The following is a 55,281-nucleotide window of genomic DNA, read 5'->3' as shown; positions in this document are numbered from 1 at the left end:
GGCCAGACGCCGATCGCGCTCCCGCTGATCGATTACCGCCGGCGGATCGAAGATCCGCTGCTGGGCGGCAAGGTCGAACTCATGGCGAACACGCTGTCGCTCTATCGTCCCGATGGTCAGGACACCCAGCGCGCGATCGCGGGTGCCCGGTGGGACTTGCGCCGCATCACCGGCTGGGGCCAGGTCGTGACGATGACGGCGCTGCTGCGGGGCGACGTCTATCATTCGGATGAGAACGGTCTGACGGCAACCGCGGTCTACCGCGGCAATCCCGGCTGGGAAGCGCGTGCCGTCGGACTGGTGGCGGCCGATATCGAGTGGCCCTTGGTCGGACCGCTGTTCGGCGGCACTCAGGTGCTGACACCGCGTGTGCAGGTGGTTCTCAGCCCGTCGATCAAGAACCTGGCGATCCCCAACGAGGATTCGCGGGCGATCGATCTGGAGGATTCCAATCTGTTCGCGCTCAACCGCTTTCCCGGATATGACCGGGTGGAAGACCGGCCGCGGGTGACTTACGGCATCGATTGGCAGCTCACCCGCCCGAACTGGCGCATCGACAGCACCATCGGGCAGTCGGTACGCCTCAACAATCGCGCGACATTGTTACCGAACGGAACCGGTCTGTCGGAACGAGTATCGGATTTTGTGGGCCGAACTGATGTGCGGTACCGGGATTTCGTCAAGCTGACCCACCGCTTCAGGTTGGACAAGGACAGCCTCGCGGTCCGTCGCAACGAGATCGACGCCACGATCGGATCGAGCCGCACGTATGCCGAGATCGGCTATCTGCGGCTCGACCGCGACATCGCGCCGACGATCGAGGATCTGCGCGATCGTGAGGAACTACGGTTCGCCGGGCGGGTCGCCTTTGCGCAGTACTGGTCGGTGTTCGGCGCCGGGGTGTTCAACCTGACGGACCGCGAGGAAGACCCGACCTTCACGTCAGACGGTTTCGATCCCATCCGCACCCGACTTGGCGTCGCGTATCAAGACGATTGCCTGGAGTTCGGCGTGACCTGGCGGCGCGACTATCTTGACCAGGGCGATGCGCGCAAAGGCAATACCTTCCAGCTCTATTTCGCTCTGCGCAACCTTGGCTTCCGCTAGGCCGCGCTAGCCCGTTGGCAGTTCGCCGCAAACGCGCTATCCGCCGCCCGCACTCAGGTTGGGTTAAGCCGTTTCGCGGCACTCGGCTGCTGACTAGAGGGGGCGCGCGATGCACCCTGCCAAAACGGATGAACGCGTGATCCACCAGACGGTATCTCGACTGCTTTGCGGCCTCGCCGCGGTTTCGCTTGTAAGCGCGCCGACTACCGTATCCGCGCAAGAGGCCAACGCGCCGCTTGCCAGCGGAATGGGGCTCGACATCCCGGCCAACGTGCAGATCCTTGGCAAGGGCGATCCCAACGTCCGGCGGCCTACTGCGGTGGTGAACGGACAGATCATCACCGGCACCGACGTCGAGCAGCGGGTCGCATTGCTGGTTGCCGCGTCCAAGGGAGAGATCCCGCCCGAAGAGCTGCAGCGCCTCCGCTCCCAAGTGCTTCGCAACCTGATCGACGAGACGCTCCAGATTCAGGCTGCGAGAGCGCAGGAGATCGAGATCAGCGCGGCTGAAGTCGACCAGGTGTACGCGCGCGTGGCGGCCCAGAACTTTGGGCAAAACGTCGAGGCGATGGATGCCTATCTGGCAAAGATCGGCTCGTCACCCGCTTCGCTCAAGCGTCAGATCCTCGGCGAGTCCGCGTGGCAGCGACTGCTGCGGCGGAACATCGCGCCGTTCGTGAACGTGTCGGCCGAAGAGGTGAACGAGATGCTCACGCGGCTCGAGGCAAGCCGCGGGACCGAAGAGTATCGCCTGGGCGAAATCTGGCTGGCCGCGACGCCGGAGACCCGGGACCAGGTTCTCGCCAATATCGACAAGATCATCGAGCAGCTGAGGCAAGGCGGAAGCTTCCAGGGATACGCACGCCAGTTCTCTGAATCGTCGACTGCCGCAGCCGGCGGTGACCTAGGCTTCGTGCGGCTCGAACGCCTGCCGAGCGAACTGGCGGTTGCTGCGCGCGCCATGCAGCCGGGACAGCTGGTTGGTCCGATTGAGAACTCGGGCGGTTTCTCGATCCTTGCGTTGATCGACAAGAAGGCGATCCTGACGTCCGACGCGCGAGATGCGGTGTTGAGCCTCAAGCAAATCTCGCTCGCGTTCCCCGCCGGCATCACTGAACCAGACGCGCGTGCGCGGCTCGAAAGCTTCAACAAGGCGGTTCAAGCGATGAAGGGCTGCGGCGATGCGGATAGCGGGGCGGCTGCCATCGGCGCTACGGTTACTTCGAATGACGGGATCGTCCTGCGTTCGCTGCCGGAGCAATTGCAGCCTCTTCTCGCGGACCTGCAGATCGGTCAGACGACCCCCCCGTTCGGATCCGCGCAAGATGGCGTCAGCGTATTGATGCTGTGCGGCCGCGATGATCCGCAGGATGCCGGGGCGCCAAGCTTCGAAGACCTGATGGCCCAGCTTGAGGACGATCGCATCAACAAGCGCGCCCAACGTTACTTGCGCGATCTGCGCAACGACGCGGTGATCGAATACAACTGACGCAGCCATCCAAGCCGCTGATCGTCTCGCTCGGCGATCCGGCGGGCGTGGGTCCCGAACTGATCGCGGCGGCGTGGCTCACGCGGGAGCGCAACGCGCTGCCGCCGTTCGCTGTCGTCGGCGGAGCACGCCTGTTGGCAGATGCAGCCAAACTGCGCGGTATGTCGCTATCGATCGAACAGGTTGAAACGCTTGAGGACGCGCGCGAGGTATTTAGTCGCTCGCTTCCGGTGCTGGGCGCTCTCGATGGCCCCTACCGCCCCGGCCATCCGGACGAGGACGGCGCCCGGCTGGCTCTCGCGTCGCTCGAAAAGGCGACCGCACTGGCGGTTGCCAGTGAGGCTGCTGCTCTGGTGACCGGACCGGTGGCCAAAGCGCGGCTCGCCGCCGTTGGATTCGGCTTCCCCGGCCAAACCGAATACGTCGCCCACGCGTGCGGGATCGCCGCTCAGGATGCCGTGATGATGCTTGCGGGACCGCAACTGCGGACGGTCCCACTAACGGTGCACATGGCGCTGGCCGATGTGCCAGGCGCCATTACCGGAGAGCTAATCCAGCGCCGGGCGCGCGTCGCGCATCGTGCACTGCAACAGGATTTCGGCATCGCCGCACCGCGGATCGCGGTGGCGGGGCTCAACCCACATGCGGGCGAGGACGGTCAAATGGGCTCCGAGGAGCAGCAGATTATCGCGCCGGCGATCGCTAGTCTGCGGGCCAGCGGGATCGATGCCACTGGCCCGCACCCCGCGGACGCCCTGTTCGCGCCGCATGCCCGTGGGAACTATGACGTGGCGCTGTGCATGTACCATGACCAGGCACTGATCCCGCTGAAGGCCCTGGATTTCGACGAGGGCGTCAACGTCACCCTCGGCCTGCCCATCATCCGCACCAGTCCGGATCATGGGACCGCCTTCGCTATCGCTGGCACCGGCCGCGCCAGCGCCGGCGCGACTGTCGCCGCGATGCGCATGGCCGCCGGTTGCGCGACCAGACGGGCGCTGCATGGCTGATCTACCTCCGCTCCGCGAAGTCATCGCCCGTCATGGGCTGAGCGCGTCGAAGGCGCTGGGACAGAATTTCCTGTTCGACGAGCAACTGCTCGACCGGATCGCTGCCATTCCGGGTAATCTCAGCGGCAAGGCGGTTCTCGAGATCGGCCCCGGACCGGGCGGGCTGACGCGGTCGCTGCTGCGAGCCGGAGCGCGGGTGACCGCGATCGAGATGGACCCCCGCTGCCTGCCCGCGCTAGCGGAGCTGGAAGCCGCGTATCCCGGGCAGCTCCGCGTTATCGAAGGCGACGCGCTCAAGCTGAATCATGATGGCCTGATGGGCGAACCCTTCGCGGTCGTGGCCAACCTGCCCTACAATGTCGGTACGGCGCTGCTGGTGCGCTGGCTTGGTGGTCAGCAGTGGCCACCGCGGTGGACCAGCTTGACCCTGATGTTCCAGCTCGAAGTCGCGCAACGGATCATCGCTGAGGCTGGCACCGATCCCTATGGCCGCCTAGCCGTTTTCACGCAGTGGCGCTCGTCCGCGAAGCTGGCGATGAAGGTCCATCGGAGTGCGTTTACCCCGCCGCCCAAAGTCACGAGCGCGGTCGTTCATATTGAACCTGCGACAATGCCCGAAGCCGTGCCGGCCCGGCTGCTCGAACGGATAACCGAGGCCGCGTTCGGCCAGCGCCGCAAGATGCTCCGTCAAAGCCTCAAAGGCGTTCCCGGCGCCCTTGATGCTCTCGCGGCGGTCGGGGTCGATCCGCAGCGCCGGGCGGAGACCTTGAGTGTAGCGGAATTCATCGCAATCGCGCGTGCGCTGGCGGCGGGACGCATCGAGCGCTAATAATCGCTGCGTGACTGCCGATCGTCAGCCTTTCGCTTTCCGCCGCCATTCGTGCAGCAATGGTTCGGTATAACCGCTCGGCTGTTCGACTCCCTTGAAGACGAGATCCAGCGCGGCGCGGAAAGCGGAACCGTCCTCATTTTCGGCAAGCGGCACATACGCAGGATCGCCAGCATTCTGCGCGTCCACTTTGGCGGCCATCCGGCGCAGACTGTCCATCACTTGCTCGCGAGTACAAATGCCGTGGAGCAACCAGTTGGCTAGGTGCTGCGAGCTGATGCGCAACGTCGCGCGGTCTTCCATCAAACCCACGTCGTGGACGTCGGGCACTTTCGAGCATCCCACGCCCGCGTCGATCCACCTGACGACATAGCCCAACAGACCTTGCGCGTTGTTGTCGAGCTCTTCCCGTATTTCGTCTTCCGACCAGTTCGTGCCTTGAGCGAGCGGAATCTGCAGTAGTTTGTCGAGACCCGGTGCCTCGCCAAGCTCCTTCTGCCGGGCGAATACGTCGACCTGGTGATAGTGCAGCGCGTGCAACGTAGCGGCCGTTGGCGACGGTACCCATGCGGTGTTGGCGCCTGCGCGAAGGTGGCCGATCTTCTGTTCTACCATGTCGCGCATCATGTCCGGCGCGGCCCACATGCCCTTGCCGATCTGCGCCTTTCCCGACAAGCCATGGCGCAGTCCGATCGCCACATTGCGCGCTTCGTACGCCGCGAGCCACGTGCTGGACTTCATCTCTGCCTTGCGGATCATCGGCCCGGCTTGCATCGAAGTGTGGATCTCGTCCCCGGTCCGGTCGAGGAACCCGGTATTGATGAACACGATACGGTCCTTCACGGCCTGGATGCAGGCGGCGAGATTTGCGCTGGTGCGCCGCTCCTCGTCCATGATCCCGACTTTGACGGTGTGCCTGGGCAGTTGCAGTAAGTCCTCAACGACATCGAACAAGTCATTGGTAAAGCAGCATTCTTCCGGGCCGTGCTGCTTCGGTTTGACAATATAGATGCTGCCGGCCCGGCTGTTGGTCCATTTACCCAGCCCACTGATGTCGTGAGCACCGATCGCGCTGGTGATCACGGCATCCATGATCCCCTCGGGTACCTCGGCTCCGTCGGTGAGGCGGATGGCCGGGTTGGTCATAAGATGGCCGACATTGCGCACGAAAAGCAGACTGCGGCCCGGGAGCACCTGGTCGCCAACGCGCACATCGTCGGCCAGGCGGCGAGTCAGCTGCCGCCCGCCCTTGGCGAAACTTTCCTCCAGATCGCCGCGGATCACGCCCAGCCAGTTGCGATACGCGGCGAGCTTGTCGGCGGCATCCACGGCCGCGACCGAATCCTCCAGGTCGACGATTGCCGTGAGCGCGCTTTCCAGCACGATATCGGCAATGCCTGCCGGGTCGTCGCGGCCCACTTCCCCATCGGGATCGAAGACCACTTCGATGTGCAGCCCGTTGTTGACGAACATCCGGCCCCGCGCGGTCTCTCCCACGTACTGCTGTGGATCCGCCAACGTGATGTCTTCGGGTGAATGGAGACCGCCCCAGCTATTACCTGCGGTCAGCGGCAGCGCCTCGTCGAGAAAGGCGCGCGCCCGCGCGATTACGGCGCTGCCCCGCTGACGGTCGTAGCCTCCCGGGCGTGCCGGAGGCGCCTCCAGCGCGTCGGTGCCATAGAGCGCATCGTACAGGCTGCCCCACCGGGCATTGGCGGCGTTGAGCAGGAAGCGGGCGTTGAGCACCGGCACCACCAACTGCGGACCTGCCATCGTCGCGATTTCCGGATCGACATTTTGCGTGCCGATGACGAATTCGTCAGGCTCCGGAACAAGGTAGCCGATCTGTTCCAGGAAGCGGCAATACCCTTCCGCGTCATGCGGCTGCCCCCGCCGTGTGAGATGCCATTCGTCGATTTGTCGCTGCAACTGCTCCCGCTTGTCGAGCAGGGCGCGATTGCGCGGCACGAACCGGTCGAGCAAGTCGGCAAAACCGGTCCAGAACGTGGATGGCGCGAGGCCGAGCGGACCGAGCACCTCCTCATCGACAAAGCTCGCCAGAGCCGCGTCGATCTGCAATCCGGCCTTGTTCTGGAAGTCGCCCACGTCACCCTCACCTGTCAGAAGGACGCACGCAAGAATCGCGTGCGTGCTATTCGTAATCTGTCGTCCGGGGAGGAAGCGAGCGGCGCCTATGGCCAAGCACGCAGCGCAATGCAACATCGCCCGGGTTGGACGGCAGCGCCGACCTCGCTAGGAGCGGTTGCAGATGAAACAATTGGCCGAACACTTCGCCGGCGCGTTCGATGCGTCAGAGATGCTGACCCAGGCGCGGGCCTGGAGTGCGATCAACACCGGCACCGCTAATCTTGAAGGGCTGGCGCAACAGGCGCTGGTCCTTGCCGATGCCTTCGCGTCGCTGCCCGGAGAGGTCGCCCTGATGGAGCCGGCACCAGTGACGGTAGTCGATGCGGCGGGTAACGAGGTGCAGAAATCGCACGGGCGGCACCTCGTGGCGCGGGTCCGGCCTGACGCGGACCGCCGGGTCCTGCTGACGGGCCACATGGACACCGTGTTTCCCCCGGATCACCCGTTCCAGTACCAGCGAGATATCGATGACGACACCGTGAATGGCCCCGGGCTAGCGGATATGAAAGGCGGCATCGCGGTTATTCTGCATGCGCTGCAAGCATTTGAGCGCACCGACGGCGCGCAGGCGATCGGTTATGACGTCATGATCAATTCGGATGAGGAGACCGGTTCGATGTCCTCGTCCGCACTGATCGCCGAACTCGCACGGGGCAAGCATGCCGCTTTGACGTATGAGCCATCAGCTCTGCCCGACGGCACCCTCGCCTACGATCGAGGCGGGAGCGGGAATTTCAGCATCGTGGTGACCGGCAAATCGGCCCATGCCGGGCGCAACCCGCACGAGGGCCGCAACGCCATTGTCGCGGCGGCCGACCTTGCGGTGCGCTTGAAGGCGCTGGGCCATGGCGAACTGTCGGTTAACCCTGCCCGCATTGAGGGCGGATCGGCGAATAACGTGGTGCCGGATCACGCGGTCCTGCGGTTCAACATCCGGCCCAAGACCACCGAGTCGGCAGAACTTTTTGGTCAGGAACTCAATGTTTTGCTGGATGATGTGAAGACCCGGCACGAGGTGTCTCTGTCGCTCCATGGCGGGATCACCCGCCCACCCAAACCCGTCAGCTCCCAGGCGCACAAGTTATTCAACCTGGTCCGCGAGTGCGGTGCGAAACTGGGGCAACCGATCGGCTGGCAATCATCGGGCGGTGTTTGCGATGGCAACAACATCGCGGCCTGCGGCGTGCCGGTGGTCGATACGATGGGCGTGCGTGGCGGCGCGATCCATTCGCCTGACGAATTCATGATTGTGTCCAGCCTGGCAGAGCGGGCGGCGCTCTCGGCTCTGGTGCTGAGCCGCCTGGCTTCAGGAGACTTGCGTTGACCTTCAGACTGCGCGCGGCGCATCCCGGTGATCTTGAACCGATGTACGAGATGGCCAAGCTGACCGGCGGCGGGTTCACCAATCTGCCGCCCGACCGCAAGGCGCTTTCCGACAAGCTCGAGCGGACCGAGGCGGCGTTCCAGCGCGGCGAAGACACGCTGGCCGACGAACAGTTCGTGCTGGTGCTGGAAGACAGCGACACCGGCGACGTTCGCGGCACGTGCCAGTTGATGACCCAGGTCGGGCAGCGCTGGCCGTTCTATTCCTATCGCCTGAACACGCTGACCCAGCATTCGCAGGAACTGCAGCGCACCGTCCGCGCCGACCTGTTGAGCCTGGTGACCGATCTTGAGGGATCGAGCGAGGTCGGCGGGCTGTTCCTCCATCCCAGCCAGCGTGCGGGAGGGTTCGGCCTGCTGCTCGCCCGCAGCCGGTACCTGTTCATCGCCATGCACCGCGAACGGTTTGCCGATCGCATCCTGGCCGAACTGCGCGGGATCATCGATGAGCGCGGCGGCTCACCTTTTTGGGACGGGGTGGCGGGCCGGTTTTTCGGGATGACGTTCCAGGAAGCGGACTACTTCAACGCCATCAACGGTAACCAGTTCATCGCCGACCTGATGCCCAAGCATCCGGTGTATGTCGCGATGCTTGACGAGGACGCGCGCACAGCGATCGGCGTGCCGCACCCCAGCGGGCGCGCGGCCATGCGGATGCTGGAAGGAGAAGGCTTTCGCGCCGATGGGTATGTCGACATCTTCGACGGCGGCCCCACGATGACCGCCCGCACCAATGATGTTCGATCGGTGCGCGACGCCCGTCCGGGCAAGGTGATCAATGCCAACCTCGATATCGGAGAGCGGGCGATCCTCGCGACCGGCACCCTCGGCACCTTTCGCGCTGCGTTCGGGATGCGCGATCTGCACCCTGACGGGACCATCGAGATCGATCGCCTGTCAGCGGCCTTGCTCGGTGTCGGCGAAGGGGACGAGGTGTGGAGCGTCCTGAGATAGGGCCGAAATCATGCGACTGACCGAGATCAACTTTGACGGGATCGTGGGGCCCAGCCACAACTACGCCGGGCTCAGCCTTGGCAATCTGGCGGCGACGGCGCATTCGGGCGACGTCAGCCACCCCCGCGCCGCGGCGCTGCAGGGGCTCGCCAAGATGCGGCACAACCTTGCGCTGGGACTGGCACAAGGGTTCCTGCTCCCCCTCCCTCGCCCGAACGGCGAATACCTCGCCCGGCTCGGCGCGGAACCCGCTACGGCGCGCGGCCTCACCGCTGCCGCGTGGTCCGCATCCGCGATGTGGACAGCCAATGCTGCGACGGTCAGCCCGGCACCTGACACAGCCGACCAGCGCTGCCACCTGACGCCTGCGAACCTGGTGACCATGCCGCACCGGGCGCAGGAATGGCCGGACACGGCGCGCCAGCTGGCGCTCGCGTTTGCCGATCCGGCCCATTTCATCCTGCACCCACCCATTCCGCCGAGCTTTGGCGATGAGGGCGCCGCCAATCACATGCGCTTGTGCGATGGTCACGCGCAAGCGGGGGTGGAGATCTTCGTCTACGGGCGAGCTGGTGGCCCCTTCCCCGCGCGCCAGCACGAGCAGGCGAGCCGGGCGGTGGCGCGGCTGCATGGCCTGGACCCGCGGCGCACGCTGTTCATCGAGCAGAATCCTGCCGCCATCGCCGCGGGCGCGTTCCACAACGATGTGGTCGCGGTCGCCAATGCACGGGTGCTGTTCACGCACGCCGAAGCGTTTGCCGAACCCGACCGGGCATATCTGGCAATCCGCGAGGCATTTCCCCAACTGGAACTCGTCGAGGTGCCATCGTCCGCCGTTTCGCTCGCGGAAGCGGTGCGGACCTACCTGTTCAACGCTCAACTGGTTACCTTGCCCGACGGCGAGACCGGCCTCATCGTTCCCATGGAATGTATCGAGAGCGCAGCCGTCTCCGCATGGCTTGCGCGAATGACCGACGGGAATGGCCCGATCCGCCGCGTGCTGCCCGTGGACGTGCGCCAGTCGATGGCAAACGGCGGCGGGCCGGCCTGCCTGCGCCTGCGCGTCGTGGCCGATCCCGCCGTTGTCGACCCGCGTTTCCTCTTGAACGAGGCGAAGGCCGCGTTGATCGAAGGCGTAATCGCGCGCACCTGGCCCGAGCAGATCGATCCGGCGGACATCGGCAACGAAACGCTTGCAGCCGACGTCATCGCCGCGCGTTATGCACTGCTGGATGCGCTGGACCTGCACGAACTGGGTTAACGCGCTGGACGAGCGCTTGCGCGCGTTTACATTCTGCAAACCATGACCCTTGCGGGTGCGACCAACCGGCCCGGGCACGGATGGGTTGGTTCCGCATTGTTAGAGTGTGCAAAACGCGATGCTGCAGAAGATCAAACGCCTGTTCGTGATCAAGACTCGGTTTGAGGCTTGTCTGATCATCTACGCTCTCGCTTTGGGCGCGATCGAGCGGGGATCGGCCTACCTGACGCAGTTTCCCGGTTGGGGCGGCAAGATGCTGTTTCTGGCCGCGACCGGGTCGGTGTTCCTCGCCGGCGCGAAGATTTTCGATTGTCTGCGGTTCGAGAAGGAAAAACGCGAGGCTGAGCACTCCGCGACCTGAGCGTGCCTCTGGTCAACATCCTCGTAACCTTCTCACCGAACCAAGCATTAGGAGCGGCCTGCTATCGGCGCGGCTGACTAACCGCAGGATCGCTTCATGTCCGTCTTCTTCGCCGCCGCTCGCTCTGTCGCCGCCTCGCCCGTGGCGCGGGTCCTGGCGCGCCGCGCCGTCCCGTCAGCGGCGAACGATACGCATGACGCTGACGCCGGGCAGCAGGAGGTGTTGCACGCCGCACTGCGCCATTTTGCCGTCCATGGCCTGGGCGCCGCGCAGGTGGCTTACGCTCACGCCGAGCGGGCCCGGCAGATCGGAGACCATCCCGCGGGCGACCGCTGGGCCGCCATCTGCCGCACACTCGACAAGCGGCTCGGCGCCGAACTGGCCAAGCAATATCTCGCGCGGCGTACGTAAGCCCTGCATTAACCACGTGGTGAGAAGTTCCGGCTAACGCATTGCCATGGGGTCGAACGTGGCGGTCGGGTGGATGCGGTTCATCGCACAGTGGTTCGATCGCGGCGATGCGCTCGACGATCAGGTCCGTCGCACGCTGGTCCGCAAACTCTATGCCCAACCGATCACGGCGGCCGTCGGCACCTTAATTGCGGTGATCTCCACCTGCGTCGCCGCTTCGGTCAGCCAGGAAGCGTGGCTCTACATCAGCTGCATGGTCTTGAGCTTCATCGCCATGTCGCGCGTGTGGCTGGTTTTTCGCCTGCCGCCAGACGATCGGGTGAGCACCAGCAAGCTCGAGCACCGCTATGCCATCGGGGCCGTCGCGTACGCCACCGTGCTGGGCAGCTTCACCGGCCTCGCGATCGTTCTGGGCACCGAACCCGGCGTGCAGGCACTGATGCTGGTGAACGCCATCGGTTACAGCGTGGGCGTCTGTGCCCGCAACGCCGGACGACCGGCGATTGCCCTGTCGCAACTGTCGCTCACCGCGCTTCCTCTGGTGCTGGCGGCGCTGTGGGTTGGCACGCTGGCATACCTCGCGATGGCGATCATCGTGCTGCTGCTGGTGGGGACGATGTGGTCAATCGTGCATAACCTGTTCCAGACCTTGCGCAGTGCGATCGGCGCGGCCGAAACCAGTGCCCATCTGGCTGAGCGGATGCAGGTGCTCGCCCGGACCGATGTCGTCACCGGTCTAGCCAACCGCGCCGGCCTCAATCACGCGATGGCCGAACGAATGCCTACGCTGAGTGACGTAGGAGCGCTCGCGTTGTTCTGGCTGGACCTCGATCGCTTCAAGGAAGTCAACGATCTGCTGGGTCACCCGGTGGGCGACCAAGTCCTGAGCGAAGTCGCCAAACGGCTGCGCGAGAGCGCGCCTGCTGGCGCCACAATCGCCCGTTTCGGCGGCGATGAATTCATCGTCATGTGCCCGGTAGACGATCGCCATGCGTGTGAACGTCTGGCCTCGCAGGTGCTGGACAACGTGACCCGCCCGATGCGGATCGACGATGAGCGGCTGGAGGTCCCCTGCTCGATGGGCATCGCGATCCTGCCGGAAGATGCGGTGGACCTCGACAGCCTGATGCAGGCGGCCGACCTCGCGCTGTATCACGCCAAGGTCGGCGGCAAGAACCACAGCCGCTTTTTCGAAAAGTCGATGAGCCGCAACCTGGTGCGCCGGCGGGAGATCGAGGCGGAATTGCGCGCGGCCATCCAGCGGGACGAGCTATCGATCTTCTTCCAGCCGATCATCGACCTTGAAAGCGGCCGCATCCGTACGTTCGAGGCGCTGGTTCGCTGGTTCCATCCGGTAAAGGGTGAATTGAAGCCCGACGAATTCATCCCCGTCGCCGAAGAGACCGGCGTCATCGTCACGCTCGGCAACTGGATCACCGCGCAGGCGGCGCGGGCCGCGGTTCACTGGCCCGAGGACGTCACCGTCGCGGTCAACCTTTCGCCGTTGCAGATCAAGGCGCCTGGCGCGGCACTCGGGATCCTGTCCGCTCTGCGTGAAGCTGGCCTCGACCCGTCACGGCTCGAACTCGAGGTGACCGAACGACTGTTCCTCGACGACGATTTCGCGACGGCCAACTTCATCAACGACCTGTCCGCTGCCGGGGTGCAGTTCGCGCTCGATGACTTCGGGACCGGTTACTCATCGCTCGGCTCGATCAACAAGTTCCCATTCAGCAAGATCAAGATCGATCGCAGCTTCGTCTCCGGACCCAACGTCGGCCGCAAGAGCCAGGCGATCATCCGTGCGGTGGCGGAAATGGGGACGCAGCTTGGCATGGAGATCGTGGCGGAAGGGATCGAGACCGTGGACCAGGTGGGAACCGTCAAGGCGAGCGGATGCACTCTGGGACAAGGTTACTATTTCAGCCGCGCCGTGCCCGATTACCTGGCTGCCATGCTGCTAGCGCAGGAACGCGAAACCGCGGGGCTCCGCGCGACGGGTTGACCCGTTCTTGCAACTGCGAACCACTTGCAAAGATAACTGCTAGTCTGCCTGCCATTGCCGGTTGCATTGGCGACACCCCGCGCCTACGTCCGCCTCGAATTCAGGCGACCCCTGCCCGCGGGACGGGCTTTCGCCTTTGACGGCCGATCCCGCGCGACGGAAGGATTTGTTCCTAGATGGCTCGCAAGAAGATCGCGCTCATCGGCGCCGGGATGATCGGCGGCACTCTCGCTCACCTCGCCGCGAAGAAGGAACTGGGCGACATCGTCCTGTTCGACATCGCTGAGGGTATTCCGCAGGGCAAGGCGCTCGACCTCAGCCAGTGCGGTCCGATCGAGGGCTTCGACGCGAAGATCACCGGCACCAACGACTATGCCGACATCGCCGGGGCCGACGTGATCATCGTGACCGCCGGTGTCGCGCGCAAGCCGGGCATGAGCCGCGACGATCTCCTCGGCATCAACCTCAAGGTGATGAAGGCGGTCGGCGAGGGCATCAAGAACAACGCGCCTGACGCGTTCGTGATCTGCATCACCAACCCGCTCGACGCGATGGTCTGGGCACTGCGCGAGTTTTCCGGCCTGCCGCACAACAAGGTCGTCGGCATGGCCGGCGTGCTCGACAGCGCGCGCTTCGCCACGTTCCTAGCATGGGAATTCGGCGTCTCGGTGCGCGACGTGAACGCGTTTGTGCTGGGCGGCCACGGCGATACCATGGTGCCGGTCACCAGCTACACGACCATCAGCGGCATCCCGGTCGATGACCTTGTCGCGATGGGCAAGTCGTCGAAGGAAAAGCTGGACGAGATCGTCAAGCGCACCCGCGGCGGCGGCGGCGAGATCGTCGCCCTGTTGAAGAGCGGCAGCGCCTATTACGCGCCGGCCACCAGCGGCATCGCAATGGCCGAGGCGTACCTGTACGACCAGAAGCGTATCCTGCCGGTCGCGGCTTATGTCGATGGCAAGTATGACCTCAACGGCCTCTACGTCGGTGTCCCGGCGGTAATCGGCGCCGGCGGGATCGAGGAGATCGTCGAGATCAAGCTGTCGGACGAGGAGAAGAGCAACCTCAAGGTCTCGACTGACGCGGTCGAGGAACTGCTCACTGCCTGCAAGAACCTTGATGGAGACCTCGCATGAGCATTCTGGTCGATCGCAATACGAAGGTCATCACGCAAGGCATGACCGGCGAAACCGGCACCTTCCACACGCAGCAGGCGCTCGATTACGGCACTCAGATGGTCGCCGGCGTCACCCCGGGCAAAGGCGGGACCACGCACATCGGCTTGCCGGTGTACGACACCGTGCTGGAGGCCAAGAAGGCGACCGGCGCGACCGCCAGCTGCATCTACGTGCCGCCGCCGTTTGCCGCGGATTCGATCCTCGAGGCGATCGATGCCGAGGTCGAGCTGATCGTGTGCATCACCGAAGGCATCCCGGTGCTCGACATGGTGCGCGTGAAGCGCGCCCTGACGGGGTCGAAGAGCCGGTTAATCGGGCCGAACTGCCCCGGCGTGCTCACTCCCGGAGAGTGCAAGATCGGCATCATGCCCGGCTCCATCTTCAGCAAGGGTTCGGTCGGAATCGTCAGCCGTTCGGGCACGCTCACCTACGAAGCGGTGCACCAGACCACGCAGGTCGGGCTTGGCCAGACCACTGCGGTGGGCATCGGCGGCGACCCGGTCAACGGCACCAACTTCATCGACGTGCTCGAACTGTTCCTGGCTGACGACGAGACCAAGTCGATCGTTATGATCGGCGAGATCGGTGGCAGCGCCGAGGAAGAAGCCGCCCAGTTCCTGGCCGACGAGGCCAAGCGCGGCCGGCGCAAGCCGGTGGTCGGGTTTATCGCAGGGCGCACCGCGCCTCCGGGCCGCCGCATGGGCCATGCCGGCGCGATCGTTTCGGGCGGCAAAGGCGGCGCGGAAGACAAAATCGCGGCTATGGAAGCCGCCGGTGTGCGCGTTTCGCCCTCTCCGTCCGAACTGGGCACCACCCTCGACGCGCTGTTGAAGGAACTCGCCTGACGGCAGGCTCCACGCGTCTCCTCCCCGGGAGCGGCGGGCCGGCTGGGGCATTACCTTACCGAAGGTAGGCAAACCCGATGGGTAACGAAGCACACGATTTCTCGCCGGCGCCGGACGAGTCCGGGCCGCAGCCCGGCCCGTCGTGGGCCAACGCGCGCTGGCCGTTGGTCGGCGGCGAGAGTGAGGACGAACTCACCCAGGCGCTCGATCCCACGGCGATGACGCTGGCCGTAAAGGCCGCGGCCGCGAAGGCCGGCAAGGTGCTGGACGACCAGGCGGTGGAGCAGGCTGCCGGAGACTCGATCCGCGCGATGCTGCTGGTGCGCACCTACCGGGTTCGCGGGCACCTCGCGGCAGAGCTCGATCCGCTGCACCTCAGCCACCGTGACCTGCCGGCCGATCTCACTCCTGAGTACCACGGGTTCACTGGCGCGGCGCTCGAACGGCCGCTCTACCTCGGCGGCACGCTTGGTCTCGAGTGGACGACCATGTCGGAACTCGTGCGCATCCTGCGCAAGAACTACTGCGGGCATGTCGGCTTCGAGTACATGCACATCGCCGACGTGGAGGAGCGCCGCTTCATCCAGGACCGGATCGAAGGCCCGGACAAGGTCATCACCTTCACCCCGGAAGGCAAGCGCGCGATCCTGTCGGCGGTGATCCGCGGCGAGCAGTACGAGGCGTTCCTCGGCAAGAAATACGTCGGCACCAAGCGCTTTGGCCTCGACGGCGGCGAAAGCATGATCCCCGCGCTGGAAGGCGTGATCAAGTACGGCGGCCAGCAGGGCGTGCGCGAGATCGTCTACGGCATGGCGCATCGCGGGCGGCTGAATGTTCTCGCGAACGTGATGGCCAAGCCATACCGCGTGATCTTTCACGAATTCTCCGGGGGCAGCGCGAACCCGGAGGATGTCGGCGGATCCGGCGACGTGAAGTACCATCTCGGCACCAGCACCGACCGCGAGTTCGACGGGATCAAGGTGCACATGAGCCTGGTCCCCAACCCCAGCCATCTCGAAGCGGTCGATCCGGTCGTGCTTGGCAAGACGCGCGCGCAGCAGGCTGTTCGCGGTGATCTGGAAAAGCACGAGCAGGTCCTGCCGGTGCTGATTCACGGCGATGCGGCGTTTGCCGGCCAAGGCATCGTTTGGGAATGCCTCGGGTTCTCCGGCGTGCGCGGCTACAACATCGGCGGCTGCATCCACTTCGTCATCAACAACCAGATCGGCTTCACCACCAGCCCGCAGTTCGCGCGCTCCTCGCCCTACCCGTCCGACGTCGCGAAGGGCGTCCAGGCGCCGATCCTGCACGTCAACGGTGACGATCCCGAAGCGGTGACCTTTGCATGCAAGCTGGCGATCGAGTTCCGGCAGTGTTTTAAGCGCGACATCGTGATCGACATGTGGTGCTACCGCCGCTTCGGCCACAACGAGGGCGACGAGCCGAGCTTCACCCAGCCGTTGATGTATGCGGCGATCAAGCAGCACCCCAAGGTCAGCACGCTCTATGATGAGCGGTTGCAGCGCGAAGGGGTCACCAAGCCGGGCGATGCCGATGCCATGGCGGCCGAATTCAACGCACACCTCGAAGAGGAATTCGCCGGCGCCGCCGACTATCGCGCCAACGAAGCCGACTGGTTCGGCGGTCGCTGGGCCGGCCTCAGCAAGCCGAGCGATTCCGAAGAAGCGCGCCGAAACGTCGACACTGCGATCCCCAAGAAGCTGTTCGACAGCCTCGGCCGCACACTGACGACGGTCCCCGAAGGGCTGACCATCCACAAGACGCTCGAACGGGTGCTCGAGGCCAAGCGGCAGATGTTCGCCAACGGCGGCGGGTTCGACTGGGCGACGGCGGAAGCGCTCGCGTTCGGCAGCCTGGTGACCGAAGGGCACGGGGTGCGCTTGTCGGGCCAGGATTCAGGGCGCGGCACGTTCAGCCAGCGCCACGCGGTGTGGATCGACCAGAAGGACGAACACAAGTACATCCCGCTGTGCCAACTGCCGCACGGCAAGTTCGAGGTCTATGACAGTCCGCTGTCGGAATATGGCGTGCTCGGCTTCGAATACGGGTTCGCCATGGCCGATCCCAAGAGCCTCGTGCTGTGGGAAGCGCAGTTCGGCGACTTCGCGAACGGCGCGCAGATCATCATCGACCAGTTCATCGCGGCGGGCGAAGCGAAGTGGCTGCGGGCCAACGGCCTCGTCCTGCTGCTGCCGCATGGCTACGAAGGCCAGGGGCCGGAGCATTCCAGCGCCCGGCTGGAACGGTTCCTGCAGCTATGCGCGGACGACAACCTCCAGGTCTGCAACATCACCTCGCCGGCGAATTATTTTCACGTCCTGCGCCGGCAGATGCTGCGCCCGTTCCGCAAGCCGCTGGTGATCATGACGCCTAAGTCGCTGCTGCGTCACCCGATGGCGCGAAGCGGCGCCGACGAGTTCGTCTCGCAAAGCCACTTCAAGCGCATCCTGTCGGACCGGCTGGACATCGCTGATGGCAAGGTCCGGCGCCTGGTGTTGTGCAGCGGCAAGGTGGCTTACGACCTGATGGCACGGCGCGACGAAGCCGGCATTGACGATGTGTCGATCGTGCGGATCGAGCAGTTGTATCCTTTCCCAGGCGAGCCACTGGCGGTGCGCCTGCAGCGCATGACCGGCCTGGAGGAAGTGGTTTGGTGCCAGGAAGAACCGAAGAACAACGGCGCGTGGTTTTTTGTGGAAAGCCAGATCGAAGCGGCCCTGCAACAGGCCGGGCACACCGGCATGCGGCCGCGCTATGCCGGGCGGACGGCGGCGGCCAGCCCCGCCACCGGGTTTGCCAAGCGCCACGAGCGTCAGCAGGCTGCGCTGGTCGCCGACGCGCTGGGCCTGCCCGCTGACGATCCGATCGCACCCAAGACCGCCGCTGGCAAGAAGCTCGCCTGAGGAAAACAGATGTCCCAAGAAGTCAAAGTCCCCACGCTGGGCGAGTCGGTCACCGAAGCGACCATTGGCGAATGGCTCAAGCAGCCGGGCGATCCGGTGAAGGTCGATGAACCGATCGCCAGCCTGGAAACCGACAAGGTCGCCATCGAAGTGCCAAGCCCCGTTGCGGGCGTGATGGGCGCGCACGCCGTCGAAGTGGGCGCGACGGTCGAGGTCGGCGCGGTAATCGCGACGATCGAGGATGACGTCGCCGCGGGCGAAAGCACGCAGGTAAGCGTGCGCGAAGAGCCGCAGCCCGCTGAGCAGGCAGTCAACGCGCCGGCGTCGGTGACCACGCCGGCCACCGCTCCCGTGCAAGCCAAGGCCGCTGATCCCGAAGCCACGCAAACGCTCTCCCCCGCGGTGCGCCGCGCGGTGCTGGAGCACGGCGTTGATCCGACGCAGATCAAGGGCAGCGGCAAGGATGGCCGGCTGACCAAGGAAGACGTGATCGCCGCGGCGAGTTCGAAGAAGCCTGACAGCGCCCCCGCGCCGAGCGCGGCTCCGGCTCCGGCATCGCCGTCGCCCGCATCATCGGGCGACCGCCGCGAAGAACGGGTCAAGATGACCCGCATGCGTCAGACGATCGCCCGGCGGCTCAAGAGCGCGCAGGACACCGCTGCGCTGCTGACGACTTTCAACGATGTCGATATGACTGCGGTCATCGAGGCGCGCGAGAAGTTCAAGGACACCTTCGCCAAGAAGCACGACATCAAGCTGGGCTTCATGTCGTTTTTCGCGAAGGCGGCATGCCTGGCGCTGAAGGACATTCCCAGCGTCAACGCCCAGATCGACGGCGAGGAGATCGTCTACTTCGACTATGTTGACATCTCGGTCGCGGTCAGCGCGCCCAATGGGCTCGTGGTGCCGGTGGTGCGCGATGCCGACAGCAAGTCGTTCGCGCAGATCGAGAAGGACATCGCCGACTTCGGCAAGCGGGCCAAGGACGGCACGCTGACGATGGACGACATGAAGGGCGGCACCTTCACCATATCCAACGGCGGGGTGTTCGGTGGGCTGATGTCCACCCCGATCATCAACCCGCCGCAAAGCGCGGTGCTCGGTCTGCACCGGATCGAAGATCGCCCTGTCGTGCGCGACGGGCAGATTGTGATCCGGCCGATGATGTACATCGCGCTATCCTACGACCACCGTCTGATCGATGGTCGCGAGGCCGTCACGGCGTTGAAGACCATCAAGGAAGCGATCGAAGATCCGATGCGGATGCTGATCGACCTGTGATGAGCAAGCGCCGCGCTCTACCAGTCCGTCTGCTGCTCATCGGTTCGGCCGCGGTTGCACTCGCCGGCTGCGACGCCGCGACCCAGATTGCCGGCGACGCCGTCCAGGGCGAAGCACGCAACATGGTGGCGGCGCAGTGCGAGCAAGTTGCCGGCGGTGCGGGCATCGTGGCCGGACGCATTGCCGAAGTCTGCCAATGCGCAGCCGAGACATTTGTGGCGGACGGCCGTCTGACGCCAGGCGAGATCAACCGCGAACGGATCGAGACGATCGTCAATGATTGCGCCGCGCGCACCCGCCCCCAGGGTGACGCGGCGCTCACGGAGGAAGCCAGTGGCTGACCACACTTACGACTATGATGTCCTCGTCATCGGCGCCGGGCCCGGCGGGTACGTCGCCGCCATTCGAGCAGCCCAGCTTGGCCTGAAGACGGCGTGTGCGGAAAGCCGCGATACGCTCGGCGGGACCTGCCTCAACGTCGGCTGCATCCCGTCGAAGGCGATGCTGCACGCCAGCGAGTATTTCGACGCGGCGAAGAACGGCACCATGGCCAAGCTGGGTATCGTGGTGGAGCCCAAGCTCGACCTTGAGACCATGCATGCGCAGCGGCGCGACGCGGTGAAGCAACTGACCGGCGGCATCGAGTTTCTGTTCAAGAAGAACAAGGTCGACTGGAAAAAGGGCCGGGCCACTTTTGTCGACGCGCATACCGTACAGGTGGGCGAAGAAACCGTCACCGCGAAAGACGTGATCATCGCCACCGGATCGACCGTGACTCCGCTCAAGGGGGTGGAGATTGATAACGACAAGCAGGTCGTGGTTGATAGCACCGGCGCGCTGGAACTGCGCAAGGTGCCCGAGAAGATGGTCGTGATCGGCGGCGGTGTGATCGGGCTGGAGCTCGGATCGGTGTGGCGTCGGCTCGGTTCGGAGGTGATCGTGGTCGAATTCCTCGACCAGCTACTTCCGGGCATGGACATGGACATCCGCAAGGAAGCGGCCAAGATTTTCAAGAAGCAGGGCATGCAACTGATGCTGTCGACCAAGGTCACCGGCCTGTCCGTCGATGGCGATCGTGCCACGCTGACCATGGAACCGGCCGCCGGCGGCGAAACGACCACGCTGGATGCCGACTGCGTGCTGGTTTCCATTGGACGCCGGCCGAGTGTCGATGGACTTGGCCTCGACAAGATCGGGCTGGAACTGAACCAGCGCGGGCAGATCGAAACCGATCACGACTTCCGCACGTCGGTCGACGGAGTGTGGGCGATTGGCGACGTCATCCCCGGGCCGATGCTGGCTCACAAGGCAGAAGACGAAGGCATCGCCTGCGCGGAGAACGTCGCCGGTCAGACCGGCATCGTGAACCACGCGGTCATCCCGGGCGTGGTCTACACCTGGCCAGAGATCGCAGGCGTGGGCCTGACCGAAGAGCAGGCGCGCGAACAGGGTGACGTGAAGATCGGCAAGTTCCCGATGTTGGCCAACAGCCGCGCCAAGACCAATCACGAACCTGATGGCTTCGTCAAAGTCATCGCCGATGCGGCAACGGATCGGGTGCTCGGCATCTGGTGCATCGCCAGCGTCGCCGGCACGATGATTGCCGAAGCGGCCATCGCGATGGAGTTCGGTGCCACCAGCGAGGATATCGCTTACACCTGCCACGCGCACCCCACGCACGCCGAGGCGATCAAGGAAGCGGCCATGGGTGTTCAGGGGAAGCCGATCCATATTTGACGCAGCGGCGTCGCGCGCGCATCCCATACCCTCGAGGGAGAGCGTATGATTCCGAAGCTGACCAGTGAGCCGGGTGCGATCGAGGTCGCGGCCCAAATCCGTTCGGGCGCGCTGTCGCCGCTGGAGGCGGTCGACGCCGCCATTGCCCGCATCGAAGCGCTGGATGGCCCGCTCAACGCCGTGGTCGTACGCGATTTCGACCGGGCGCGACGGGCCGCCAGCGCAATGGACGGCCAGGCTCACGAGGATCGGCCGCTGTTCGGCGTGCCCATGACGGTGAAGGAAAGCTTCGATGTCGCCGGGTTGCCGACCACCTGGGGGCATCTGCAGTTCAAGGATCAGCTCGCGCGCCGCGACGCGCGCGTCGTCACGCTGCTTAAAGACGCCGGCGCGATCATCCTGGGCAAGACCAACGTGCCGCCCGACCTGGCCGATCTGCAAAGCAACAACCCGGTTTACGGGCGCACCAACAACCCGCACGATCACAGCCGGGTTGCCGGAGGATCCTCTGGCGGTTCGGCGGTTGCCGTGGCGACCGGAATGGTGCCGGCCGAATACGGCAGCGACATCGGCAGTTCGATCCGCAATCCCGCTCACTTCAACGGCATCTTCGGACACAAGACCACGTTCGGGCTGGTCAGCCGTCGGGGCCATGGACACCCGGTGGCGGGCGGGCAGGACATGCACGATGGTCCGTTATCGGTCACCGGGCCGCTGGCGCGTTCCGCTGACGACCTGGCGCTGTTGCTGCAATTGACTGCAGAACGTCCCCTGCCACGGCGAGAGAAAGGCTTGCGCGACATGCGCTTCCTGGCGGTGCTCGACCATCCTGCCAGCGAGATCGACGCCTCGGTCCGCGATCCGATCGAAGCCGCGCTGACCGAGGTCGAGCGTGCCGGGGCGCGGATCGACCGGTCGAGCGAGCTGCTGCCCGATCTCGCCGAACAGCACGCCAACTACATGCGCCTGCTCAACGCCGCGATGGCGCGCGGGCAACCCGGGCCGGGCGGCCAGACGATCAGCCTGGCCGATTACTATCTGTTGCTCGATACCCAGGCGCGCAACCAGTATGCATGGGCCGAACTATTCGCGGAATATGACTTCGTGCTCGCCCCGCCCCTGCCCTTCGTCGCTTACTCTCATGACGACACGCCGATCGGCGCACGGCGGATCGCAATCAACGGCAAGGACAGCGCATTTGCCGATGCGCTCGCCTGGGCGGGGCTCGCGACGTTCCCCAACCTCCCCTCGACGGTCGTTCCGGTCGGCGAAAGCGGCGGTCTGCCCTGCGGAATGCAGGTGATGGGCGCCGAATGGAACGATCTGGACTGCATCGAGGCGGCCGGCGCAATCGGCGATCTGCTCGGCGCCTGATGGTGGCATCCCGCTGGATGGCGCGGTTCGCGCGGTGGCACATCTGGCTCGGCTGGCTGATCGCCGTGCCGTTGCTGCTGTGGATGCTGAGCGGGATCGCGATGGTCGCGCGCCCGATCGAGGAGGTGCGCGGCGAGCACTTGCGGATCAAGCTCCCGCCCCAGCCGCTGCCAGGCAATCCACAAGTCGTCGAAATACGCAGCCTCGTTCAGCGAGGGCGACCGGTGACACTGGTCACGCGCGCCGATGGATCACTGCAGCGCTATGCCACCGGCACCGGCGCGCCGCTGAACGTCGACGTTGCCGAAGCGCGCGCGATAGCTGCCAGCGACATCAGGGGAGGCGACCAGGTGGACGCCGTGCGCGCCTTTTCGGCTCGCAACCCCCCGCTCGAGCTTCGCAAGCCCGTCGCGACCTGGCAGGTCTCGCTGGTTGACGGCACTCACGTCTACATCAATCGCGGTAGCGGCGAGATCGAAGCCGTGCGCACGCGGTGGTGGCGGTTCTATGACGTCATGTGGGGATTGCACATCATGGACCTGCAAACGCGTGAGGATGCCCACAACCCGTTCGTGGTCGTATTCGCCCTCATTGCGTTGATCGGAGCACTGCTGGGGACCGTGCTGCTGTTTCGGCGGCGGCGCGCGCGCGTGGGCATATGACCCCGCAGGTCCTGCCGCCGATTCTCGACCTCGCGGGCGTTGCGGTGTTCGCTTTGACCGGCGCGCTCCTGGCGGCACGGCTTCGGCAGACGTTCGTGACCATGGCGTTCTTCGCCCTGGTGACGGGAGTGGGCGGAGGATCGCTGCGCGACATGCTCTTGGGCGCACCCGCGTTCTGGCTTCGCGACCCATGGGTGGCGCCAGTCATCTTCGCCACCGCTCTGATCGCCTGGTTCACACCGCGGCGGTGGTGGGAGGGGGAACTGCTCGAATGGGCGGATGCCGCCGGGCTCGCCGCCTTCTCCGTGCTGGGTGCCGCAAAAGCGCTGGGCTATGGCGTGGCCCCGGTGCCCGCCGCGGTGCTCGGCGTCGTGACCGGGTGCATCGGCGGTGTAGCGCGGGACGTCATCGCGGGGGAACCGTCGATCATCATGCGGCCCGAACTTTACGTCACCGCGGCCGCCCTTGCCGCGGCCGTGACCGTGGTGGGTACGCTTCTTCAAATGCCCGAAGGGATCACCTGGGCCATCGCGTGGACGGCAGGGTTCGCCTTGCGCGGGGCGGCAATCCGCTTTCGTCTCGCTCTCCCCGCGTACCGTGAGCCTTAGCGGTCAGCCCGGGTAGTCGGGCACCTGGCCGGCGTCGTAGCGATCGTCGCTCGCCTCGTTGCCGATTGGACCACCCGGATATTCGGCCACACCGGGATCACCCTGCGCCTGGCGTGCGGCGGCATAGCGCTCGTCATCCCACTGGCCGCCGCCCGCCGCACCATAGCGATCGATGTTGACGCCTTCGATCCGGCCATCGTTTCCGATCGAGCAGTTGAACCGCGCGCCGTCCCGCAGGCGGCCCGATACTTGCCAGCCGGAACCGGTGCGGTTCACGGACTCGACCGCGTCCACCGGACCGCTCCGCTCAACCTCCCGGGCGCACATATCAGCCGCGCGATCGAGCCCGCCACTTTCGCCGTAGCGATAACCGGCGCCGTCCGTGCGATAGTTGGGCGCGCGATCGGGATACGGGTAACGCTGCGGATACCTGTAATCGCTGTTGCGGCTGGACTGGTTTGCCGCACCGGCAATGGCGGCGATCACCCCGATGACCGCGACACCCGCGATCACGTCTCCGGCATCGACCCGGTCGCGGTGCCGCCAGCGCCGGTGTGCTTCGGCGTTGACCGAATTCGCATCGAATCCTCCGCCGTGGACCGCTGCGGAAGACGACGGCTTCGGCAGCGAAGTCGCTCCCACCGGGGCGGCGATCATCGAAACGGATGCAGCCAGCGCCGCAACAGAGGCGGTACGAAAGAACATGATCGCAGATCCTTTGAAGAACATCGCCCCGCTGCACGAACGGTACGGTGGCAAAGCTAGGCGGTCCAGACTTGCGAAAGCCTGAACCGCCCGGTGCGCTCCCAGTGAGCTGGTTGCTTAGTAGCGGTATCCGCCGCGTAGCCCGCTATAGTCGAGATCGACCACCCGACCGTAGCGAACATCGCAGGTGAACCTGCCCTGGTCGTAATTACGGCCCGCATAGCGATAGTTGTAGTCGCGGCCCCAGCCGCCACCGCGCTCGTTCACGACAACCGTCCCGCGCACGCGATAGCCATCGCGCTTACGATCGACGTTGCGGATGTCGGTCACCCGTGCGCCATAGGCGCCGCGCTGCGCGGCATAGACGCACTGCTCGACAGCCTGGCGGGAGTTGCCGGCGTTGTTGTAGCCATAACGATTGTCATAGCGGTCGCCGTAGTAGGGAGCGCCGTACGTACCGTTATAGCCGCGATCGCGGCCGATCGAGCTGGCGACAGCGGCGATGCCGCCGATCACCAGCGCACCGGCGATGATATCGCCCGCGTCGATGCCGTCGTTGTTACGGTCGCGCGCCGCGGCGGGGGTTGCCGACAGAGCCATCGCGCCAGCCGCGACGGTTCCGACGAGGGCTTTTGAAATGGTCTTCATGGCTCACCTCACGTGTTGGCAAAGGACCTTCCTTTCGCCTTGTGAACCTTTTCTAAGCGAGTCGCCGTGAGATGAGCCTGAATTGGCGCGACAGCTTTTGTTCAGCCAACACGTAGCGAATGTGAACCGCGATCAAGTCAGCCGCTCCTTCGCTTGAAGACCAAAAAAAAGCCGGAGGTTTCCCCCCGGCCCCTTTTTCCGAACTGACGACGAGGATCAGGCTGCTTCCAGCTCATCCTCATCCGCATTCTGCACCGGACCCGAATCCTGGCCCTTGGCCGCCACATCACGGTCGACCAGCTCGATCACCGCCATCGGCGCCGCATCGCTGGCGCGCAGACCGGCTTTGATCACGCGGGTGTAGCCGCCATCGCGCCCGGCGTAGCGCTCGGCCAGAACATCGAACAGCTTCTTGAGCTGTACGTCATCACCCAGGCGGCTGATCGCAAGGCGCCGGTTCGACAGACCGCCGCGCTTGGCGAGCGTGATCAGCTTCTCGACGTAAGGACGCAGTTCCTTCGCCTTCGGCGTGGTGGTGAGGATCTGCTCATGCTTGATCAGCGCGGCGGCGAGGTTGCGCAGCAGGGCGGCGCGGTGGCCGCTCTTGCGCTGCAGCTTACGGCCTGAATGTCCGTGACGCATGTACTCTACTCCGTTCGTAGGGGGGCCGGATAGCGGTTTCCATCAAAGTCGAGCCTTGACGGGTTTTCACTGGTACCCCGATGCAGGCCGGAAGAAGGGGTCCGGCCCATGCCCAGTTCGGCTGATCAGCCGAGCAGTTCCTGCTCGAGCTTCTTGGCCATTTCCTCGATGTTTTCCGGCGGCCAGCCAGGGATGTCCATGCCGAGGCGCAGGCCCATCGAGCTCAAGACTTCCTTGATCTCGTTCAGGCTCTTGCGGCCGAAGTTCGGTGTGCGGAGCATCTCGGCCTCGGTCTTCTGGACCAGATCGCCGATGTAGATGATGTTGTCGTTCTTGAGGCAATTGGCCGAACGCACCGACAGCTCCAGCTCGTCGACCTTCTTGAGAAGGTAACGGTTGAGCTGGTTGGCGTCGCTCTCTTCCGGCTGCGCGGCCATGCCGATCATCGGCGAGCTCGCCTGCGGAATGCCGTCCTCGAAGTGGACGAACAGCGCCAGCTGGTCCTGCAGGATGCGCGCGGCATAAGCCACCGCGTCCTCGGGAGTCACGGTGCCGTCGGTCTCGACCGTCAGGCTGAGCTTGTCGAAATCGAGCTCCTGCCCGACGCGGGCGTTCTCGACCTTGTAGCTCACCTGGCGAACAGGCGAATACAGCGAGTCCACCGGGATCAGGCCGATCGGCGCGTCGACCGGGCGGTTCCCAACGGCTGGCACATAGCCCTTACCGGTGTCGGCGGTCAGCTCCATGTTGAGGTTGGCGCCCTCGTCGAGGTGGCAGATGACGAGGTTCTTGTTCATCACCTCAATATCGCCCGATACCGCGATGTCACCCGCGGTCACTTCACCCGGACCGGTAGCGGCGAGCTGGAGCCGCTTGGGCCCCTCGCCTTCCATCTTGAGCGCAATCTGCTTCACATTGAGAACGATGTCGGTCACATCCTCGCGCACGCCGGCGAGGCTGGAGAATTCGTGGAGCACGTTCTCGATCTTGATCGATGTGATCGCCGCGCCCTGAAGGCTCGATAGAAGCACACGGCGCAAGGCATTGCCGAGAGTGAGGCCATAGCCGCGCTCGAGCGGTTCGGCGACGAAGGTCGCGCGGCGGCCCTTGGCAGCGTCCTTCACTTCCAGATTGTTGGGCTTCTTGAGTTCCTGCCAGTTCTTGGTGTTGACGGCCATGGATATCCCCTGGGGTTCAAATGCGTGTGGGACCGGCGCTGCGTGAGCGTCCGATCCCCAGGTCAGCGGCGGGAACTACCCCGCCGCTGGGCAGGTAAGATCAGACGCGGCGGCGCTTCGACGGGCGAACGCCGTTGTGCGGGATCGGCGTCACGTCACGGATCGAGGTGATCGTGAACCCGACCGCCTGCAACGCGCGCAGTGCGCTTTCGCGTCCCGAGCCGGGACCCTTGACCTCGACCTCGAGGGTGCGGACACCGTGCTCGGCAGCTTTCTTGCCGGCATCGTCAGCCGCGACCTGGGCCGCGTAGGGAGTCGACTTACGGCTGCCCTTGAAGCCCATCATGCCGGCCGAAGACCAGCTGATCGCATTGCCTTGTGCGTCGGTGATGGTGATCATCGTGTTGTTGAAGCTGGCGTTCACGTGCGCGACGCCGCTGGTGATGTTCTTGCGCTCCCGCCTGCGGATGCGCTGAGGTTCACGAGCCATGTGGGAATTCCTGTCCTAAATCCAAGAGAGCAGCGGCGGCCACCCCGAACAACGGGGCCGGGCCGCGCGGCTTACTTCTTCTTGCCGGCGATCGGCTTGGCCTTGCCCTTGCGGGTACGGGCGTTGGTGTGAGTGCGCTGACCGCGGACCGGCAGGCCCTTGCGGTGACGCAGACCGCGATAGCTGGCGAGGTCCATCAGACGCTTGATGTTCATCGCCGTCTCGCGGCGCAGGTCACCCTCGACAGCATAATCGGCGTCAATCGTCTCGCGGATCTGCAGCACTTCGGCGTCCGACAGGTCAGACACGCGGCGGCTGTGATCGATGCCAAGCTTGTCGGCGATCTTGACCGCGGTGGTCGGGCCAATCCCGTGGATGTAGGTGAGCGCGATAATCACGCGCTTGTTGGTGGGGAGGTTTACCCCGGCAATACGAGCCACTTTTTTCTCCATGCTCCACAGAGGCTTGACGCGGCGCGCGGCCTCTATCTCATCGCTTCACTCGACCGCATCGGGATTGCCTTACGGCAAAAAGCCCGGATGGCGTGCACTATCGCAATCGCCTGCCGGACTATCCGCTGTTGTCGAATGAGGGGGCCGCTTAGTGCGATTCTGCCGCAGGGTCAATGCCTCACACGCGGTGGGCCGCGGCGATAGCGGCAGGACACGCGCTTTGCATCGCCGGCGCTGTTTTACAACGCCTGTCGGTTGGGTCAAAGCCAGTCCGGCTGCGTGTGGATTTTCATTATCGGCGGGGGAGTTCTCGTACGGCGCCTGGCGACCGAGTTTGTCCGCAAGTCTGTCGAGCTGCTGGCTCATGACCCCGTCAACAGCTTTGGAAATCGTCGCGACGGGATAGCGCAGATGCCCGCCCACCGCGTACTCCCAAACCAGCTTGGTGCCGCCACCATTGGCGGGCTGGAGCGTGATTGACAGGACGCCATCCACCGGCTCGCTCTGCAGCGGACCGAGTGCGCCGCGCATGCGAAGGACCTTCATCGGCTCTGCCATGACCACGGTCATATGCTGGGCGCTTCCTGCGAGGCCGACGTCGGCTGCTCCGTCTTTTTCCGGAATCCGTTCGCAGAAGCAGCCGCCCCCTTGGGGCACGAGCGACAGGTTGGCCGCCGACCCTGACCAGGTGTGCTCATCGTCCCACCATCCTGCGGGATCGGTCAGCGCCAGCCACGCCGCCTTGGGCACGGCCTTCACCGTAACGGTGGCGCGGGTGACGAAATGAGTGGGCGAGGATTCCGCGACTTCGCCATGTGCCGGTGCCCACGGCATGATCAGCACGCTGGCCATTAAGCCCACGCGGAGCGCAATACTGGTCAAGGCCACGATCCCCCTGCCCCGCATTATGCCATGACGATCAGGGAGCGAAAGGGTTATCCTGCGAGGATCGTCTCGATCGCCTGCGTGACCTGGTCGATCTCAGCCATTCCGTTGATCTGGTGAACGATGCCGCGCGCTTCGTAGATCGGCAGGATCGGCGCGGTCTTCGCACGATATTCTGCCATGCGGGTGCGGACGGTCTGTTCGTTGTCGTCTGGCCGGCGCTTGAACTCGGTCGATCCGCAGCGATCGCACACCCCGAGTTGAGCTGGGCGCTTGTAGTCGTCGTTGTAGCCTTCGCCGCAGCTGGCGCAGGTGAAGCGCCCCGTGATCCGCTCGACCAGGGCATCTTCGTTCACATCCAGCTCGATCACGTAATCAAGCTTGCGGCCATGCGCGGCCAGGATTTCATCAAGCGCCTGGGCCTGCGCTTCGGTGCGCGGATAGCCGTCAAAGATAGCGCCGGTGTCCGCGCCCATCGCGGTGAGTTCCGCATCGATAAGGCGGGAAACGATCTCGTCCGAAACGAGTTCGCCACGTTCCATCACCGCCTTGGCTTCCAGGCCCACCGGAGTGCCGGCCTTCACCGCCGCCCGCAGCATGTCGCCGGTGGACAGCTGGCGCATGCCACGGCGTTCGACCAGCCGCTGCGCTTGCGTGCCCTTGCCTGCACCGGGCGGTCCGAGAAGGATGATGTTCACGCGCGTTCCCTATACCCCGATCGGCGCCTTAGCGAAGACGGCCCTTCAATTTCGCCTTCTTGATCAGATCACCGTACTGATGCGCCAGCAGGTGAGACTGGATCTGGCTGATGGTATCCACAGTCACGTTCACGACGATCAGGAGGCTGGTACCGCCCAGGAACAGCGGGATGCCAGTCTGCGCGATCATGTATTCGGGAAGGACGCAGACCAAGGTCAGATACGCCGCACCGATCACCGTGATCCGGGTGAGCACATAATCCAGGTAGTCCTGCGTCCGCTTGCCGGGCCGAATGCCCGGAATGAACCCGCCGTTCTTCTTCAGGTTGTCCGCGGTCTCCTCGGGGTTGAAGACCACCGCGGTGTAGAAGAAACAGAAGAACACGATGCCGATGGCGTAGAGCGCCAGATACAGCGGCTGCCCGTGCTGCAGGTAGAAATTGAGCGTGTTGATCACGCCCCCGGCGGACCCCTCTGGATCGATGGACTGCCCGGCGAACTGCGTGATCGTCAGCGGCAGCAGCAACAGCGAACTGGCGAAAATCGGCGGAATGACGCCCGCCGTGTTGAGCTTGAGCGGCAGGTGGCTGCGGTCGGCCTGCATCATGCCGCGCTGGCTAGCTCGCTTCGGATACTGGATCAGCAGTTGGCGCTGGGCCCGCTCCATGAACGCGATAAAGATGATCAGGCCGACAATCATCGCGATGAACGCAACGATCACGAAAGGGCTGATGGAACCCGAACGGCCGCCCTCGAACATGTTGGCGATGAAGCTCGGGAACTGGGCGACGATACCCGCCATGATGATCAGCGACACGCCGTTGCCGATGCCGCGGCTGGTGATCTGCTCACCCAGCCACAACAGGAACATCGATCCACCCACCAGACTGATTACAGCGGTGATGCGGAAAGTCAGACCCGGGAAGATCACCGCCTGCAGGCCGCTTGAAGCGCCGTACGCTTCAAGGCCCGATGCCAGGAACCAGCCCTGCACCGCGCACAGGAACACCGTGCCGTAACGCGTGTACTGATTGAGCTTCTGCCGGCCGCTTGCGCCTTCCTTCTTCAGCGCCGCAAGTGCGGGGTGGAGCGAGGCTGCCAGCTGGATCACGATCGAGGCCGTGATGTACGGCATGATGCCGAGCGCGATGAGGCTCATGCGCTCGAGGCTGCCGCCCGAAAAAGTGTTGAACAGATCGAGAATACCGCCCTGCGTCTGCGCATAGAGTTGCTCGAGCACCAGCGGGTTGACGCCCGGCAGCGGCACGAAGCTCAGGAAGCGGAATACGATCAAGGCGCCGACCGTGAACCAGATACGGTTCTTGAGCTCGGTAGCCTTGGAGAAATTCGCCAGGCTCAGGGAGCTGGCGATGTTGTCGGCGCGTGATGCCATGGGATTACCCGAAGATCCTCTGAGACGCCGGTCCCTCCCGGCATGGGAGGCTACATAGGAAGCGCAGGGTCCGATGTCGAACCCTGCGCCTCACTTGTTCGCTTACTTGGCTTTGGCAGCCTTGTTGGCCGCTGCGCGAGCAGCCTTCTTTTCGTGCTCGGGCTGACCCTTCTCGATCACCTCGACCGAGCCCCCGGCCTTCTCGACCGCCTCGATCGCGCCCTTGCTGGCACCGGCGACACGGAAGCTGACCTTGGCGGTCAGCTCACCCTTGCCGAGCAGGCGCACGCCGTGCTTGGCGTTCCGGCCAAGACCGGCAGCCTTCAGCGCATCGTGATCGATGGTGCCGCTGGCATCGAGCTTTCCGGCATCGATGAACTTCTGCACCATGCCGAGGTTGACCTCTGCGTGATCCTTGGGGTTCAGCGCGTTGAAACCGCGCTTCGGGATCCGCATGTGAAGTGGCATCTGGCCGCCTTCGAACCCGTTGACGCTAACGCCCGAGCGCGCCTTGGCACCCTTCTGGCCACGGCCGGCGGTCTTGCCCTTGCCCGAACCGATGCCCCGGCCAACCCGCATCTTGCGGTGACGGGCGCCTTCGTTGTCGCGGATTTCGTTCAGTTTCATGTCAATGCACTCGCTTTCGCTTTTGTCGCGCTAGCCGTCTCGTCGCTGACGAGAAGGACGGATGATCAGTCGACGATCTCGACCATGTGGGGCAGCTTGGCAATCGCGCCGCGGACTTCGGCCGAATCTTCGACCTCCACCACGCGGTGCATCTTGCCCAGGCCCAGACCGATCAGGATCTTCTTCTGGCTTTCGGGACGGCGGATCGGGCTGCCGATCTGCTTGAGCTTGATAGTTGCCATTGGCTTACTCCACCATCGCCGCGGCGTCGGCTTCCGCCTCGGCCTCGCTCGCGCCGCCGCGACCCAGCAGGTCGGCGACTTTCTTGCCGCGACGCTGGGCAACCGACTTCGGCGAAGTCTGGTCCTGCAACGCGTCGAACGTGGCGCGGATCATGTTGTAGGGGTTGGAAGTGCCGACCGACTTGGTCACCACGTCGGCCACGCCCAGGCTTTCGAACACGGCGCGCATCGGGCCACCGGCGATGATGCCGGTACCGGCAGGCGCGCTGCGGACGTTGACCTTGCCAGCACCGAAACGGCCCTTGCCGTCGTGATGCAGCGTACGGCCTTCCTTCAGCGGCACGCGGATCATCTTCTTCTTCGCCGAAGCGGTCGCCTTGGTGATGGCTTCCGGCACTTCGCGTGCCTTGCCATGACCGAAGCCAACGCGGCCCGAACCGTCACCCACCACGACCAGCGCGGCGAAACCGAAGCGCTTGCCGCCCTTCACCGTCTTGGAGACGCGATTGATGTGGACCAGCTTCTCGATGATGCCGTCGTCTTCTTCTTCGCGTCCACCACGGCGATCGTCACGACGACCTCCGCGCTGACCGCCACGGCCGCCCGGACCGCCCTGGCCACCGCGGTTGCCGCCACGGTCACCGCCGCCGCGACCGCCGCGCGAACGCGGTTGCTCGTGCGCGCCCTGGTCGGCGCTCTGCGTCGCAGCAGCCTCCGACGGAGTATCGGCGATTGCCGGCTGCTCATTGACGACCGCGTTCTGCGTTTCGGCAGTGCCGGTTGCTTCGTTGTTGTTTTCGTCAGCCATCATCAGAACTCCAGCCCGCCTTCGCGGGCGGCGTCGGCGAGCGCTTTCACGCGGCCATGGAAAAGGAACCCGCCGCGGTCGAACACGACCGTGCTCACGCCGGCATTCTTGGCGGCTTCGGCGATGGTCTTGCCAACCTGCACGGCAGCATCGACGTTCGCGCCGCTGGTCTGAACGCCCAGCGTGCTTGCAGCGGCCAGCGTGCGGCCCTGCTTATCGTCGATGATCTGCGCGTAGATGTGGCGACCGGTGCGGTGGATCGACAGACGCGGCCGATCGCCGGCGCGCGACTTGATCGCGGTACGCACGCGGCGACGGCGGCGTGCGAAGAGGGAAAGCTTGGCCATCTTACTTCTTCTTCCCTTCCTTGCGGAAGATGTACTCGCCCCGATAGGCGATGCCCTTGCCCTTGTAGGGTTCCGGCTTGCGCCAGCGGCGGATTTCCGCGGCAAACTGACCGACAGCCTGCTTATCGATGCCCGATACCTCGACCGTGGTCTGGTCCGGCGTCTTCACCTCGAGACCTTCCGGCACATCGAGATCGACATCGTGGCTGTAGCCGAGCTGCAGCTTGAGCTTCTTGCCCTGCGCTGCGGCGCGATAACCCACGCCCTTGATGTCGAGCGTCTTCGTGAAGCCGTTCGACACGCCTTCGACCAAGTTCGACACCAGTGTGCGCTGCATGCCCCAGAAGGCACGCGCCGCCTTGGTGTCGTTCGCCGGCTTGACCGAAATCGCACCGTCTTCGACCTGGTAGTCGATCAGATCGGACATACCCATCGACAGGGTCCCCTTAGGACCCTTCACCGACAGCGTGCCCTCATTGATGTCGGCAGTGACCCCGCTGGGGATCGCTACCGGCTTCTTACCGATGCGGCTCATCAGAATACCTCCGCCAGCACTTCGCCGCCGACGTTCTGCGTGCGTGCTTCGGCATCCGAGAGCACGCCGCGCGGCGTCGAGACGATGGTGATGCCAAGGCCGTTGCGGATCGTCGGCAGTTCCTTGGAACCGGAATAGACGCGGCGGCCGGGCTTGGAGACGCGAGCCACGTGCTTGATCGCGGGCTCGCCTTCAAAATACTTCAGTTCGATCCGCAGCGCGGGGTGCGCGCCCGACGCGTCTTCGCTGAAGCCACGGATGTAGCCTTCGCGCCGAAGCACCTCGAGAACGTTCGCACGCAGTTTGCTGGCAGGTGTCAGGACTGAGTCCTTCTTCGCCTGCTGGCCGTTGCGGATGCGGGTGAGCATGTCACCCAGGGGATCGGTCATAGCCATCTTCTAGATCCTCACCAGCTCGACTTGGTCAGGCCTGGGATCAGGCCCTTGTTGCCGAGGTCGCGCAGTTCGATGCGGTTGAGGCCGAACTTGCGATAGACGCCGCGAGGACGCCCGGTCGTGGAACAACGGTTGCGCACCCGGGTGGGGTTTGCGTTGCGCGGGATTTCCGCCAGCTTCAGGCGAGCCATCAGGCGCTCGCCGTCGTCGAGCGACTGGTCGTCGGCAATCGCCTTCAGCCGCGCGTACTTGCCGGCATACTTCTTCACGAGCTTCTTGCGCCGCTCGTTCTTGTTGATGGAACTCAGTTTCGCCATGGACTTAAGCTCTCTTCCTTAGATCAGGGTCACGCGGCAGCCTGCTGCTCTTCAGCAGCGGCTTCTTCGCGCGGGAACGGGAAACCGAACAGGCGCAGCAACTCGCGCGCCTCGTCATCGGTCTTCGCCGTGGTGGTGACGATGATATCCATGCCCCGGACCTTCTCGATACGGTCGTACGAGATTTCCGGGAAGATGATCTGCTCTTTCAAGCCCATCGCATAGTTGCCGCGCCCGTCGAAGCTCTTCGGGTTCAGCCCGCGAAAGTCGCGGATGCGCGGCATTGCCACGGTAACGAGGCGATCGAGGAATTCGTACATCCGCTCACGGCGAAGAGTGACCTTCGCCCCGATGGGCATGCCCTCGCGCAGCTTGAACTGCGCAATCGACTTCTTGGCCTTGGTGATGACCGGCTTCTGGCCGGCGATCAGGGCCATTTCCTCGGCAGCGGTCTGGACCTTCTTCTTGTCCTGGCTCGCTTCGCCCACGCCCATGTTCAGCACGATCTTCTCGAGCTTGGGCACTTCCATCGCGTTCTTGTAGCCGAACTTGTCCGTCATCGCCTTGGCGATCTCGGCTTCGTACTTGGCCTTCAGACGCGGGGTGTAGGTATCAACCATCGATGGTCTCCCCGGACTTGACGGCAACGCGGACCTTGCGCCCGTCCTTCGTTTCGAAGCGGACGCGGGTCGGCTTGCCGTCCTTGGGATCGGCCAGTGCGACCTTGGAGATATGCATCGGCGCAGGATTGCGATCGATACCACCCTGGGGGTTCTGCTGGCTCGGCTTGCGGTGACGGGCAGACACGTTGACGCCATCGACGACAACCTTGCTGTCCTTCGGCATCACGGCCTGGACGGTGCCGGTGAGGCCCTTGTCCTTGCCCGAAAGCACGACGACCTGGTCGCCTTTCTTGATCTTAGCGGAAGCCATTAGAGCACCTCCGGCGCAAGGCTGATGATCTTCATGAAGCCGCGGCCGCGCAGTTCGCGGACCACCGGCCCGAAGATACGCGTGCCGATCGGCTCCTCGTTCTTGTTCACGAGCACCGCGGCATTGCTGTCGAAGCGGATCACGCTGCCGTCGGTGCGGCGCACGTCCTTGCGGGTGCGCACGATCACCGCACGGTGAACGTCGCCCTTCTTCACGCGGGTGCGCGGCTGCGCCTCCTTGACGGAGACAACGATCACGTCGCCCACGCCAGCGGTGCGGCGCTTCGATCCGCCCAGCACCTTGATGCACTGGACGCGCTTGGCGCCGCTGTTGTCAGCGACGTCGAGCGTGGATTGCATCTGGATCATCGATCCGGTTCCTTCTCGTTCGGCTTGCCGGAACCAGTCCGGCAGTTCCTAAAAAATTCGGCTCAGTTGCCGGCTTCAGCGACGTCGAGGTCGGCTTCCACCGCCTGCACACCACCCGCGATGACCCGGTCCTTTACGGCCCAGGTCTTGGTCTTGGAAATCGGACGGGTCTCTTCGATCCGTACGACGTCGCCCGGATGGTACTCGTTGCCCTCATCGTGAGCATGGTACTTCTTCGAACGACGGATGATCTTGCCGTAAAGCGGGTGCTTCACCTTGCGCTCGACCAGCACGGTCACGGTCTTGTCGGTCTTGTCGGAAACGACAGTCCCGGTGAGGATACGCTTGGGCATCGGGCCCTCCTTAAGCTTCGGCCGAGCGAGTGGTCTCGCCCTGCCCGCGGTCGAGCTTGGCAGACCGCTCGTTCTGGAGCGTCTTGATGCGCGCGATGTCGCGGCGCACTTCGCGGATGCGCGCGGGACGCTCCAACTGGTTAGTCGCAGACTGGAAGCGCAGATTGAAGGCTTCGCGCTTCAGATCGACCAGCTGCTCATAAAGCTGGTCGTCGGTCTTGGTGCGCATGTCCTCGACCTTGCTGCCGGCAGCGGCGGCGGGTTTCTTGGCCATCATTCGGCTCCCAGGTGGGTGGTGTCGCCCAGACGAGCGATAACCTTGGTCTTGATCGGCAGCTTCATCGCCGCGCGGCTGAACGCCTCGGCAGCGAGCGGACCGGGGACGCCGTCCAGTTCGAACAGCACACGGCCCGGCTTCACGCGAGCGGCCCAGTATTCGACCGAACCCTTGCCCTTGCCCTGACGGACCTCGGCAGGCTTCTTCGACACTGGCACGTCCGGGAACACGCGAATCCACAAGCGCCCCTGGCGCTTGATGTGGCGCGTGATCGCCCGGCGGGCGGCCTCGATCTGGCGGGCGGTGACCCGCTCGGGCTCGAGCGCCTTGAGGCCGTACGAGCCGAAGTTCAGGCTCGTGCCGCCCTTGGCGTCACCCTTGATCCGGCCCTTGAAGGCCTTGCGGAACTTGGTCTTTTTCGGTTGCAGCATGGTTCTTGCTCTACCTTAGCGCCGGTCGGAGGCCGGACGGACGCCCGAAGTCTGGGCCTCCATCATCAGGCGGTCCTGGGCGGTCGGATCGTGGCCGAGGATCTCACCCTTGAAGATCCACACCTTGATGCCGATGATTCCGTAAGCGGTCAGCGCTTCGGCATCGGCATAATCGACGTTGGCGCGGAGCGTGTGCAGCGGAACGCGGCCTTCGCGGTACTGCTCGACACGGGCGATCTCGGCACCGCCAAGACGGCCGCCGCACATCACCTTGATGCCCTCGGCACCAAGACGCATGGCCGACTGCATCGCGCGCTTCATCGCCCGGCGGAACGCCACCCGGCGGATCAGCTGGTCGGCGATGCCCTGAGCCACGAGCTTGGCGTCGATCTCCGGCTTACGGATCTCAACGATGTTGAGCTTCACGTCGCTCTTGGTCATCGTCGCGAGCTTGGCCCGCAGCTTCTCGATGTCCGCGCCCTTCTTGCCGATGATCACACCTGGGCGGGCAGCATAGATCGACACGCGGCACAGCTTGGCCGGACGCTCGATCACGACCTTGCTGATCGCGGCCTGCGGCAGGCTGTCGACGATGTACTTGCGGATCTCGATGTCCTCGCTGAGCAGCTTGGCATAGTCGCGCCCTTCGGCGTACCAGCGGCTGTCCCAAGTGCGGTTGATCTGCAGGCGCAGGCCGACGGGGTTCGATTTATGACCCATGGATCAGGCCTCCTCGCTTTCACGGACCACGATGCGCAGCCGGCTGAACGGCTTCAGGATGCGGGTGCTCTTGCCCCGTCCACGCGTGTGGAAGCGCTTCATGGTAACGGACTTGCCGACCGACGCCTCGGCGACGACGAGCGCGTCGACATCGAGGTTGTGGTTGTTCTCGGCGTTGGCGATCGCGCTCGCGAGCACCTTGGATGCGTCGCGTGCCATCGCCTTCTTGGAGAAGGTGAGGATGTTCAGCGCGTCCTCTGCCTTGCGGCCGCGGATCAGCGCGGCGACGAGGTTCAGCTTCTGCGCCGAGCCACGTATCGTGGTGCCGACGGCCAAAGCCTCGTTGTCGCCAACGCGGCGGGGGGCTTTCTGCTTGCCCATCAGCGCTTGCCCTTCTTGTCGGCGGCGTGGCCGGGGAAGCTTCGCGTGGGCGAGAACTCACCGAGCTTGTGGCCGACCATGTCTTCGTTGACGGAGACCGGAATGAACTTCTGGCCGTTGTAGACGCTGAACGTCAGACCGACGAACTGCGGCAGGATCGTCGAACGACGCGACCAGGTCTTGATCGCACCGCGCGCATTCTTTTCCTGCGCGTCCTCGGCCTTCTTCAGCAGGTGGAGGTCGACGAACGGACCTTTCCAGACGGAACGAGCCATCTCGATTACCTCTTCTTCTTGGCGTGACGCGAACGGATGATCATCTTGTCCGTCGCCTTGTTGTGGCGGGTGCGCGCACCCTTGGTCGGCTTGCCCCACGGCGTGACCGGGTGACGGCCGCCCGAGGTCCGGCCCTCACCACCACCGTGCGGGTGGTCGACCGGGTTCTTGGCAACGCCGCGGGTCAGCGGGCGCTTGCCCATCCAGCGGCTGCGACCCGCCTTGGCGAAGTTCTGGTTCTGATTGTCGGGGTTCGAGACCGCGCCAACCGTACCCATGCAATCGCTGCGAAGGTAGCGCTGCTCGCCGCTGTTGAGACGGACGATCACCATCCCGCGGTCACGGCCGACGACCTGCACATACGTGCCAGCCGAACGGGCGATCTGGCCACCCTTGCCCGGCTTCATCTCCACGTTGTGGCAGATGGTGCCGACCGGCATGGTGCCCAGCAACATCGCGTTGCCCGGCTTCGTGTCAGTCTTTTCGCCCGCGACGACGCTGTCGCCGACGGCGAGCCGCTGCGGCGCGAGGATGTAGGCCAGTTCGCCGTCCTCGTACTTCACCAGCGCGATGAATGCGGTGCGGTTGGGATCGTACTCGAGCCGCTCGACGGTGGCCGGCATGTCCCACTTGCGCCGCTTGAAGTCGACGTAGCGGTACTTCTGCTTGTGGCCGCCCGCGATGCCGCGGCTGGTCACGTGACCCTTGTTGTTCCGGCCACCGGTCTTGCGCTTGCCTTCGACCAGCGCCTTGACCGGCTTGCCCTTCCACAGGGAAGACTTGTCGACCAGGATCAGGCCGCGACGGGCCGGGCTGGTCGGCTTGTAGTTCTTAAGTGCCATGTTCCTGCCCTCAGATCCCGCTGGTGACGTCGATGGAGTCGCCGTCAGCCAGGGTCACGATCGCCTTCTTCATGTCCGTGCGGCTGTAGGGCTTGCCCTTCCAGCGCTTGGTCTTGCCCTTGGCAACGATGGTGTTCACGCCCAGCACCTTGACTCCGAACAGAGCCTCGACCGCTTCCTTGATCTGCGGCTTGGTGGCGTCGTTGGCGACCTTGAAGACCACGCCGTTGTGCTCCGACAGCAACGTGCTCTTCTCGGTGATGTGAGGGGCGAGGATGACGTCATAGTGACGCGCATCGATCTGCTTCTGCTGCTTAGCCATTGAAACGCGCCTCCAGCTTTTCGACAGCCGACCGGGTGAGGACCAGCGTGTCGTGCTTCAGGATGTCGTAGACGTTCGCGCCCACGGCCGGCAGAATGTTCACACCCGGCAGGTTGCCCGCGGCGCGAGCGAACGAGCTTTCACCGGCGTCGCCGTCGATCACCAGCACCTTGCCGCTCCAGCCGTTCTTGTCGAACTGGCCCTTGAGCGCCTTCGTCTTGGCCTCAGCCAGTTCCAGGTTGTCGACCACGACCAGGCCGTTCTCGACCTTGCTCGACAGCGCCATGCGCAGGCCCAGCGCGCGGATCTTCTTGTTCAGCGAGATATTGAAATCCCGCTTGCGGGCACCGTGCGCCTTGCCGCCGCCGATGAACACCGGGGCCGCGCGATCGCCGTGACGGGCGGTGCCGCCACCCTTCTGACGGCCGAATTTCTTGCCGGTACGCGAAACTTCACTGCGCTCGCGGGTCGGACGAGCGGTCGCGCGCCGGTTCCACAGCTGCCACGTGATGACGCGGTGCAGGATGTCCTGCCGCGGCTCCACGCCGAACACTGCATCGTTCAGCTCGAGATCGCCGGCCGCGCCGCCGTCGAGATTTTGGACCGTAACCTTCACGGATCAGCCCTCCTTGTTGTCGTCCGAGGCGTTGCCGCTCTCGGAAGTTGCGTCGCCGACGGCAGGAGTGACATCGTCACCCGCACCTGCCTGCTGCTCGGCAGCGAGCTGCTCCTGCAGCTCGGGGCTGACCTGATCGTGCACTTCGTGCTCGGCAGCCGCTTCAACCAGACCGGCAGGCGCTTCCTCGTGCTGAGGAGCGGCGTTGCGGTCGAGCACGGCGCCGGGGAACGGCAGTCCTTCAGGCGCGGTCAGCTTCACCGCATCGCGGACCAGCATCCAGCTGTTCTTGGTGCCAGGGACCGAACCCTTCACGAAGATCAACCCGCGGGCAGCGTCCGTGCGAACGACCTCGAGGTTCTGCTGAGTACGCTGGCGGTCGCCCATGTGGCCCGCCATCTTCTTGTTCTTGAAGACCTTGCCCGGATCCTGACGCTGGCCGGTCGAACCGTGCGCACGGTGGCTGATCGAGACGCCGTGCGTCGCGCGCATACCGCCGAAGCCCCAGCGCTTCATCGCACCGGCAAAGCCCTTGCCCTGCGTGTGGCCGGTGATGTCGACCTTCTGTCCGGCGATGAAGTGCTCGGCCGAAATCGTCGAGCCGACCGGGATCAGGGCATCCTCGCCCGAAACCCGGAACTCGGCGACGCGCATCTTCAGGCCGACTTCGGCCTTGGCAAACGCCTCGCGCTGCGGCTTGTTGACGTTCTTCTGCTTGGCCTCGCCCGCGCCCAGCTGAACGGCGTAGTAGCCGTCACGATCAGCGGTGCGGTGCGATACGACCTGGCAATCTTCAAGCGCCAGGACGGTGACGGGCACGTGGCGGCCGTCTTCCTGGAACAGGCGGGTCATCCCGACTTTCTTAGCGATCACGCCTGAGCGCATGATCCGTTCTCCTTACAGAGGCACTCCAGACCATCCGGAGTGCGTGCTCGGCCCTGGAAATCATGCATCGCCCCGTCCGGGCCAAAGTGCTTCCCGAGGGAAGCGAGACGGGGGACGCTTACCCGGCCCTGTGCCCGAGGGCGTGGCCGGAGGTATCCCTAGTCCGCGAAGCCGGAGCTCCGCGATGAAATCAAGCCAGCTTGATCTCGACGTTCACGCCGGCCGCAAGGTCGAGCTTCATCAGCGCGTCCACGGTCTGGGCGTTCGGCTGCACGATATCGAGCAGCCGCTTGTAGGTGCGGACTTCGAACTGCTCGCGCGACTTCTTGTCGATGTGCGGGCCGCGAAGAACGGTGAACTTTTCGTTGCGCGTCGGCATGGGAATGGGACCCCGAATCAGCGCACCCGTACGACGGGCGGTCTCGGCGATCTCGCCAGTTGCCTGATCAAGCACGCGGTGATCGAACGCCTTCAGGCGAATGCGGATATTCTGAGCTTCCATGTCCCTACCGATGCGAAAGAGCCTGAGCGTGCCGCCGACGTTACCGCTTGCAACCCGCAAAAAAGAAAGGCGCGCCCCGCTTCATCCGGTTTCCCGGAACGGGCGGCCTTCCCTGAATTTCGTGAGCAAGAGAAGAATCCCCTGCCGGTGGCGGGCCTATACGGATAGCGACCCCGGCTGACAACCCTGTTTGTGGAAGAAACGCTTACTCGGCGCACAAAAGGTTCAACCTGGCTTCGCGACCCCAGAACGGCAAAGGCCCGACGCTCCGAAGAGCGCCGGGCCTGAACCTGAGCAGATCGCCAAGCTTACTTGGTGATCTTCGAAACGACGCCCGAGCCAACGGTCCGGCCGCCTTCGCGGATGGCGAAGCGCAGGCCTTCGTCCATGGCGATCGGCGCGATCAGCTTGACGCCGATCGTGACGTTGTCGCCCGGCATGACCATCTCGGTGCCCTCGGGGAGGACAACTTCACCGGTCACGTCGGTGGTGCGGAAGTAGAACTGCGGGCGGTAGTTGGCGAAGAACGGCGTGTGACGCCCACCTTCGTCCTTCGACAGCACGTAGACTTCGGCTTCGAAATCGGTGTGCGGCTTGACCGAACCCGGCTTCGCGAGAACCTGGCCGCGCTCGACCTCCTCACGCGCCACGCCGCGGATCAGCGCACCGACGTTGTCGCCGGCCTCGCCGCGATCGAGCAGCTTGCGGAACATCTCGACGCCGGTGACGGTCGTCTTCTTGAGGTCCTTGATGCCGACGATCTCGACTTCGTCGCCCACGTTGACGATGCCGGTCTCGATGCGGCCGGTCACCACGGTGCCGCGGCCAGAGATCGAGAACACGTCTTCGATCGGCATCAGGAAGGGCTTGTCGACCGGACGGTCGGGCTGCGGGATGAATTCGTCGACCGCCTTGATCAGCGCAACGACCGAATCCTTGCCGATGTTGTCATCGCGGCCTTCGAGAGCGGCCAGAGCCGAACCCTTGATGATCGGAATGTTGTCACCGTCGAAGTCGTACGAGCTCAGCAGCTCGCGCACTTCCAGTTCGACGAGCTCGAGGATTTCCTCGTCGTCGACCTGATCGACCTTGTTCATGTACACAACCAGCGCCGGCACGCCGACCTGACGGGCGAGCAGGATGTGCTCGCGGGTCTGGGGCATCGGGCCGTCGGCGGCGTTCACGACCAGGATCGCGCCGTCCATCTGGGCGGCACCGGTGATCATGTTCTTCACGTAGTCGGCGTGGCCCGGGCAATCGACGTGCGCGTAATGGCGTGCGTCAGACTCATACTCGACGTGTGCGGTCGAGATGGTGATGCCGCGCTCGCGCTCTTCAGGCGCCTTGTCGATGTTCGCGAAGTCCACCGCGGTGCCGCCGTACACTTCGGCCATGACCTTGGTGATCGCGGCGGTCAGCGTGGTCTTGCCGTGGTCAACGTGACCGATGGTGCCGATGTTGCAGTGCGGCTTGTTCCGCTGGAATTTTTCCTTAGCCATTTTGACCTTAACCTCTGTCTGAAAATGAATTTCACCAAGCAGGCTGCGGCACCCGGTGAATCGGGTGCCGCCCCTAGACGCTCACCCTTTCTTAGGCAAGCTTCTCCTTGACTTCCGCCGCCACGTTGGCCGGCACTTCGTCGTAGTGCGAGAACTGCATCGAGTACTGTGCCCGGCCCTGCGTGAACGAGCGCAGCTCATTCACGTAACCGAACATGTTGGCGAGCGGCACCATCGCCTCGACCGCCTGGGCATTGCCCCGCGTGTCGGTGCCCTGGATCTGCCCGCGCCGGCTGTTGATGTCGCCGATCACGTCACCGAGGTAATCCTCGGGGGTCACGACTTCCACCTTCATGATCGGCTCGAGCAGCTTGATGCCCGACTTGCTCGCCACTTCGCGCATGGCGCCGCGGCCGGCGATTTCGAACGCGATCGCGCTCGAGTCGACGTCGTGGTACGCACCGTCATAGAGCTCGATCGAGAAGTCGATGATCGGGAAGCCCACCAGGTACCCGCTCGAAGCCTGCTCGCGGAAACCCTTTTCGATCGCGGGGATGAACTCCTTGGGGATGTTACCGCCCTTGATGTTGTCTTCGAAGACAACGCCCTGACCGCGCTCACCCGGAGTGACCTTGACCTTGACCCGGCCGAACTGACCCGAACCACCCGACTGCTTCTTGTGGGTGTAATCGACCTCGACCGGCTTGGCGAGGTATTCGCGGTAAGCCACCTGCGGCGCACCGACGTTGGCCTCGACCTTGAATTCGCGCTTCATGCGATCGACGATGATGTCGAGGTGGAGCTCGCCCATCCCCTTGATGATCGTCTGGCCGCTTTCGTGGTCGGTCGACACGCGGAAGCTCGGGTCTTCCTGCGCCAGGCGATTGAGCGCGACGCCCATCTTTTCCTGGTCGGCCTTGGTCTTGGGTTCCACCGACAGTTCGATGACGGGTTCGGGGAATTCCATCCGCTCGAGGATGATCGGGTTGGCCATGTCGCACAGGGTGTCGCCCGTGGTCGTGTCCTTCATGCCGGCGAGCGCGACGATGTCGCCCGCAAACGCCTCATCGATGTCCTCCCGGTTGTTGGAGTGCATCAGCAGCATGCGGCCGATCTTTTCCTTCTTGTCCTTCACGCTGTTCAGGACCTGGCCCTTGACCAGCTTGCCCGAATAGATGCGGGTGAAGGTCAGGCTGCCGACGAACGGATCGTTCATGATCTTGAACGCCAGCGCCGCGAACGGCGCGTCGTCGCTGGAAGCACGCTCGGCTTCTTCGTCGCTGTCGGGCAGCACGCCCTTGATCGCGGGCACGTCGAGCGGGCTCGGCATGTAATCGACCACGGCGTCGAGCAGGGGCTGCACGCCCTTGTTCTTGAACGCCGAACCGCAGGTCACGGGCACGAAGCTGCGCGCCATGGTGCCCTTGCGGATCAGCCGCTTGAGAGTCGCCACGTCGGGCTCGTTGCCTTCGAGGTACTGCTCCATGACGTCATCGTCCTGCTCGACGACGAGCTCGATCAGCTGGCTGCGGTAGTCCGCCGCCTTGTCTGCCATGTCCTCGGGGATCGCGACGTATTCGAACTCTGCACCCAGCGCCTCGTCCTTCCAGACGATGCCGCGATTGTTGACGAGATCCACCACGCCCTTGAGCTGGCTCTCGGCGCCGATCGGCAGATAGAGCACCAGCGGCTTGGCGCCGAGGCGGTCGATGATGGACTGCACGCAGTAGTAGAAATCGGCGCCGGTCCGGTCGAGCTTGTTGATGAAGCACATCCGCGGCACGCCGTACTTGTCGGCCTGGCGCCACACGGTCTCCGACTGCGGCTCCACGCCGGCGACGCCGTCGAACACCGCGACCGCGCCGTCAAGCACGCGCAGCGAGCGCTCGACTTCGATGGTGAAGTCAACGTGCCCGGGGGTGTCGATGATGTTGATGCGGTGCTTGGGCCCCTGACCGTCTTCAGCCTGCCAGAACGTCGTCGTGGCGGCCGAGGTGATGGTGATCCCGCGTTCCTGCTCCTGCTCCATCCAGTCCATCGTCGCGGCGCCGTCGTGGACTTCGCCGATCTTGTAGGACTTGCCGGTGTAGTAAAGGATACGCTCGGTCGTGGTGGTCTTGCCGGCATCGATGTGCGCCATGATGCCGATATTGCGGTAGCGCTCCAGCGGGTATTCGCGGGCCATTGGGAGTTCCTCGGGGGTAGCGGGGGCGGCTCACCAGGTGTGAGCCAGCCCCCATGTAGGGTTTGCCAGCGACGATTTTAAGTCGCCGGCTGTTACCAGCGCCAGGTTACCAGCGGTAGTGCGAGAAGGCGCGGTTGGCGTCCGCCATGCGGTGCGTGTCTTCGCGCTTCTTGACCGCGTTGCCGCGGTTGTTGGCGGCATCCATCAACTCGCCCGAGAGGCGCGCCGACATGGTGGTCTCCGCACGGCCGCGAGCGGCGGTGATGAGCCAGCGGATGGCGAGCGCCTGGGCACGCTCGGGACGAACCTCGACCGGCACCTGGTAGGTCGCACCGCCGACGCGCCGCGAACGGACCTCGATCTGGGGGGCGACGTTCTGGAGCGCGGTGTGGAACAGCCCGATGGGATCGGCCTTGGCACGGGTCTCGACGGTTTCGAGCGCGCCATAGACGATGCTTTCGGCAACCGACTTCTTACCGTCGTACATGAGGTTGTTCATGAACTTCGACAGGATCTGATCACCGAACTTGGGATCAGGCAGGATTTCCCGCTTCTCGGGACGACGACGACGTGACATCTTTTGTAACTCCTTCGGAGTGCACCCTGACCTCCGTCAGGGCTTGCGGCTCGGCCCGCTCCCGCACCGGCCACCCAGATGCTACCTCAATAGGTTAGCCAGGTGGAGGAGCGGGCTGGAGCCAGGCTAGCGCCGCGTTGAAACCTTACTTCGGACGCTTGGCGCCGTACTTCGAGCGGCTCTGCTTGCGGTCCTTGACGCCCTGGGTGTCGAGCACGCCGCGCAGCACGTGGTACCGCACGCCGGGAAGGTCGCGCACGCGGCCGCCGCGGATCAGCACCACCGAGTGCTCCTGCAGGTTGTGCCCTTCACCCGGGATGTAGGTGATGACCTCGCGCTGGTTGGTCAGGCGCACCTTGGCGACCTTGCGCAGCGCCGAGTTCGGCTTCTTCGGGGTCGTCGTATAGACGCGGGTGCAAACGCCGCGCTTCTGCGGGTTCGCTTCCATCGCAGGGACCTTGGACTTGGCCTTCTGCGGTTCGCGGCCCTTGCGGACCAGCTGGTTGATCGTCGGCATTAAGACTTTCTCTCTTCACCGTATGGAGGCGCCACACGCCAGGGTGAAGGGAAAGGATCGCGCAGCCGCCGCCCTGGACGATGTCCGGGTTCAGCATATCTGCCACGAGCCTGAAACACTCCACCCGGGTCACGGACACCGGGTTACTTTGACAGCCGCCCCGAGAGCGTTCCATCTGGAACCGCTCCAATAGAAAAGAGCCTTCGCGCACGCAGCGCCAGGCCCCGGAACTCAACTGCCAATGTTCAGCTCTATCTGACCGAGGCGAGCCAGCAGCCGGCCTTGGATGGGCGCGCCACTAGACGCTTTGACCGCAGCCGTCAATCGGCGTTCAGCCGCAGCCGCGATGCTCCTGCCATGCGCGCACACCTGATCGACCTGGGGCCACGACTCTCGGAGCCGAATTACGGAGTCCGCGTTCCAACCAAGTCATGTATGCAACTCACGATGGCGAAAGCAAACGGCGGATCGGGGCGGCTGCCGCGACCATTGCCGTGCACGCGCTCGTCATCGCGGGTCTGGCGTGGGGGTTGTCGTTCGACCGTTCGCCGGTGGAACCCACGCAGTCGCTGGCCGTGACCGTCGCTTTGGACGAACCGCCCCCGCCCCCGCCCCCGCCCGTGGAGCGCAGCGAACCGCAGCGGACGGCGGACGCCGCGCCCGCTCCCGAGGGGCAGACGGGGGACGCGCTGCCCCGCGAAGCGCCGTCGGCGGCAATTCCGCTAGCAGTCGCTCCCGCCGCGCCCGTTGCGGGCGACGGGCGGGACGTCGATGGCGGATCCGGCACGCAGGGCAGCGGCTCCGGCGCGGGCGGCAGCGGCACTGGAGAAGGCGGCGGCGGCAGCGGAACGCCAGCGCAGCGGATCGCCGGTGCCTTGCGCGACAGCGACTATCCGAGAGCGGCCGAACAGGCGGGGCTCGCCGGCACCGTGGCGATCAGCTTTCGCGTTCGCACCGATGGGAGCGTGGACCGCTGCGAAGTTGTCCGGTCAAGCGGAGCGGAACTGCTCGACGGTCTCACCTGTCGGCTGTTCACCCAGCGCTTCCGCTTCCGTCCCGCCACCGATGCGGCGGGTCAACCGATCGACAGCACCCTGCAGACGAGCTTTACCTGGGGTACGCGCCGGCGCCGCTGACGCCTTCGAGGGCGGCGAATTGCGGCGCGCTATCGCGTCCGTATACATCGTCACGAAAGGCGATCGTGCCCTTCGCATCGGGTGCCGCGGTAAGATATGTGATATAGACTGGCACCACAGTCGGCAGGTCGATCCGCTGCTCGGGCCGGTTGCCTGTCTTGCTGACCGACTTCCCGCCCAGCAGCCACCGGCCGAGCCGGTCGGCATCTTCGAGACGGACGCAGCCGTTGCTCAGCTGGCGATCGTCAAGCTTGAGCAGCGCGCGATCGGGCGTGTCATGAAGATAAATGCCCTGCGCATTGGGGAATTCGTACTTCACCTTGCCCATGAAATTGCTCCCGCCCGGCTTCTGACGGACGTGAGGGGGCGGCGCACCCGCGGCAACGGCCTGCCAGTCCACCTTCTTGGGATCGATCGGCTTGGCGTTCGCATCGTAATTCGCCAGCACTTCGTAACCGCGCTGCGTGAGGTACTTGGTGCCACCCGACAGCACGCCCTTGGCGATCGTGTTCTGCACAAGGTCGGGCGGGACGTTCCAGTAGGGATTGACGATAGCGTACCGGATAAACCCGGCCATCGCCGGCGTTTCCGATTCCGGCTTCCCGACCACGGCTTTCATCGAATCGACCGGCTTGCCGTTCTCATACATCCACAGCCGCGCGCTTGCTGCGTCGACCAGTACATAACGTTCGGCCGGGATCGCCGGCAGCGCGCGAACCCTGCTGAGGTTCTCCCAGATGACCTGGCGCTTGTTAGGCGAAAAGCCCGGACTGATGAGCGCGTCCCGCAACTCCGCATAGAACGGATGCATCCACGCCATCTGCGTGATGTGCTCATCGAGCGAAGGTGATTTGGCGGCGGACGTGAGCACCGATTCAGCGGTCGGCATGACCGGCGCGAGCGCCGCGCTTTCGTACAACATCCGTCCGCGCGGCGCTCCGCGCATGGCCCGGGCATAAGTCGCGAACATCTGTGACAGTTCGACATCCGCGCGCGCAATCGCTTCGGGCTTGCCGCCCGCGGCGCGGTCAAGATCGCGGCGCAGCGATCCGGTGCGAAGGTTCTTCAGCGTCCGCTTGTCCAGCGCGTCGAACTGCGCGGTCTCCAGCCGTTCGAGCAGGCGATCGACAGCGGAACTGGCCTGGCCAGATGGCGACAGCCACAACGGACGATAATCTCGCGCCGCGTAGAAGCGGCGCAGGTCACCGGCGCGCTGCTTGACTTCGCTCCGAAGCTCCGCGCTCGCGGGCGCGGCGAAGGGTGCTGCAGCCGCCGGGATGGGTGCGCCGATTGCGATCAGCGCACCCACACCTACGGTCAGCATCGCGCGATTGGTTCGGGCGGCAAAAGCCCGTGCGATGCTGGTCATGGGACGATTAGCCCCGTTCGCCGGTGTAGCCGGTGCTTACCGGCTGCTGCATCGGCTCGCCCGAGTAGTACTGGCCTTCACGGACGTAACCGTCCACGCAGCCGTCACGGTCCTGGTCAGCCCAGATCGCGCCGCCAAGGCCGCCGACGGCAGCGCCGATCGCCGCGCCTTCGAGCACGCCGAGGCCGCCGATCAGCGCACCAGCGCCCGCGCCCACAGCCGCGCCCGCTGCACCGGTCCGAAGCGCGGTGCCAGCGACGCTGCGCCGTTCGGCGCAGTAGGTGCGGTCGCCCATGCCGGCCTGATAGGTCGTCGGAGTGCCCTGGTAGTACTGGCCCTGATAGACATAGCCGTCTGCACGGCCATCGCGATCGCGGTCCGCCCAGATGGCCCCGCCAAGTCCGCCAGCGGCGGCGCCGATGACGGCGCTGGTCAGCAGGTCGGTCCCGGCGATGGCGGAAACGCCAGCACCCGCGGCAGCGCCGATGGCAGCACCGGTCCCGGCGCTGGCGAGGGTGTCATCGTTTCCGTACGAGGTGCAGGCGCCCAGCGGCAGCGCGGCGGCAGCAAGCAAAACCATTGTCTTTTTCATGTTCAGTCCCTTTACGATTAAGCGAATTGCACGTTCGTCGCTACGCAACGCCTCTCGTCCGGATTTCCAAACGCCACCCCGCCCGAACCGTTCCGACATCAAGTTTGTGGGTCGGTTTCCGAAGGCAGGAGATGGGGGCGCAGGAACGCCATGCGGACCAGGCAGGTTCGCTTGCGCGACCGTAATCGCGAACCAACTCTGTCCGAGGCCCGCCGTCTGACGGACGGTTTAGCCTTGCGGCTGCTCGGCGCCGCGTTCGTGAGTGAGAAACGCGACGAGCGTCTTCACCTTCTTCTGCCGCCACTGGGGCAGCGGCGCCACCAGCCAGTATGCGCGGCGCCCTTCATCGGGGCCTTCCAGCACTGATAGCCGGCCGGCGGTCACGGCTTCCTCCACCAGCAGTGCGGGCAGCATGGCCTTGCCCAGCCCGGCGATGGCGCTCGACAGCGCCTGACCCGGATTGGCGACCAGAACCATGCCCTCCTCTCCCGAAGGCAGTGCCGCGCCAGGCCAGGCGATCCACTGATCAGGCGCACCGGGGGCGGCGACTACCACCCGCCGGGCCGGGGCCAGCTCGATTCCTTCCAACTCGCCAGGACCGTCCACCAGCCGGATGGCCACATCGAGATTGGTCTCGGTAAAGTCCGCGTTCTCATCGGCAATCAGCTGCAGGCGGATGCCGGGGTTCTGCTCGCGGAAGGCCGCCAGACGATGGCTCAGCCACTGCGCGTAGAATTCGCGCGGAGCGGCGATGGTATAACGGTCGCTTGCCTGGCCGGCCTGCATGGCCTGGACGGCTTCCTCGAACTTCAGGAACCCTTCGCGCAAGGCGTCCAGCCCGGCGTTGGCCTCATCGGTCAGTTCCAGCCCCTTGCTCGTGCGGCGAAACAGTACCGTGCCGAGGTGATCCTCCAGCGCGCGGATCTGCTGGCCGACCGCGGCGGGCGTCACCGCCAGTTCGTCCGCGGCGCGGGTAAACGACAGGTGCCGTGCGGCGGCGTCGAACACGCGCAGGGCGTTCAGGGGCAGGTGCGTGCGCTTCATCGAGGGCGGGCCTTAGCGCGGCAGGCGCGCGAACGGTAGCGGGGAAACCAGCATCACCCCGCCTCGGCCGGGGCTGCGAGGGGGAAGAACGGAATCCGCACCTCCAACGGTGGCCCGCTTGCACGCTGGAAGGTGTAGAAGCCCTCCATCGTGCCGTGCGGAGTGGTCAGCGGACAGCCGGACACGTAATCGTGGCTCTGCTCAGGCTCCAGGATCGGCTTTTCGCCCACCACGCCTTCGCCGTCGACGATGTTCACCATGCCGCGCGCATCGGTGATGCGCCAGTGACGGCTGAGCAACTGGACCCGCTCAGCGCGGCCGTTCTCGATCCGGATATGATAGACCCAGAACCACTTGCCGTCCTGCGGGCGGGATTGCTCGGGCAGAAAATTGACGGCCACCCGCACGGTGATCCCATCGGTAATCGCGGCATGTTGGAACAGCTGTTTCATTTCGCCTGCGAACGTAGCGTTCGAGCCGCCTGGTGCAAGGGGGCGTGCCCGCTACAGACCCGCCGCGGACATTGCCCGGTCGATATCTTCGGTCAGGTCGGCGATGTCCTCCAGCCCCACGTTGATGCGGAGCAGGCCTTCGGTCACCCCCATCTCGCTGCGGGCTTCGGGACCCATGTTGGCGTGCGTGGTGCTGGCCGGATGGCACAGCAGAGTGCGCGCATCGCCGATGTTGTTGGAGATATCGATCAGTTCCAGCGCGTTGAGCAGCGCGAACGCCTGTTCCCGCCCGCCGGGCAGGTCGAACGCAAAGATCGGACCGGTGCCGTTCGGCATCTGGCGTATGGCGAGGTCGTGGCGCGGGTGGCTCGGCAATCCGGGATGGAGCAAGCGCCCGCCCTTGCGGCCTAAACGGGCTTCGATGAACTTGCCGAGCTCAAGGGCGGAGGCGCTCTGCGCCCGTGCGCGCAGGTCCAGCGTCTCCAGCCCCTTGTGCACCACCCAGGCGTTGAATGGCGAGAGATTGGGCCCGGTGTTGCGCTGGAACGGCAGCAGCACCTCGTCGATGAACTGCTGCGAACCGCATACGGCGCCGGCGAGCACCCGGCCCTGCCCGTCCATCAGCTTGGTCGCGGAATAGGCGACCACATCCGCGCCCAGCTCCAGCGGCCGTTGCAAGGCGGGAGAGGCGAACGCGTTGTCCACCACCGTGACGATGCCGTGCGACTTGGCGACGCGGCACACATGCGCGATGTCGACCACGTCGAGGGTCGGGTTGGCAGGCGTTTCGAAGAAGAACACTTTGGTGTTGGGGCGGATGGCCCGCTCCCACTCCGCGTCGTTCCCGCTGTCGATCACGGTCGTCTCGATGCCGAAGCGGGGACAGAGGTGATCGACCAGCCAGCGGCAACTGCCGAACGCCGCGCGCGCTGCGACGACGTGGTCGCCCGCCGAAAGCTGGCACAGCAACGCCGCGGTCATGGCGGCCATGCCGCTCGCCTGGGTGCGGCACGCTTCGGCGCCCTCCATCAGGGCGATCCGCTCTTCCAGCATCGCCACGGTCGGGTTCTGGAGGCGGGAGTAGGTCATGCCGGTGGCCTCCCCGCTGAACCGCGCGGCCACCGTCTCGGCGTCGTCGTAAGTGTAGCCCGAGGTGACGAACAGCGCCTCGCTGGTCTCCCCGTGTTCGGATCGCCAGGTGCCCCCGCGGATTGCCTGCGTTGCAGGGCGCCACCGTGTGGTGATCGAGCGGTCCATTCCGGTAGTTTTCTTCATCGCGATGCGCGCTCTAGAGGCCCAAGCCGCCCGGCTTCAACCGGCAATGCTGCGCGCAAACGAAAACGGGCCCCGCGAAGGGGCCCGTTTAAAGCTTGAATTCGGAAAAATCAGGCGCTGACCGAATCGTCGTCGTCATCCAGCACGAGGATCAGACCGATCACGGCAGCGATGGCGAGCGCGATCCACAGGAAGCTGCCAGCGAGATCATTTTCGCCTGCGGTCGGCTGCGCCGAACGAGCGACCGGAGCGGCCTGGGCAGCGACCGGCGCGACCAGCATGCTGGCAGCGGCCAGTGCGATCGGGAGCTTGCGAAACAACATCGAATATCCCCTCCGTCACTTGGGTGGGTGACGCCATAATCGCGCAAATTACGTGTGGTTCCAAGCAGAAAATGCACCGAAACGGGTATCAGCGCCCTGCCCCGCCCTGACTTCCCCTGGCCTGCGGCCGAGGCTAGGGCGGGCCTCTATGCCCGTGTCTTCCCCGCACCGTCCGCGCGATCCGATTGCCTGGTGCGCCGCACTTTCGGTCGCCTTCCTGGCGCTCGTGTGCGTGCGCCTGGGCCTGCCGTCCAAGCCGTACTTCGACGAGATCCACTACCTCCCCGCAGCCCGCGCGCTGATCGCCGGAAGCGACTGGCTCAATCGCGAGCACCCGATGTTCGGCAAGGAACTGCTGGCTGCCGGGATCGCGCTGTTCGGCGATCATCCCTGGGCTTGGCGCCTTCCCAGCGCTCTTGCCGGAGCGCTGAGCCTGTTCGCCAGCATGCGCGCGCTGTGGTTCGCCTCGCTCAGCAGGTTCGCGACGCTGGCGTACGGCGTACTCCTGGCGACCGGGTTCATCCTGTTCGTGCACGCCCGCATCGCGATGCTCGACGGGTTCATGATCGCGCTGCTGGCGGTCGCCGTCTGGCAGTGCGCCGCCGCGGTGCGCGAGCCCGAGCATGGCCGCCGCAGCCTTGCCATCGCGGGCGTGGCGCTGGGCCTGGCGCTGGGCGCCAAATGGAATGCGATTCCGCTGGCGCCGCTACCCGGTATCGCGTTTCTGGCGGTCCGCCTGCACGCTTGCGGCTGGCGCGGAATTTTCGGGCGCCGCGGGGCGCCCGTGCCGGGCATCCGCTTGGCCGAGGCGGCGCTGTGGCTGGGACTGGTCCCGCTGGTCGTCTATGCCGCCACCTACCTTCCGGCCTACCTGATCGAGCCGGTCGAGGTCGGCAAGCTGGGCTTCATCGGCCTACACGAGATGATGCTGCGAATGCAGGAGAGCGTCGTCAAGCCGCATCCGTACCAGAGCATCTGGACCGACTGGATCATCAACCGCCGGGCGATCTGGTACTTCTACCAGCCTTCCGACGGGGCCCAGCGCGGGGTGCTGCTGATCGGCAATCCGCTGACGATGCTGCTGGGGCTGCCGGCGGTTATCTGGTGCGCCTGGGCCGGCGCTGCGCGAAAGCGCGCCGATGCCGCCGCCGTGGCCCTGATCTATGCCGCCAGTCTTGGCTTCTGGATCGTCGCGGCCAAGCCCATCCAGTTCTACTATCACTATTTCCTGCCCAGCATGGCGCTGCTTGCGGCGCTGGCGCTGGCGCTCGACGCGCTGCGTGTGCGCGGCTGGGGGTGGCTCGCCTGGATCGTGCTGGCAGGATCGGCAGCGATGTTCGCCTGGTTCTTCCCCATACTGGATGCCGCGCCGCTCGATGGACCGCGCGCGTTCGAACACTGGATGTGGCTGTCTAGCTGGCGCTAGTATTTGCCCCAGACGAAGCGGCTCGACAGCGCATAGTTCCATACTGAACCGATCACGATCCCCGCCAGGGCGGCAAGCACCCAGTGGAAACCCCGACCCTGCAACAGGGTCGCCGTGGCGACGTTGGCCAGCGCACCGACCGCGCACGTGAGGCAAAAGCCAAGCCAGCCCCGGGCGATCGCCACCGCCCCGCGCAGGCGCTGGTCGCGATAGGTGAGGAAGTTGTTGAGCCAGAAGTTGAAGCTCATCGCCGCGAAGGTCGCGATGACCGTCGCCAGCGCAAAGCCCTCGCCGCTGACCCGGTACAATAGCGTCAACACCGTCATGTGGACGGCCACGCCCAAGGCACCGACGGTTCCGAACAGCGCGAAACGCGAAGGCACAAAGCGCCCCAGCGAGCGGTCGTACAGCCCCACCAGAAATTCGAACGCCACCGCGTTGTCGAGCTTGCTCTCGCCAGCGCGCCGCTCGGCGAACTGCAAGGGAAACTCCTTGACCCGGAGCGGGGGATTGGAGGTGGCGAGCAGATCGAGCAGGATCTTGAAGCCAATGCCGGAAAGGCGCGGCGCCGCCGCCCGCACCGCGTCCGAACGGGTCAGGAAATAACCGCTCATCGGATCGGTCAGCTCGATGCCCGTGACCTTGCGTGCCAGCCGATTGGCCAGGCGCGAACCCTTTTCCCGCGTCGCACTCGACAGGCCGTCCGCATTGCCCCCGGCGACGAACCGGCTGGCGACCGCGATGTCGCAGGCATTTTCGCGCAGGGCTGCCAGCATCTGCGGCAAGAGCGCAGGATCGTGCTGGTGGTCGGCATCCATCACCGCGACGAATGGCGCCGCGGTCGCGCACATCCCTTCGATCGCTGCGCTGGCAAGGCCCCTCCGGCCGAACCGCTGGATGGCGCGCACGCGGTTATCCGACATGGCGAGCGCGCGCGCCGCGTCGGCGGTGCCGTCGGGGCTGTTGTCATCCACCACGATGACTTCCCACCCTGTCGGACCAAGCGCGTTTTCGATCCGCAACAGTAGCGGCGCAAGATTGTCCCGCTCGTTGAGCGTGGGGAGGATGATCGCGACTTCGAGCATGACCTAGAGCCGGCGGATGACCGCGTCGCCCACGTCCGCGGTGCCGGCACTGCCCCCAAGGTCGCGCGCGCGCACCCCATCGGCCAGCGTCCGCGCGACGGCTTTCTCCACCCGTTCGGCTTCTTCGGGCGCTCCCAGCGAATGGCGCAACATCATCGCGGCGGACAGGATCGTGGCGACCGGGTTAGCGATCCCCTGCCCTGCGATGTCCGGCGCGCTACCGTGAATCGGTTCATACAGCCCGAACGTGCCGTGCTCCGTTTCCCGTTCCCCGAGCGCGGCGCTTGCCAGCAACCCGATCGAGCCGACGCACATGCTCGCCTGGTCAGACAGGATGTCGCCGAACAGATTACCGGTGACGATCACGTCGAACCGGCCCGGATCGCGCACCAGCTGCATGGCGGCGTTGTCGACATACATGTGCTCGAGCGAGACGTCGGGATATTCAGCCGCGACCTCGATCACCACGTCGCGCCATAACTGGCTGGTCTCCAGCACATTCGCCTTGTCCACCGAACACAGCCGGCGCCGTCGCCCGTGCGCGGCACGGAACGCGACGTGAGCGATGCGGCGCACCTCATCCTCGGCATAGCTCATCAGGTCGCGGCCACGGCGGCGGCCGTCCGGCAGAACATCGATGGCCTTTTCGCCGAAGTAGACGTCCCCGTTAAGCTCGCGCACGATCAACAGATCGATGCGCGCGGCGATCTCCGGCCGCAGCGCGCTCATCGCTTCCAGCCCCGGAATCATCGCCGCGGGACGCAGGTTGGCGAACAGGCCAAGCTCGCTGCGGAGCCCCAGGATCGCCTGCTCCGGGCGCAAGTGTCGCTCCAGCGTGTCGCATCCTGGGTCGCCGACCGCGCCGAACAAGACGGCATCGGCCGCGCGCGCCACGCCCAGCGTTTCGGGGGGCAGCGGGTGGCCGTGACGCCGGTACGCCGCACCGCCGACATCGCCTTCCAGC

General features: G+C 65.0%; 64 protein-coding genes (2 of these 64 running past the window's edge). 21 read left to right on the top strand and 43 right to left on the bottom strand.

The features are described 5' to 3' along the window. The 4 genes from lptD to rsmA all read left to right on the top strand — a co-directional run. Positions 1-1,107, top strand: partial view of an LPS assembly protein LptD gene (lptD, locus tag C0V74_RS00860; protein ID WP_246844909.1) — the final stretch only. The gene continues 1,152 nt to the left of window position 1, outside the view; 1,107 of the gene's 2,259 nt are visible here — the last part of the coding sequence; its start codon lies off the left edge, out of view; it ends in the stop codon at positions 1,105-1,107. 109 nt (positions 1,108-1,216) lie between these two features. After that, complete coding sequence (locus C0V74_RS00855; protein ID WP_143250225.1) at positions 1,217-2,596, top strand: peptidylprolyl isomerase; 1,380 nt, start codon at positions 1,217-1,219, stop codon at positions 2,594-2,596. Further along, positions 2,593-3,606 (top strand): 4-hydroxythreonine-4-phosphate dehydrogenase PdxA, encoded by a 1,014-nt coding sequence (gene pdxA, locus C0V74_RS00850; protein ID WP_143250224.1) that lies wholly within the window; start codon positions 2,593-2,595, stop codon positions 3,604-3,606. The genes C0V74_RS00855 and pdxA overlap by 4 nt, the downstream gene beginning before the upstream one ends. Further along, positions 3,599-4,435 carry a 16S rRNA (adenine(1518)-N(6)/adenine(1519)-N(6))-dimethyltransferase RsmA gene (gene rsmA, locus C0V74_RS00845; protein WP_143250223.1) on the top strand — a complete coding sequence of 279 codons (837 nt, stop codon included), beginning with the start codon at positions 3,599-3,601 and terminating at the stop codon, positions 4,433-4,435. The genes pdxA and rsmA overlap by 8 nt, the downstream gene beginning before the upstream one ends. A 24-nt stretch (positions 4,436-4,459) precedes the next feature. Here the strand turns inward: rsmA and C0V74_RS00840 are convergent, their stop codons facing one another. Next, positions 4,460-6,541, bottom strand: a complete 2,082-nt coding sequence (locus tag C0V74_RS00840; protein ID WP_246844907.1) for a malate synthase G — start codon at positions 6,539-6,541, stop codon at positions 4,460-4,462. A gap of 163 nt (positions 6,542-6,704) precedes the next feature. Between C0V74_RS00840 and C0V74_RS00835 the strand changes: the two genes are divergently transcribed. From C0V74_RS00835 to C0V74_RS00765, 15 genes are all read left to right on the top strand, one after another. After that, positions 6,705-7,907 carry a hydrolase gene (locus tag C0V74_RS00835; protein WP_246844906.1) on the top strand — a complete coding sequence of 401 codons (1,203 nt, stop codon included), beginning with the start codon at positions 6,705-6,707 and terminating at the stop codon, positions 7,905-7,907. Then, a complete protein-coding gene (locus C0V74_RS00830) occupies positions 7,904-8,920 on the top strand; it encodes an arginine N-succinyltransferase (RefSeq protein ID WP_143250221.1) in 1,017 nt (338 codons plus the stop codon). The genes C0V74_RS00835 and C0V74_RS00830 overlap by 4 nt, the downstream gene beginning before the upstream one ends. Positions 8,921-8,930: 10 nt before the next feature. Continuing rightward, positions 8,931-10,181 carry an N-succinylarginine dihydrolase gene (locus C0V74_RS00825; RefSeq protein ID WP_143250220.1) on the top strand — a complete coding sequence of 417 codons (1,251 nt, stop codon included), beginning with the start codon at positions 8,931-8,933 and terminating at the stop codon, positions 10,179-10,181. A 118-nt stretch (positions 10,182-10,299) separates the two neighbouring features. Next, positions 10,300-10,542, top strand: coding sequence for a hypothetical protein (locus C0V74_RS00820; protein WP_143250219.1), 243 nt, complete (start codon positions 10,300-10,302; stop codon positions 10,540-10,542). A 96-nt stretch (positions 10,543-10,638) separates the two neighbouring features. Then, positions 10,639-10,953 (top strand): hypothetical protein, encoded by a 315-nt coding sequence (locus C0V74_RS00815; protein WP_143250218.1) that lies wholly within the window; start codon positions 10,639-10,641, stop codon positions 10,951-10,953. A gap of 73 nt (positions 10,954-11,026) precedes the next feature. Next, positions 11,027-12,958 (top strand): EAL domain-containing protein, encoded by a 1,932-nt coding sequence (locus C0V74_RS00810; RefSeq protein WP_143250217.1) that lies wholly within the window; start codon positions 11,027-11,029, stop codon positions 12,956-12,958. A 176-nt stretch (positions 12,959-13,134) separates the two neighbouring features. Beyond that, a complete protein-coding gene (gene mdh, locus C0V74_RS00805; RefSeq protein ID WP_131623476.1) occupies positions 13,135-14,097 on the top strand; it encodes a malate dehydrogenase in 963 nt (320 codons plus the stop codon). Then, positions 14,094-14,984 (top strand): succinate--CoA ligase subunit alpha, encoded by an 891-nt coding sequence (gene sucD / locus C0V74_RS00800; RefSeq protein WP_143250216.1) that lies wholly within the window; start codon positions 14,094-14,096, stop codon positions 14,982-14,984. Before mdh ends, sucD begins: the two co-directional genes overlap by 4 nt. Before the next feature lie 77 nt (positions 14,985-15,061). Next, positions 15,062-17,908: a 2-oxoglutarate dehydrogenase E1 component gene (locus C0V74_RS00795; protein ID WP_143250215.1), complete on the top strand. Its 2,847-nt coding sequence runs from the start codon at positions 15,062-15,064 to the stop codon at positions 17,906-17,908. A 9-nt stretch (positions 17,909-17,917) separates the two neighbouring features. Further along, entirely contained in the window at positions 17,918-19,189 is a 1,272-nt protein-coding gene (gene odhB / locus C0V74_RS00790; protein ID WP_143250214.1) for a 2-oxoglutarate dehydrogenase complex dihydrolipoyllysine-residue succinyltransferase, read from the top strand. Beyond that, positions 19,189-19,530, top strand: coding sequence for a hypothetical protein (locus C0V74_RS00785; RefSeq protein ID WP_143250213.1), 342 nt, complete (start codon positions 19,189-19,191; stop codon positions 19,528-19,530). Before odhB ends, C0V74_RS00785 begins: the two co-directional genes overlap by 1 nt. After that, positions 19,523-20,926: a dihydrolipoyl dehydrogenase gene (lpdA, locus tag C0V74_RS00780; protein WP_143250212.1), complete on the top strand. Its 1,404-nt coding sequence runs from the start codon at positions 19,523-19,525 to the stop codon at positions 20,924-20,926. The genes C0V74_RS00785 and lpdA overlap by 8 nt, the downstream gene beginning before the upstream one ends. A gap of 45 nt (positions 20,927-20,971) precedes the next feature. Beyond that, on the top strand, positions 20,972-22,300 hold the full coding sequence (locus C0V74_RS00775; RefSeq protein WP_143250211.1) for an amidase family protein: 1,329 nt from the start codon (positions 20,972-20,974) through the stop codon (positions 22,298-22,300). After that, positions 22,300-22,962, top strand: a complete 663-nt coding sequence (locus tag C0V74_RS00770; RefSeq protein WP_143250210.1) for a PepSY domain-containing protein — start codon at positions 22,300-22,302, stop codon at positions 22,960-22,962. The genes C0V74_RS00775 and C0V74_RS00770 overlap by 1 nt, the downstream gene beginning before the upstream one ends. Further along, on the top strand, positions 22,959-23,570 hold the full coding sequence (locus C0V74_RS00765; RefSeq protein ID WP_143250209.1) for a trimeric intracellular cation channel family protein: 612 nt from the start codon (positions 22,959-22,961) through the stop codon (positions 23,568-23,570). The genes C0V74_RS00770 and C0V74_RS00765 overlap by 4 nt, the downstream gene beginning before the upstream one ends. A 3-nt stretch (positions 23,571-23,573) precedes the next feature. Here C0V74_RS00765 and C0V74_RS00760 read toward each other — a convergent pair whose 3' ends face one another. From C0V74_RS00760 to rpsL, 34 genes are all read right to left on the bottom strand, one after another. Continuing rightward, on the bottom strand, positions 23,574-24,275 hold the full coding sequence (locus C0V74_RS00760; RefSeq protein ID WP_143250208.1) for a hypothetical protein: 702 nt from the start codon (positions 24,273-24,275) through the stop codon (positions 23,574-23,576). A 117-nt stretch (positions 24,276-24,392) separates the two neighbouring features. Beyond that, a complete protein-coding gene (locus C0V74_RS00755; protein ID WP_131623496.1) occupies positions 24,393-24,923 on the bottom strand; it encodes a hypothetical protein in 531 nt (176 codons plus the stop codon). Positions 24,924-25,139: 216 nt separating this feature from the next. Beyond that, complete coding sequence (gene rplQ / locus C0V74_RS00750; RefSeq protein WP_143250207.1) at positions 25,140-25,565, bottom strand: 50S ribosomal protein L17; 426 nt, start codon at positions 25,563-25,565, stop codon at positions 25,140-25,142. Positions 25,566-25,690: 125 nt separating this feature from the next. After that, on the bottom strand, positions 25,691-26,743 hold the full coding sequence (locus C0V74_RS00745; RefSeq protein WP_131623500.1) for a DNA-directed RNA polymerase subunit alpha: 1,053 nt from the start codon (positions 26,741-26,743) through the stop codon (positions 25,691-25,693). 100 nt (positions 26,744-26,843) lie between these two features. Further along, a complete protein-coding gene (gene rpsK, locus C0V74_RS00740) occupies positions 26,844-27,233 on the bottom strand; it encodes a 30S ribosomal protein S11 (protein ID WP_021689122.1) in 390 nt (129 codons plus the stop codon). Between the two features lie 71 nt (positions 27,234-27,304). Beyond that, entirely contained in the window at positions 27,305-27,673 is a 369-nt protein-coding gene (gene rpsM / locus C0V74_RS00735) for a 30S ribosomal protein S13 (RefSeq protein ID WP_131623502.1), read from the bottom strand. A gap of 81 nt (positions 27,674-27,754) precedes the next feature. Further along, on the bottom strand, positions 27,755-28,537 hold the full coding sequence (locus tag C0V74_RS00730; protein ID WP_246844905.1) for an SRPBCC family protein: 783 nt from the start codon (positions 28,535-28,537) through the stop codon (positions 27,755-27,757). An 83-nt stretch (positions 28,538-28,620) separates the two neighbouring features. Next, complete coding sequence (locus C0V74_RS00725; protein WP_143250205.1) at positions 28,621-29,268, bottom strand: adenylate kinase; 648 nt, start codon at positions 29,266-29,268, stop codon at positions 28,621-28,623. A 28-nt stretch (positions 29,269-29,296) separates the two neighbouring features. Next, positions 29,297-30,661, bottom strand: a complete 1,365-nt coding sequence (secY, locus tag C0V74_RS00720) for a preprotein translocase subunit SecY (RefSeq protein WP_131623506.1) — start codon at positions 30,659-30,661, stop codon at positions 29,297-29,299. Between the two features lie 102 nt (positions 30,662-30,763). Further along, a complete protein-coding gene (gene rplO / locus C0V74_RS00715) occupies positions 30,764-31,288 on the bottom strand; it encodes a 50S ribosomal protein L15 (RefSeq protein ID WP_143250204.1) in 525 nt (174 codons plus the stop codon). Positions 31,289-31,353: 65 nt separating this feature from the next. Next, positions 31,354-31,530, bottom strand: a complete 177-nt coding sequence (gene rpmD / locus C0V74_RS00710; protein ID WP_131623510.1) for a 50S ribosomal protein L30 — start codon at positions 31,528-31,530, stop codon at positions 31,354-31,356. A 4-nt stretch (positions 31,531-31,534) separates the two neighbouring features. Next, the gene (rpsE, locus tag C0V74_RS00705) at positions 31,535-32,341 is read right to left on the bottom strand and encodes a 30S ribosomal protein S5 (protein WP_246844904.1); all 807 of its coding nucleotides are present in this window, start codon (positions 32,339-32,341) and stop codon (positions 31,535-31,537) included. After that, complete coding sequence (gene rplR / locus C0V74_RS00700) at positions 32,341-32,685, bottom strand: 50S ribosomal protein L18 (protein WP_131623512.1); 345 nt, start codon at positions 32,683-32,685, stop codon at positions 32,341-32,343. The genes rpsE and rplR overlap by 1 nt, the downstream gene beginning before the upstream one ends. Before the next feature lies 1 nt (position 32,686). After that, positions 32,687-33,220, bottom strand: a complete 534-nt coding sequence (rplF, locus tag C0V74_RS00695) for a 50S ribosomal protein L6 (RefSeq protein WP_131623514.1) — start codon at positions 33,218-33,220, stop codon at positions 32,687-32,689. Then, positions 33,220-33,615, bottom strand: a complete 396-nt coding sequence (gene rpsH, locus C0V74_RS00690; RefSeq protein ID WP_131623516.1) for a 30S ribosomal protein S8 — start codon at positions 33,613-33,615, stop codon at positions 33,220-33,222. The genes rplF and rpsH overlap by 1 nt, the downstream gene beginning before the upstream one ends. 11 nt (positions 33,616-33,626) lie before the next feature. Next, entirely contained in the window at positions 33,627-33,932 is a 306-nt protein-coding gene (gene rpsN, locus C0V74_RS00685) for a 30S ribosomal protein S14 (protein WP_131623518.1), read from the bottom strand. Positions 33,933-33,961: 29 nt separating this feature from the next. After that, positions 33,962-34,552: a 50S ribosomal protein L5 gene (gene rplE / locus C0V74_RS00680; RefSeq protein ID WP_131623520.1), complete on the bottom strand. Its 591-nt coding sequence runs from the start codon at positions 34,550-34,552 to the stop codon at positions 33,962-33,964. After that, on the bottom strand, positions 34,545-34,865 hold the full coding sequence (rplX, locus tag C0V74_RS00675; protein WP_131623522.1) for a 50S ribosomal protein L24: 321 nt from the start codon (positions 34,863-34,865) through the stop codon (positions 34,545-34,547). Before rplX ends, rplE begins: the two co-directional genes overlap by 8 nt. Beyond that, positions 34,865-35,233, bottom strand: a complete 369-nt coding sequence (gene rplN / locus C0V74_RS00670; protein WP_131623524.1) for a 50S ribosomal protein L14 — start codon at positions 35,231-35,233, stop codon at positions 34,865-34,867. The genes rplX and rplN overlap by 1 nt, the downstream gene beginning before the upstream one ends. A gap of 62 nt (positions 35,234-35,295) precedes the next feature. Next, entirely contained in the window at positions 35,296-35,586 is a 291-nt protein-coding gene (gene rpsQ / locus C0V74_RS00665) for a 30S ribosomal protein S17 (RefSeq protein ID WP_131623526.1), read from the bottom strand. 10 nt (positions 35,587-35,596) lie between these two features. Then, positions 35,597-35,860 (bottom strand): 50S ribosomal protein L29, encoded by a 264-nt coding sequence (gene rpmC, locus C0V74_RS00660; RefSeq protein ID WP_131623940.1) that lies wholly within the window; start codon positions 35,858-35,860, stop codon positions 35,597-35,599. Continuing rightward, a complete protein-coding gene (gene rplP / locus C0V74_RS00655; protein ID WP_131623528.1) occupies positions 35,860-36,294 on the bottom strand; it encodes a 50S ribosomal protein L16 in 435 nt (144 codons plus the stop codon). The genes rpmC and rplP overlap by 1 nt, the downstream gene beginning before the upstream one ends. A 15-nt stretch (positions 36,295-36,309) precedes the next feature. Further along, positions 36,310-37,014 carry a 30S ribosomal protein S3 gene (rpsC, locus tag C0V74_RS00650; RefSeq protein WP_131623530.1) on the bottom strand — a complete coding sequence of 235 codons (705 nt, stop codon included), beginning with the start codon at positions 37,012-37,014 and terminating at the stop codon, positions 36,310-36,312. A gap of 3 nt (positions 37,015-37,017) precedes the next feature. Beyond that, positions 37,018-37,395, bottom strand: a complete 378-nt coding sequence (gene rplV / locus C0V74_RS00645) for a 50S ribosomal protein L22 (RefSeq protein WP_131623532.1) — start codon at positions 37,393-37,395, stop codon at positions 37,018-37,020. Continuing rightward, complete coding sequence (gene rpsS, locus C0V74_RS00640; protein ID WP_131623534.1) at positions 37,395-37,670, bottom strand: 30S ribosomal protein S19; 276 nt, start codon at positions 37,668-37,670, stop codon at positions 37,395-37,397. The genes rplV and rpsS overlap by 1 nt, the downstream gene beginning before the upstream one ends. A 5-nt stretch (positions 37,671-37,675) precedes the next feature. Further along, positions 37,676-38,512 (bottom strand): 50S ribosomal protein L2, encoded by an 837-nt coding sequence (gene rplB / locus C0V74_RS00635; RefSeq protein ID WP_131623536.1) that lies wholly within the window; start codon positions 38,510-38,512, stop codon positions 37,676-37,678. Between the two features lie 10 nt (positions 38,513-38,522). Next, positions 38,523-38,834, bottom strand: a complete 312-nt coding sequence (locus C0V74_RS00630; protein WP_131623537.1) for a 50S ribosomal protein L23 — start codon at positions 38,832-38,834, stop codon at positions 38,523-38,525. Beyond that, positions 38,827-39,450, bottom strand: a complete 624-nt coding sequence (rplD, locus tag C0V74_RS00625) for a 50S ribosomal protein L4 (protein ID WP_131623539.1) — start codon at positions 39,448-39,450, stop codon at positions 38,827-38,829. Before rplD ends, C0V74_RS00630 begins: the two co-directional genes overlap by 8 nt. Positions 39,451-39,453: 3 nt before the next feature. Next, positions 39,454-40,335: a 50S ribosomal protein L3 gene (gene rplC, locus C0V74_RS00620; protein WP_131623541.1), complete on the bottom strand. Its 882-nt coding sequence runs from the start codon at positions 40,333-40,335 to the stop codon at positions 39,454-39,456. Between the two features lie 190 nt (positions 40,336-40,525). Next, on the bottom strand, positions 40,526-40,837 hold the full coding sequence (rpsJ, locus tag C0V74_RS00615; RefSeq protein WP_131623543.1) for a 30S ribosomal protein S10: 312 nt from the start codon (positions 40,835-40,837) through the stop codon (positions 40,526-40,528). A gap of 308 nt (positions 40,838-41,145) precedes the next feature. Next, positions 41,146-42,336 (bottom strand): elongation factor Tu, encoded by a 1,191-nt coding sequence (tuf, locus tag C0V74_RS00610; RefSeq protein WP_131623545.1) that lies wholly within the window; start codon positions 42,334-42,336, stop codon positions 41,146-41,148. Positions 42,337-42,427: 91 nt separating this feature from the next. Next, positions 42,428-44,521 carry an elongation factor G gene (gene fusA / locus C0V74_RS00605; protein ID WP_131623547.1) on the bottom strand — a complete coding sequence of 698 codons (2,094 nt, stop codon included), beginning with the start codon at positions 44,519-44,521 and terminating at the stop codon, positions 42,428-42,430. 106 nt (positions 44,522-44,627) lie between these two features. After that, positions 44,628-45,098, bottom strand: a complete 471-nt coding sequence (gene rpsG, locus C0V74_RS00600) for a 30S ribosomal protein S7 (RefSeq protein WP_131623549.1) — start codon at positions 45,096-45,098, stop codon at positions 44,628-44,630. Between the two features lie 145 nt (positions 45,099-45,243). Continuing rightward, the gene (rpsL, locus tag C0V74_RS00595) at positions 45,244-45,615 is read right to left on the bottom strand and encodes a 30S ribosomal protein S12 (protein ID WP_126175288.1); all 372 of its coding nucleotides are present in this window, start codon (positions 45,613-45,615) and stop codon (positions 45,244-45,246) included. Positions 45,616-46,046: 431 nt separating this feature from the next. On the opposite strand from rpsL, the gene C0V74_RS00590 reads away from it, so the two are divergent. Next, positions 46,047-46,751 carry an energy transducer TonB gene (locus tag C0V74_RS00590; RefSeq protein WP_143250203.1) on the top strand — a complete coding sequence of 235 codons (705 nt, stop codon included), beginning with the start codon at positions 46,047-46,049 and terminating at the stop codon, positions 46,749-46,751. Here C0V74_RS00590 and C0V74_RS00585 read toward each other — a convergent pair. From C0V74_RS00585 to C0V74_RS00560, 6 genes are all read right to left on the bottom strand, one after another. Next, positions 46,723-48,120, bottom strand: a complete 1,398-nt coding sequence (locus C0V74_RS00585; RefSeq protein WP_143250202.1) for a L,D-transpeptidase family protein — start codon at positions 48,118-48,120, stop codon at positions 46,723-46,725. The two genes, C0V74_RS00590 and C0V74_RS00585, sit on opposite strands and share 29 nt — an antisense overlap. Before the next feature lie 7 nt (positions 48,121-48,127). After that, the gene (locus tag C0V74_RS12975; RefSeq protein WP_210413424.1) at positions 48,128-48,712 is read right to left on the bottom strand and encodes a glycine zipper domain-containing protein; all 585 of its coding nucleotides are present in this window, start codon (positions 48,710-48,712) and stop codon (positions 48,128-48,130) included. 228 nt (positions 48,713-48,940) lie between these two features. Continuing rightward, positions 48,941-49,756, bottom strand: a complete 816-nt coding sequence (locus tag C0V74_RS00575; protein ID WP_131623555.1) for a LysR family transcriptional regulator — start codon at positions 49,754-49,756, stop codon at positions 48,941-48,943. A gap of 53 nt (positions 49,757-49,809) precedes the next feature. Then, positions 49,810-50,208 (bottom strand): Co2+/Mg2+ efflux protein ApaG, encoded by a 399-nt coding sequence (gene apaG / locus C0V74_RS00570; protein ID WP_131623557.1) that lies wholly within the window; start codon positions 50,206-50,208, stop codon positions 49,810-49,812. A gap of 51 nt (positions 50,209-50,259) precedes the next feature. Further along, positions 50,260-51,483 carry an aminotransferase class I/II-fold pyridoxal phosphate-dependent enzyme gene (locus tag C0V74_RS00565; RefSeq protein ID WP_143250201.1) on the bottom strand — a complete coding sequence of 408 codons (1,224 nt, stop codon included), beginning with the start codon at positions 51,481-51,483 and terminating at the stop codon, positions 50,260-50,262. 110 nt (positions 51,484-51,593) lie between these two features. Then, entirely contained in the window at positions 51,594-51,806 is a 213-nt protein-coding gene (locus C0V74_RS00560; RefSeq protein WP_131623561.1) for a hypothetical protein, read from the bottom strand. Between the two features lie 148 nt (positions 51,807-51,954). Between C0V74_RS00560 and C0V74_RS00555 the strand changes: the two genes are divergently transcribed. Next, the gene (locus C0V74_RS00555) at positions 51,955-53,232 is read left to right on the top strand and encodes a glycosyltransferase family 39 protein (RefSeq protein WP_143250200.1); all 1,278 of its coding nucleotides are present in this window, start codon (positions 51,955-51,957) and stop codon (positions 53,230-53,232) included. On the opposite strand, the gene C0V74_RS00550 is transcribed toward C0V74_RS00555, so the two are convergent. Continuing rightward, complete coding sequence (locus tag C0V74_RS00550; protein ID WP_143250199.1) at positions 53,229-54,317, bottom strand: glycosyltransferase family 2 protein; 1,089 nt, start codon at positions 54,315-54,317, stop codon at positions 53,229-53,231. The two genes, C0V74_RS00555 and C0V74_RS00550, sit on opposite strands and share 4 nt — an antisense overlap. 3 nt (positions 54,318-54,320) lie before the next feature. Continuing rightward, on the bottom strand, positions 54,321-55,281 hold the 3' portion of the coding sequence (gene leuB, locus C0V74_RS00545; protein WP_143250198.1) for a 3-isopropylmalate dehydrogenase. 98 nt of this gene lie beyond the right edge of the window; the window shows 961 of its 1,059 coding nt (coding positions 99-1,059); the start codon falls outside the window, past its right edge; the stop codon is at positions 54,321-54,323.

It is taken from the genome of Altererythrobacter sp. TH136 (assembly GCF_007065885.1).
Classification (GTDB): Bacteria; Pseudomonadota; Alphaproteobacteria; order Sphingomonadales; family Sphingomonadaceae; genus Tsuneonella.
This window is presented reverse-complemented; position numbering and strand designations above follow the sequence as displayed.

Coding starts and splice junctions, on each gene's coding strand:
- C0V74_RS00855 (WP_143250225.1), top strand. CDS start 1,217: ATGCACCCTGCCAAAACGGATGAACGCGTGATCCACCAGACGGTATCT.
- rsmA (WP_143250223.1), top strand. CDS start 3,599: ATGGCTGATCTACCTCCGCTCCGCGAAGTCATCGCCCGTCATGGGCTG.
- C0V74_RS00835 (WP_246844906.1), top strand. CDS start 6,705: ATGAAACAATTGGCCGAACACTTCGCCGGCGCGTTCGATGCGTCAGAG.
- C0V74_RS00825 (WP_143250220.1), top strand. CDS start 8,931: ATGCGACTGACCGAGATCAACTTTGACGGGATCGTGGGGCCCAGCCAC.
- C0V74_RS00820 (WP_143250219.1), top strand. CDS start 10,300: ATGCTGCAGAAGATCAAACGCCTGTTCGTGATCAAGACTCGGTTTGAG.
- C0V74_RS00815 (WP_143250218.1), top strand. CDS start 10,639: ATGTCCGTCTTCTTCGCCGCCGCTCGCTCTGTCGCCGCCTCGCCCGTG.
- C0V74_RS00810 (WP_143250217.1), top strand. CDS start 11,027: ATGCGGTTCATCGCACAGTGGTTCGATCGCGGCGATGCGCTCGACGAT.
- mdh (WP_131623476.1), top strand. CDS start 13,135: ATGGCTCGCAAGAAGATCGCGCTCATCGGCGCCGGGATGATCGGCGGC.
- sucD (WP_143250216.1), top strand. CDS start 14,094: ATGAGCATTCTGGTCGATCGCAATACGAAGGTCATCACGCAAGGCATG.
- C0V74_RS00795 (WP_143250215.1), top strand. CDS start 15,062: ATGGGTAACGAAGCACACGATTTCTCGCCGGCGCCGGACGAGTCCGGG.
- odhB (WP_143250214.1), top strand. CDS start 17,918: ATGTCCCAAGAAGTCAAAGTCCCCACGCTGGGCGAGTCGGTCACCGAA.
- C0V74_RS00785 (WP_143250213.1), top strand. CDS start 19,189: ATGAGCAAGCGCCGCGCTCTACCAGTCCGTCTGCTGCTCATCGGTTCG.
- C0V74_RS00775 (WP_143250211.1), top strand. CDS start 20,972: ATGATTCCGAAGCTGACCAGTGAGCCGGGTGCGATCGAGGTCGCGGCC.
- C0V74_RS00770 (WP_143250210.1), top strand. CDS start 22,300: ATGGTGGCATCCCGCTGGATGGCGCGGTTCGCGCGGTGGCACATCTGG.
- C0V74_RS00765 (WP_143250209.1), top strand. CDS start 22,959: ATGACCCCGCAGGTCCTGCCGCCGATTCTCGACCTCGCGGGCGTTGCG.
- C0V74_RS00760 (WP_143250208.1), bottom strand. CDS start 24,275: ATGTTCTTTCGTACCGCCTCTGTTGCGGCGCTGGCTGCATCCGTTTCG.
- C0V74_RS00755 (WP_131623496.1), bottom strand. CDS start 24,923: ATGAAGACCATTTCAAAAGCCCTCGTCGGAACCGTCGCGGCTGGCGCG.
- rplQ (WP_143250207.1), bottom strand. CDS start 25,565: ATGCGTCACGGACATTCAGGCCGTAAGCTGCAGCGCAAGAGCGGCCAC.
- C0V74_RS00745 (WP_131623500.1), bottom strand. CDS start 26,743: ATGGCCGTCAACACCAAGAACTGGCAGGAACTCAAGAAGCCCAACAAT.
- rpsK (WP_021689122.1), bottom strand. CDS start 27,233: ATGGCTCGTGAACCTCAGCGCATCCGCAGGCGGGAGCGCAAGAACATC.
- C0V74_RS00730 (WP_246844905.1), bottom strand. CDS start 28,537: ATGGCCAGCGTGCTGATCATGCCGTGGGCACCGGCACATGGCGAAGTC.
- secY (WP_131623506.1), bottom strand. CDS start 30,661: ATGGCATCACGCGCCGACAACATCGCCAGCTCCCTGAGCCTGGCGAAT.
- rplO (WP_143250204.1), bottom strand. CDS start 31,288: ATGAAACTGAACGAAATCCGCGACAACGAAGGCGCCCGTCACCGCAAG.
- rpmD (WP_131623510.1), bottom strand. CDS start 31,530: ATGGCAACTATCAAGCTCAAGCAGATCGGCAGCCCGATCCGCCGTCCC.
- rpsE (WP_246844904.1), bottom strand. CDS start 32,341: ATGATGGCTGACGAAAACAACAACGAAGCAACCGGCACTGCCGAAACG.
- rplR (WP_131623512.1), bottom strand. CDS start 32,685: ATGGCCAAGCTTTCCCTCTTCGCACGCCGCCGTCGCCGCGTGCGTACC.
- rplF (WP_131623514.1), bottom strand. CDS start 33,220: ATGAGCCGCATCGGTAAGAAGCCGGTAGCGATCCCCAGCGGGGTCACT.
- rpsH (WP_131623516.1), bottom strand. CDS start 33,615: ATGGCTATGACCGATCCCCTGGGTGACATGCTCACCCGCATCCGCAAC.
- rpsN (WP_131623518.1), bottom strand. CDS start 33,932: ATGGCGAAACTGAGTTCCATCAACAAGAACGAGCGGCGCAAGAAGCTC.
- rplE (WP_131623520.1), bottom strand. CDS start 34,552: ATGGTTGATACCTACACCCCGCGTCTGAAGGCCAAGTACGAAGCCGAG.
- rplX (WP_131623522.1), bottom strand. CDS start 34,865: ATGGCTTCCGCTAAGATCAAGAAAGGCGACCAGGTCGTCGTGCTTTCG.
- rplN (WP_131623524.1), bottom strand. CDS start 35,233: ATGATCCAGATGCAATCCACGCTCGACGTCGCTGACAACAGCGGCGCC.
- rpsQ (WP_131623526.1), bottom strand. CDS start 35,586: ATGCCCAAGCGTATCCTCACCGGGACTGTCGTTTCCGACAAGACCGAC.
- rpmC (WP_131623940.1), bottom strand. CDS start 35,860: ATGGCCAAGAAACCCGCCGCCGCTGCCGGCAGCAAGGTCGAGGACATG.
- rplP (WP_131623528.1), bottom strand. CDS start 36,294: ATGCTGCAACCGAAAAAGACCAAGTTCCGCAAGGCCTTCAAGGGCCGG.
- rpsC (WP_131623530.1), bottom strand. CDS start 37,014: ATGGGTCATAAATCGAACCCCGTCGGCCTGCGCCTGCAGATCAACCGC.
- rplV (WP_131623532.1), bottom strand. CDS start 37,395: ATGGGCAAGCAGAAAGCCCCCCGCCGCGTTGGCGACAACGAGGCTTTG.
- rpsS (WP_131623534.1), bottom strand. CDS start 37,670: ATGGCTCGTTCCGTCTGGAAAGGTCCGTTCGTCGACCTCCACCTGCTG.
- rplB (WP_131623536.1), bottom strand. CDS start 38,512: ATGGCACTTAAGAACTACAAGCCGACCAGCCCGGCCCGTCGCGGCCTG.
- C0V74_RS00630 (WP_131623537.1), bottom strand. CDS start 38,834: ATGGCTAAGCAGCAGAAGCAGATCGATGCGCGTCACTATGACGTCATC.
- rplC (WP_131623541.1), bottom strand. CDS start 40,335: ATGCGCTCAGGCGTGATCGCTAAGAAAGTCGGGATGACCCGCCTGTTC.
- rpsJ (WP_131623543.1), bottom strand. CDS start 40,837: ATGGAAGCTCAGAATATCCGCATTCGCCTGAAGGCGTTCGATCACCGC.
- tuf (WP_131623545.1), bottom strand. CDS start 42,336: ATGGCTAAGGAAAAATTCCAGCGGAACAAGCCGCACTGCAACATCGGC.
- fusA (WP_131623547.1), bottom strand. CDS start 44,521: ATGGCCCGCGAATACCCGCTGGAGCGCTACCGCAATATCGGCATCATG.
- rpsG (WP_131623549.1), bottom strand. CDS start 45,098: ATGTCACGTCGTCGTCGTCCCGAGAAGCGGGAAATCCTGCCTGATCCC.
- rpsL (WP_126175288.1), bottom strand. CDS start 45,615: ATGCCGACGATCAACCAGCTGGTCCGCAAGGGCCGCGAACCGCAGAAG.
- C0V74_RS00590 (WP_143250203.1), top strand. CDS start 46,047: ATGTATGCAACTCACGATGGCGAAAGCAAACGGCGGATCGGGGCGGCT.
- C0V74_RS00585 (WP_143250202.1), bottom strand. CDS start 48,120: ATGACCAGCATCGCACGGGCTTTTGCCGCCCGAACCAATCGCGCGATG.
- C0V74_RS12975 (WP_210413424.1), bottom strand. CDS start 48,712: ATGAAAAAGACAATGGTTTTGCTTGCTGCCGCCGCGCTGCCGCTGGGC.
- C0V74_RS00575 (WP_131623555.1), bottom strand. CDS start 49,756: ATGAAGCGCACGCACCTGCCCCTGAACGCCCTGCGCGTGTTCGACGCC.
- apaG (WP_131623557.1), bottom strand. CDS start 50,208: ATGAAACAGCTGTTCCAACATGCCGCGATTACCGATGGGATCACCGTG.
- C0V74_RS00565 (WP_143250201.1), bottom strand. CDS start 51,483: ATGAAGAAAACTACCGGAATGGACCGCTCGATCACCACACGGTGGCGC.
- C0V74_RS00560 (WP_131623561.1), bottom strand. CDS start 51,806: ATGTTGTTTCGCAAGCTCCCGATCGCACTGGCCGCTGCCAGCATGCTG.
- C0V74_RS00555 (WP_143250200.1), top strand. CDS start 51,955: ATGCCCGTGTCTTCCCCGCACCGTCCGCGCGATCCGATTGCCTGGTGC.
- C0V74_RS00550 (WP_143250199.1), bottom strand. CDS start 54,317: ATGCTCGAAGTCGCGATCATCCTCCCCACGCTCAACGAGCGGGACAAT.